Raw genomic sequence first — 55237 nt, forward strand, 5'->3', positions numbered from 1 at the left:
GCACCTGCACCTGCACCTGCACCTGCACCTGCACCTGCACCTGCACCTGCACCTGTCGCCGTAGCGCCAGTCGCTCCTGTGGAAGTCCAGGCTGAAACCCCGGTAGAGGCCCCGCGCACCGAAGAAACCAAGGCCGGCTTCTTCGCTCGTCTCAAGCAGGGCCTGTCCAAGACCAGCGCCAGTATTGGCGAAGGCATGGCCAGCCTGTTTCTCGGCAAGAAAGCCATTGATGACGATCTGCTCGACGATCTCGAAACCCGCCTGCTGACCGCCGACGTTGGCGTCGAAGCCACTTCGGTGATCATCCAGCGCCTGACTCAGAAGGTCGCGCGTAAAGAGCTGGCCGATTCCGACGCACTGTACAAATCCCTGCAGGCCGAACTGGCTGCGATGCTCAAACCGGTCGAGCAGCCGCTGAAGATCGCTTCCCGGACCAAGCCATTCGTGATTCTGGTGGTCGGCGTCAACGGCGCCGGCAAGACCACCACCATCGGCAAGCTGGCGAAGAAGCTGCAACTGGAAGGCAAGAAAGTCATGCTCGCCGCCGGTGATACCTTCCGTGCCGCGGCTGTCGAGCAGTTGCAGGTCTGGGGCGAGCGCAACAAGATTCCGGTGATCGCCCAGCACACCGGCGCGGACTCGGCCTCGGTGATCTTCGACGCTGTGCAGGCAGCCAAGGCCCGTGGCATCGACGTGCTGATTGCCGACACCGCCGGTCGTCTGCACACCAAAGACAACCTGATGGAAGAGCTGAAGAAGGTTCGCCGGGTGATCGGCAAGCTCGACGCCGATGCCCCGCACGAAGTGCTGCTGGTACTCGACGCCGGCACCGGCCAGAACGCCATCAACCAGGCCAAGCAATTCAACCAGACCGTCGAACTGACCGGCCTGGCGCTGACCAAGCTCGACGGCACCGCCAAGGGCGGGGTGATTTTCGCCCTGGCCAAGCAATTCGGCCTGCCGATCCGCTACATCGGCGTCGGTGAAGGCATTGACGATCTGCGTACTTTTGAAGCCGAACCCTTTGTCCAGGCATTGTTTGCCGAGCGGGAGCGTTCATGATTCGTTTCGAACAGGTCGGTAAGCGCTACCCGAACGGTCACGTCGGCTTGCATGAGCTGAGCTTTCGAGTCCGTCGCGGCGAGTTCCTGTTTGTCACCGGCCATTCCGGTGCCGGTAAATCCACATTGTTGCGCCTGTTGCTGGCGATGGAGCGTCCGACCAGTGGCAAACTGCTGCTGGCCGGGCAAGATCTGAGCACCATCAGCAATGCGCAGATTCCGTTCCTGCGGCGGCAGATCGGCGTGGTGTTCCAGAACCATCAACTGTTGTTCGATCGCACGGTGTTCAACAACGTCGCGCTGCCGTTGCAGATTCTCGGGCTGTCCAAGGTCGAGATCGCCAAGCGCGTCGATTCGGCGCTGGAGCGCGTAGCGCTGTCGGACAAGGCCGATCTGTATCCCGGCGACCTGTCCACCGGTCAGCAACAGCGCGTCGGCATTGCCCGCGCCATCGTTCACCGTCCGGCCCTGCTGCTGGCGGACGAACCGACCGGTAACCTCGACCCTCGTCTCGCGGCCGAGATCATGGGCGTGTTCGAAGACATCAACCGTCTGGGCACCAGCGTGCTGATCGCCAGTCACGACCTGGCGCTGATCGCGCGCATGCGCCATCGCATGCTGACCCTGCAACGCGGCCGATTGATCGGCGACGGGGAGGCCGGCGTATGAGTGCAACACGCAGTCCGAAGGTTTCCGAGCGCGTGGCCCCGAAGGCTGCCGATCCGCAACCGCCAAAGAAGAAAAAGCACGACGATGACGACGGCCCGGACTTCGCCACGTTGTTCCGTGCCTGGATCGAAAGCCATCGCGCCAGCTGGGTCGACAGTCTGCGTCGTCTCGGCAAGCAGCCGATAGGCAGCTTCTTCACCTGCATGGTGATGGCCGTTGCGCTGAGTCTGCCGATGGGGCTTTCGCTGTTGCTGAGCAACGTCGAGCGCCTGGGCGGCTCGTGGCAGCGCGCGGCGCAGATTTCGCTGTACCTGGAGCTCGAGGCCAGTCCGGCCCAGGGCGAAGCGTTGCGCGACCAGATCAAGGGTATGCCGGGCGTAGCGGATGCCGAATATGTCGGCCGCGACCAAGCGCTGGCAGAGTTCCAGCAGCAGTCCGGCTTGGGCGAAGCCCTGCGCGAGCTGCCGGAAAACCCGCTGCCGGGCGTGGTACTGGTGACGCCGAACGAGGTCGACAAGTCGACCCTGGAAGCATTAAGACAAAAACTTTCCGAGCTGCCCAAGGTACAACAGGCGCAACTTGATCTAGTCTGGGTCGAGCGTCTGGCCGCCATCCTCAAGCTCGGCGACCGTTTCGTGTTCGGTCTGACGGTGTTGCTGGTTTCTGCATTACTTTTGGTGATAGGCAATACCATTCGTCTTCATATTGAAAACCGCCGCACCGAGATAGAAGTGATTAAACTCGTCGGCGGCACCGACAGCTATGTACGTCGTCCCTTCCTTTATATGGGCGCGCTGTATGGCTTCGGTGCGGGGCTGCTGTCCTGGGGTGTTTTGGCGTTCGGCCTGAACTGGCTGAACGATGCGGTGGTCGGGCTGGCCGGCTTGTACGGCAGTGATTTCGCACTGGCTGGCGTGCCAGTTGCCGACGGTCTGTCGCTCTTGCTTGGCGCGGTGCTGTTGGGTTATATCGGTGCATGGATTGCAGTCGCACGTCATCTCAGGGAGTTGGCGCCGAAGTAGAATCTTTTTTTGCGCGTGATTGACCTTTCAGTGGTTAAGGAAACTTTCATTTGAGTTTCCGGTCAATTTTTCGCAATGCTGAAAAGCATGAGTATGTAAGTCGGAGGTTTTTCCGTATGTCCAATTCTTTGCAACCTGCGTATGCATTGGTCCCAGGCGCAAACCTGGAAGCCTACGTGCACACCGTCAACAGCATTCCTTTGCTGACGCCGGAGCAGGAGCGTGAACTGGCCGAGAGTCTCTACTATGAGCAGGATCTGGGGGCGGCTCGGCAGATGGTGCTCGCCCACCTGCGGTTTGTTGTACATATCGCCCGTAGCTATTCCGGCTACGGTCTGGCTCAGGCTGACCTGATCCAGGAAGGCAATGTCGGCCTGATGAAGGCCGTGAAGCGTTTCAACCCGGAAATGGGCGTGCGTCTGGTGTCCTTCGCGGTGCACTGGATCAAGGCCGAGATTCACGAGTTCATCCTGCGCAACTGGCGGATCGTGAAGGTCGCGACCACCAAGGCCCAGCGCAAGCTGTTCTTCAACCTGCGCAGCCAGAAGAAACGTCTGGCCTGGCTGAACAACGAGGAAGTCCACCGTGTGGCGGAAAGCCTCGGCGTCGAGCCGCGTGAAGTGCGTGAGATGGAAAGTCGCCTGACCGGCCATGACATGGCTTTCGACCCGGCTGCTGAAGCGGACGACGACAGTGCTTTCCAGTCGCCGGCCAATTACCTGGAAGACCACCGGTACGACCCGGCGCGTCAACTGGAAGATGCCGACTGGAGCGACAACTCCAATCACAACCTGCACGAAGCGCTGGAAGTGCTGGACGAACGCAGCCGCGACATCCTCTACCAGCGCTGGCTGGCAGAAGAGAAAGCCACGCTGCATGACTTGGCGCAAAAGTACAACGTGTCGGCCGAGCGGATCCGTCAGCTCGAGAAGAGCGCGATGAACAAGCTCAAATTGTCGATTGCCGCATAACCGGCAGTCCGACAATAAAAAACGCCCCGATCAGTGATGATCGGGGCGTTTTTGTTTGCCTGTCGGAAAGTCATTGGGTCCAGGGCGCCCGACGCGAATCATTGAGTGTCAGCAGATAGCTGTCGCCCCCCAACTGGCTCATCTGCTGGCGAATCCAACCGGCGCGGCGCGACACGTAAGCGGTCGGATGACTGGCGCTCCAGACCCGGGGATTCGGCAGCACAGCCGCCAAATAACTCGCCTGCTGCCGGGACAATGACCTGGCGCTCACGCCAAAGTGATGCCTTGCCGCCGCTTCGGCACCAAACACGCCGTCATCCCATTCGACACTGTTCAGGTACACCTCGAGAATCCGCTGCTTGGGCCAGAACACTTCGATCAGCGCGGTAAACCATGCTTCCAGGCCTTTGCGCAGATAACTGCGGCCCGACCACAAAAACAGGTTCTTCGACACTTGTTGGCTCAAGGTGCTGGCACCGCGGATCGAGCCGCCGAGTTCGTTGTGGGCCAGTGCGGCCTTGATTGCACTCAGGTCAAACCCCCAGTGCTCGGGGAATTTCTGGTCTTCGCCGGCAATCACCGCGACCTTCAGGTCATCGGAGATCTCGTCCCAAGGCTTCCAGGTGCGTTGCAGATCGATCGGCTCGCCGTCGACCCAGGATTCGATCTTGCGCTCGATCATCAGCGCCGTGCCCGGTGGCGGCACGAAGCGAAACACCAGCACCAGCAATACGCTGCCGCCCGCGAACCAGAGCAGGGCCTTCGTGAAACGACGGAGAAATAAACGCAGCATAGAGATGGCTTGGCCGAACCGGTTGAGCGGGCCATTATACAGACCCTGCCGATCGAGTCTGACTGGAGTTCTACATGCTGCGTAGCTTTCTGATGCTGGCTGCCTTCTTTGGTTTCACCGGTGTCGGCCTCGGCGCATTCGCCGCCCATGGCCTGAAAAACCGCCTGACCCCGGAGTACCTGGCGATCTTCCACACCGGCGTCACTTATCAACTGGTGCACGCACTGGCGCTGTTCGGCGTGGCGCTGCTGGCCACACAGCTTCAGGGGCGTCTGGTGGCCTGGGCCGGCATCTCGTTCACCGTCGGCATCCTGCTGTTCTCCGGCAGCCTGTACCTGTTGACCACCCTCGGCATCGGCAAGCTCGGCATCATCACCCCGTTCGGTGGCCTGGCGTTCTTGATTGGCTGGCTGTGCCTCGGACTCGCCGCCTGGCGCCTGCAGCCAACCGCTTGACGCTTGGTGCTGACCTTTAGGTCATGATCGGGCTAGAATGCCACCCCCTAAAAAGTGATGGCGGCGTTGCGCATGCGCATTCAGTTGAACGGTGAATCCTTTGAACTGCCCGACGGTGAAACCGTTGCGGCCCTGCTGACCCGTCTGGACCTGACCGGACGCCGCGTCGCGGTCGAACTCAATCTGGATATCGTTCCGCGCAGCCAGCATGCCGACACCACTTTGAACGACGGCGACAACGTCGAAGTCGTGCACGCGATCGGCGGCGGCTAGTCGCCAGGCCTGCATGGGCCGACAATTCTGCAAGACCCTCACTCCAACAGAGGAATCCCCATGAGCATCGTTCGTAGCGACAAGCCTTTCGTTCTGGCCGGTCGTACTTACCAGTCGCGTTTGCTGGTCGGTACCGGCAAGTACCGTGACATGGAAGAAACCCGCCTGGCCATCGAAGCCTCGGGTGCCGAGATCGTCACCTTCGCCGTGCGCCGCACCAACCTGGGCCAGATCGAAGGCGAGCCGAACCTGCTCGAAGTGCTGTCGCCGGATCGCTACACCTTCCTGCCGAACACCGCCGGCTGCTACGACGCGGTCGAAGCCGTGCGCACCTGCCGCCTGGCCCGTGAGCTGCTCGACGGCCACAATCTGGTGAAGCTGGAAGTGCTGGCCGACCAGAAAACCCTGTTCCCCAATGTGATCGAAACCCTCAAGGCCGCCGAAGTGCTGGTCAAGGAAGGCTTCGACGTGATGGTCTACACCAGCGATGACCCGATCATCGCCCGGCAACTGGCGGAAATCGGCTGCATCGCGGTCATGCCGTTGGCCGGTCTGATCGGTTCGGGCCTGGGGATCTGCAACCCGTACAACCTGCAGATCATCCTCGAAGAAGCCAAAATTCCGGTGCTGGTGGATGCCGGTGTCGGTACCGCTTCCGACGCCACCATCTCCATGGAACTGGGCTGTGACGCCGTGCTGATGAACTCGGCCATCGCCCACGCCCAGCAGCCGATCATGATGGCCGAAGCCATGAAACACGCGATCGTCGCGGGCCGTCTGGCCTACCTCGCCGGCCGCATGCCGAAAAAACTCTATGCCAGCGCCTCTTCGCCGCTGGATGGTCTGATCAAGTAAGAGCTATTGATGACTGAATCGAACGACACGCCAATCCAGACGGAAGAAGGCGACGAGCGCCAACACCGCCGCATCAAGAGTTTCGTGATGCGCGCCGGGCGCATGACCGAAGGCCAGCAGCGCGGCCTGGATCAGGGCGCGCCGAAGTTCGTCCTGCCGCTGGCCGATGCGCCGGTGGATTTCGACCAGGTCTTCGGCCGTTCCGCGCCGCGTTCGCTGGAGATCGGTTTCGGCATGGGCCACTCGCTGCTGGAAATGGCAGCGGCTGCGCCGGAGCAGGATTTCATCGGTGTCGAGGTTCACCGTCCGGGTGTCGGCGCGCTGCTCAACGGCGTGCTGACTCAGGGCCTGACCAACCTGCGGGTCTACGATTGCGACGCGATCGAAGTGCTCAACCGCTGCATTGCCGACAACAGCCTCGATCGCCTGATGCTGTTCTTCCCGGATCCGTGGCACAAGAGCCGTCACCACAAGCGCCGTATCGTTCAGGCGTCCTTCGCTGAACTGGTACGCAGCAAGCTGAAGGTTGGCGGCATTCTGCACATGGCCACCGACTGGGAGCCGTACGCCGAATACATGCTGGAAGTGATGAACGTCGCCCCGGGCTATCGCAACCTTGCCGAAGACGGCAAGTGCGTACCCCGCCCGGCCGAACGCCCGATCACCAAGTTCGAACGCCGTGGCGAACGTCTTGGGCATGGCGTTTGGGATTTGAAGTTCGAAAAGCTCGCTTAAACGTCACGCAATAAAAAACTGTGGGGGCCAATGGCTCCCACAGTTGTTTTGGCTAGTAGCTGAAAATCAGCGGCGATCCGCGACCACGCCAATCAACACCAGCACCACCAACAACACCGGCGCCAGGCTGTAGTTGTTGAACTGGCTCAGCCCCTTCACCACCCACGGCGTCGCGTAGATCAGCGCCGCGCCGCTGCCGATCATGCACAGCAGGGCCATCAGCGGCACGCGCAGGGCGCCGGCAATGCTGCCCAGGCGTTGCTCGACCCAGCCCTTGAAGTCGGCGCCGAACAGCACCAGCAGGCAGCCCACCAGCGCCAGCGCGATTTCCGAAAGGTTGCTGCGGCTCCAGCGGGACACGGTGGCGAGCAGGTCGAGAATCAAATCCATATTTTTTCCTTAGGGCTGCCGTTGGGCGTTGGGCTCAGCTCAGAAATTTCTGCAGCAAGTCATTGAGGAACAGTTGTCCGCGCTCGGTGGCCGCCAGACGTGACGGTTCGACCTGCAACAGACCGCTTTGTTCGGCCTCGCGCCGGTGTTCGTCGAGGCTCTCCAGCGGCAGGCCGGTGCGCTCCGGGTACAGGCGCGATTCGACGCCGGCGGTCAGGCGCAGGGCGTTCATCAGGAACTCGAACGGCATCTCGTCGTTGGTCAGGGCTTTCTCGCCGGCCTGGAAACTTTTGGCCGGGTTGAGGTAGTCCTTCGGCAGGCGCGTCTTCCAGGTGCGCACGATGCGCCCGTCCGGGTGACTGAGCTTGCCGTGGGCGCCAGCGCCGATGCCGATGAAGTCGCCGAAGCTCCAGTAGTTCAGGTTATGCCGCGCCGGGCGACCCGGTTGGGCATAGGCCGAAACTTCGTACTGCGCGTAACCGTGTTCGGCCAGCAGCGCCTGCCCGGCCTCTTGAATGTCCCACAGCGTGTCGTCTTCCGGCAGCACCGGCGGCTGGTTCCAGAACACGGTGTTCGGCTCCAGCGTCAGCTGATACCAGGAAATGTGCGTCGGCTTCAGGGCGATGGCCTGGCGCAGGTCGCTCAGTGCATCGTCCAGCGACTGGTCCGGCAAGCCGTGCATCAGGTCGAGGTTGAAGTTATCGAACCCGGCCTGGCGCGCCATGCCCGCCGCCCGCACGGCTTCGTCGCCGTTGTGGATACGGCCGAGGGCCTTGAGTTTTTCCTGCTGGAAGCTCTGGATGCCGATCGACAGGCGATTGATCCCCAGTTTGCGGTAGGCGACGAACTTCTCTTGTTCGAAGGTCCCGGGGTTGGCTTCCAGGGTGATTTCGATGTCATCGGCAAACGCAATGCGTTGTTTCACACCTTCCAGCAAACGACCGAGGGCTTCGGCGCTGAACAGGCTCGGCGTGCCGCCGCCGAAGAAGATCGAGCTCAACTCACGGCCGTACACCGCATGCAGATCCTGATCGAGGTCGGCCAGCATCGCGTCGACATACTCCTGCTCCGGCAGCACCGGGCTGGCGGTGTGGGAGTTGAAGTCGCAATAGGGGCATTTGCGCACACACCACGGGATGTGGATGTACAGCGCCAGGGGCGGCAGCGTCGGCAACGGCGCCCGAGGCGAGGAGGCGGCGCCGCCGATAATCAGCGACGACGCGGAGGAACTATCGGTCATTTCAGGCCCAGACGCTGGCGCAGCAGATCCATTGCACGGGCGCGGTGGCTGATCTGGTTCTTGTCGCTCGGGCTCAGTTCGGCGCTGGACACGTTACGCTCCGGCACCCAGAACAACGGGTCGTAGCCGAAACCGTGCTCACCGCTGGCAGCGGTCAGGATGCGCCCGTGCCACAGGCCTTCGCAGAGGATCGGCAGCGGATCGTCGGCGTGACGCACCAGCGCCAGCACGCAGACGAACTGCGCGCCGCGCTCGGCTTCCGGCACGTCCTTCAAGGCGTCGAGCAGTTTGGCGTTGTTCGCCGCGTCGCCCTTGCCGTCGGCGTAGCGCGCCGAGTAGATGCCCGGCGCACCGCCGAGGAAATCCACCGCCAGACCCGAGTCGTCGGCCAGCGCCGGCAGCCCGGAAATGCGCGCGGCATTGCGCGCCTTGAGGATCGCGTTCTCGACGAACGACAGGCCGGTTTCTTCCGGCTCCACGCTGCTGAACTCGCCGATCGAGCGCAATTGCACCGACTCGCCGAGCATGGCCTGGAGTTCCTTGAGTTTGCCGGCGTTATGGCTGGCCAGTACGAGTTGCTTGAGGTTCATCATTCGCCGGGGAAAAGCTCTTGGTTGAAATTGAGGGTGTTGATCTTGTCGCCGGTCTGCACCTTGATTTCAAAGGTGCGGGTTTCCTGCTGCTCCACCGGGTATTGGGCGATGTAATAGATCGCGCCCTGTTCGGTGATCTGGCGGAAAGTCAGCGGCACACTCTGGCTGGTCAGGTCCTTGACGGTGCCGGTGACTTGGGCGATCAGCGGCTTGCCGTCCTTGATCACCGAGACATTGATCACGCCCTGGTTCTTGCTGCGGATCAGCTCGGCCGCCTTGGCGATGTCCGGCGTCAGGAAGGTCGAGTTGAAGGTGTTGTAATGCACGGTGACATCACCGAACACTTCCTTGCGTTCGCCCTTGATGGCATCGGCGGCCACGGCCGACAGGCTCAGGCAGGCGGCCAATAGCGCGGTAATCAAGCGTCCCATGTTCGTTCTCCTCGCAATGTCGTGGTTCAGACCGCGATTCTGTGATCCGCAAGCCCCGGGCTGCTGACGCGGTAGATACCGATCTCACCTAACAGATTAGGCCATAGCTTACTGGCCCACCCGTGGCGGTGCTGTTGATCCACGGCAAGCCGATCAATGACCTTCGCCTCACGTTCGCGACAAAGTTCTTCAAAGTCTTCGAAGGTGCAGAAGTGAATGTTCGGCGTGTTGTACCAGGTGTACGGCAGGAATTCCGAAACCGGCATCCGGCCTTTGCTCGCCAGGTACCAGCGGCAGCGCCAGTGACCGAAATTCGGGAACGTGATGATGCACTGGCGACCGACCCGGAGCATTTCGTCGAGGATCTTGTCCGGGTAGTGCACGGCTTGCAGGGCCTGGGTCATCACCACGATGTCGAAGCTGTTGCTGGCGAAGTTGCCCAGGCCCTTGTCCAGGTCCTGCTCGATGACGTTGATGCCCTTGGCCACGCACTCGGCGATGTTGTCCGGGTCGTTTTCCAGGCCATAGCCGGTGACCTGCTTGTGGTCGCGCAGCCAGGTCAGCAACTCGCCGTCACCGCAGCCGAGGTCGAGCACGCGGCTGCCGGCGGGGATCCATTCCTGGATGATTTCCAGATCAGCTCTCATGGCTTTCTCACAACGTAATGCGGTTCATGTAATTGCCGAACGCCTGCAAGTAGCGCGGGATCGGAATCAGGAAGGCGTCGTGGCCCTGGGGCGCGTCGATTTCCAGGTAGCTGACGTCCTTGCGCGCGGCCATCAGCGCGTCCACCAGTTCCCGCGAGCGGGCCGGGGAGAAGCGCCAGTCGGTGGTGAACGACATCACGCAGAACTTGGCTTTCGCACCTTCGAAGGTTTTCGCCAGGTTGTCGTTGAAGTTCGCCGCCGGATCGAAGTAATCCAGCGCCTTGGTCATCAACAGATAGGTGTTGGCATCGAAGCGCCCGGAGAACTCTTCGCCCTGATAACGCAGGTAGCTTTCGACCTGGAATTCGACGCTGTGGAAGTCGTAGTTGAGCTTTTCGCTCTTCAGGCCGCGACCGAATTTCTCGCCCATGGAATCGTCGGACAGGTACGTGATGTGCCCGACCATCCGCGCCAGCATCAGTCCGCGCTTGGGGATTACGCCGTGTTCCTGGAACGAGCCGCCGTGGAATTCCGGGTCAGTGAGGATCGCCTGGCGCGCCACTTCGTTGAAGGCGATGTTCTGCGCCGACAGCTTGGGGGCCGAGGCGATGGCCAGGCAGTGGCGAACGCGATCCGGATACGTGATGGTCCATTGCAGCGCCTGCATGCCGCCGAGGCTGCCACCGATCACCGCGGCCCATTGGCCGATGCCGAGCCGGTCGGCCAGGCGCGCCTGGCTGTGCACCCAGTCTTCCACGGTCAGCACCGGGAAGTCGGCGCCGAACGGCTTGCCGGTTTCCGGGTTGAGGCTGCTCGGGCCGGTGGAGCCGTTGCAGCCGCCGAGGTTGTTCAGGCTCACCACGAAGAACTTGTTGGTGTCGATCGGTTTGCCGGGCCCGATGCAGCTGTCCCACCAACCGGGCTTGCGGTCGTCGACGCTGTGGTAACCCGCAGCGTGGTGGTGGCCGGACAAGGCGTGGCAGATCAGCACGGCGTTGCTCGCTTGCGCGTTCAGCGTGCCGTAGGTTTCGTAGATCAGGTCATAATCGGCCAGCGAACGGCCGCAGGCCAGGGCCAGCGGTTCGCTGAAGTGCGCCGTTTGCGGCGTCACCAGACCAACAGAATCGGGGGGAAAGGCAGCTGGCATCGACCCTGCTCTCGTTGAAATGAGGCGTAAGTCTAAAGACCGGTGGGGTTAGCGGCAAGCAACGATCAGGGACGGCAGAGCCCCGGCAGATCCGGCAGCTTTTTCGGTGCGCTGATGCGCACTCGCTTCTGCCGGTTCAGCTCACCACTGAGCAAACTGACCTGGCTCTTGGAAACCCCAAAAGCCTTGGCCAGGAACCCCATCAGGTAGGCATTGGCCTTGCCCTCGACCGGCGGCGCGGTCAGGCGGATTTTCAGGCGATCACCGTGCAGCCCGCAGAAATCATCGCTGCGGGCGGCCGGTTGCAGGTGACATTCCACAATCAGGTCGTCACCGTCCCAGCGAAACCAGCTCACATCAGCAGGCGCAGGATTTCCGGCATCATCGTCATCGCCGCGAGGTTGTTGATCACCAGCATGTCGATCAGCTTCAGCACGAGGAAGGCGAAGATCGGCGACAGATCCAGACCGCCGAGGTTCGGCAGGATGCGGCGGAACGGCGCCAGGGCCGGCTCACAGATCTGGTTCACCAGCTCGGCGCCCGGATTGTGGCTGCCCGGTGCGACCCAGGACAGGATGATGCTGATGATCATGGCCCAGAAGAAAATCTTCAGGAACAGCGCCGTTACGCCGATCAGCGACCAGACCAGCAGTTGCAGCGGGTTGCCGGTGGTGCCGTAGGTCAGCAGCAGGGTCAGCGCCATCAGCGCCAGTTGCACGAGAATCGCCAGTACCAGCGACGACATGTCGAGGCCGAACAGGCTCGGAATGATCCGGCGCAGTGGCTTGAGCAGCGGCTGAGTGGCCTTGACCACGAACTGGCACAGCGGGTTGTAGAAGTTCGCCCGCACCAGTTGCAGGACGAAGCGCAGCAGCACGATCAGCAGGTACAGGCTGCCGAGGGTTTGCAGCACGTAGACCGCTGCGGTGTTCAATCCAATCATGTAAGGCTCCTTATTTGCCCAGTTGTTCGGCCATTTCGGCCGAGCGGTGCGCGGCGGCGCCGAGTGCTTTTTCCACCAGGGCTTCGAAGCCGCCGGCCTGGAACGATTTGATTGCAGCTTCCGTGGTGCCGGCCGGCGAGGTCACGCGGCGGCGCAGTTCGGCCGCGTCGACGTCGCTGGATACGGCCATGTGCGCGGCGCCCAGCGCGGTCTGCAAGGTCAGCTGCTCGGCGGTTTCCTTCGGCAGGCCGAGTTTGACGCCGGCGGCGGTCATGGCTTCGATCAGCAGGAAGAAGTACGCCGGGCCGGAGCCGGAGACGGCGGTCACGGCGTCCAGTTGCTGCTCTTCGTTCAGCCACAGGGCGATGCCCACGGCGGACAGCAGTTCTTCAGCCTGTTGGCGTTGTTCGGCGCTCACGGCGCCGGTGGCGTACAGGCCGCTCACGCCCTGACGCAGCAGCGCCGGGGTGTTCGGCATGCAGCGCACGATCGGCTGTTCGCCGAGCCAGGCCGTCATGCTGGCGCAGGTGATGCCAGCGGCGATGGAGACCACCAGTTGATTCGGTTTCAGGCTTGGGCGAATCGCTTCGCACACAAGCTTCATGGCTTGTGGCTTGACCGCCAGTACCACCACGTCGGCGCCGTCGATGGCCAGGGCGTTGTCGGCGAAGGTTTCGATGCCGTGTTCGGCGCTGACTTTGGCGCGGGTTTCTTCACCCGGATCGCTGGCGCGGATGTGTGCAGCTTCCAGACCCTTGGCCCGCAGGCCGCCGATCAGGCTGGCGGCCATGTTGCCGGCACCGATAAAGGCAATACGTGTGTTGCTCATGTCAGGTCCTTATCTGGAAATGGTCAGGATTGGGAATAGTCGCGGGCGCCGAACAGGGCCGTACCGATACGGACCCAGGTCGCGCCTTGGGCAATGGCCGACTCGAGGTCGTGGCTCATGCCCATGGAAAGTGTGTCGAGCGGCAGATCGAGGCTGTCCTGCAACGTCTGGACGGCGGCGAACGCGGCATCCTGCTCGGCGCGATCCTCGGTCGGCTCGGGAATCGCCATCAACCCACGCAGTTTCAGGCGCGGCAGGGCGCTGATGGCCTGGGCCAGGGCCGGCAGGTCTTGCGGCGTGCAGCCGGACTTGCTGGCTTCACCGCTGACGTTGACCTGAATGCAGATATTCAGCGGCGGCAGTTCCGCCGGGCGTTGTTCGGACAGGCGTTGGGCTATTTTCAGACGATCCACGGAGTGCACCCAGGCGAAATGCTCGGCAATCGAGCGGGTCTTGTTCGACTGAATGGGGCCGATGAAGTGCCAGATCAAGGGCAGGTCGGCCAGTTCGAGCTGTTTGCCCAAGGCCTCTTGCAGGTAGTTCTCGCCGAAGTCGCGCAGGCCGGCGGCGTACGCTTCGCGCAGGGCTTCGGCCGGTTTGGTCTTGCTCACGGCCAGCAGCTGGACGCTGTTTTCATCGCGTCCGGCGGCTTTGGTCGCTGCCTGGATGCGCGAACTAACGTGGAGAATGTTGTCTGCTATCGTGGACATCAAGAGGCGCCAGCGGTCTGAAGGTTCGCGGCATTCTACTGGAATTGAGGGACGCTATGGATATCACTGAACTGCTGGCCTTCAGCGCCAAACAGGGTGCTTCCGACCTGCACCTGTCGGCCGGTCTGCCGCCTATGATCCGCGTGGATGGCGATGTGCGGCGGATCAATCTGCCGGCGCTGGATCACAAGCAGGTGCACGAGCTGATCTACGACATCATGAACGACACCCAGCGGGTGGACTTCGAGAAACATCTGGAAACCGACTTTTCCTTCGAAGTCCCCGGGGTGGCGCGCTTTCGGGTCAATGCCTTCAACCAGAACCGGGGCGCCGGTGCGGTGTTCCGGACCATTCCGTCGAAAGTGCTGACCATGGAAGATCTGGCCATGGGAGACGTCTTTCGCAAGATCACTGATGCGCCGCGCGGGCTGGTGCTGGTGACCGGGCCGACCGGCTCCGGCAAGTCGACGACGCTGGCGGCAATGATCGATTACCTCAACACCCATCGCCATCACCACATCCTGACCATTGAAGATCCGATCGAATTCGTCCACGAATCGCGCAAATGCCTGATCAATCAGCGCGAAGTCCATCGCGATACCCGCAGTTTCGCCACTGCGCTGCGTTCGGCGCTGCGCGAAGACCCGGACGTGATCCTGGTGGGCGAGATGCGCGATCTGGAAACCATTCGCCTGGCGCTGACCGCGGCCGAGACCGGGCACCTGGTGTTCGGCACCTTGCACACCACTTCGGCAGCCAAGACCATCGACCGGGTGGTGGACGTGTTCCCCGGGGACGAAAAATCCATGGTGCGCTCGATGCTGTCGGAGTCGTTGCTGGCAGTGGTGTCGCAGACGCTGATCAAGAAGATCGGCGGCGGTCGGGTGGCGGCGCACGAGATCATGCTGGGCACGTCGGCGATCCGTAACCTGATCCGCGAGGACAAGGTGGCGCAGATGTATTCGGCGATCCAGACCGGCGGCTCGTTGGGGATGCAGACACTCGACATGTGCCTGAAGGATCTGGTGACCAAGGGCTTGATCAGCCGAGAACATGCGCGGGAGAAGGCGCGGACGCCGGATAACATCTAGGCAAAAAAAATCGCAGCCCGTGGGCTGCGATTTTTTGTGCCTGAGCAATCAGCGCTGAACGACGCGCATCTGCCCTTGCTCTTTCGGCAATACGCGTTTGGCCACCACGTAATGCTTTTCCCAGTACGGCTTGTTCAGTGTGTCGATGCTCACCGCTTTGCCGCGCCGTGGCGCGTGGATGAAGCGATCGTTGCCCAGGTAGATGGCAACGTGATTGACCCGACGGCTCTTGATGTTGAAGAAAATCAGGTCGCCCGGTTTCAGATCCTTGCGTTCGACTTTCTCGCCGTGACCGCTGGCCATGGCGTTCGAGGTGCGTGGCAGGTCGAACGTGGCGTCGTTGAACGCATATTTCACCAGACCGCTGCAGTCGAAGCCTTTACTCGGGCTGCTGCCGCCCCAACGGTATGGCGTACCGAGGACGTTTACCGCGCGACTCAGGACGTTACTGCTTTCCTTGGTCGCCATCGGTGGCACCAGCTTGCTGCGGCCGTTGCTGCTCAGCGTGGTGTGTTTGACCTGTTTGCCTTTGTTCGAAGGAGCAGAGGCATGGGATTTGGGGGTGAAACCGTTAACGTTTGGAAGACGTTGCTCACGATTGGTGGCGTGGGCGGCCAGTGGCATTAATAGGCAAATAGTTAGCCATGTCTTGAAAAATGGACGCATTAGGCAGGGCTCTTGGTGTGTTAGCGCGCAACTTTATAACAGCTTTTTTGTCACTTCCGAGGCCGTTGGTCGATTCAATCGGGAGCCAACGGAACCAAACAAGCGGCAAAAAGACGCAATTGTCGGACAGAAGTCCGGTGCTATAAGGCTTTGGCGGGAGACAAGGTAGCATTTGCCATACGTCGGCTACCTGTAAAAAAGTCACAAAGAATTAAAGAATATTTATCTATCGCGTGTATCGAGGTCTTAATGAACGGCTATCAGCTGCCCCGTGTGAAGGAAAAAGACACCCATAGCAAGGTGATCGGTTACCTGTTGTGGATTTTCGGTTTCACAGGCTCCCACCGCTTCTATTACGGCAAACCGGTGACCGGCACGATCTGGTTTTTCACCTTCGGGCTGTTGGGGATCGGCTGGCTGATCGACGTGTTCCTGATCCCGGCGATGGATCGCGAAGCCGACCTGCGTTTCGCCGCGGGCCCTATCGAATACAACGTGGCGTGGATCCTGCTGACCTTCCTCGGCGCGCTCGGCGTGCACCGGATGTATCAGGGCAAGTGGATCAGCGGGGTGGTGTATCTGCTGACCGGCGGGTTGTTCTTTCTGGGGGTGCTGTATGACTTCTGGACGCTGAACGATCAGGTGTCGGTGCGGAATGCCGAAGGGCGGGGCGCCTTTCAGTAAGTGATGTCGAGGGGGAGGACCGCCGGTGCAGTTCGTGCGCTGGCAGGCCCCCCCTCGACACTGGGTCTTGCGCGTTATTTCAATCGCACCACGGTGTGTATTTGGAAAACGGCAAAAGTAATGGCAGTCACACCATAAAGTATTGCAATGATGGCGTGATGGGGTATCGACCAATACACAATCCTGTCCACCAAGATCACCAAGGATATTGTTGCAATCAGGTAGGCTGATATTTTCAGTAGCAGACCTGCACACGAATTGGCGCGTGCCCAGCGTAATAAGAGAATCTGCAGTAGGTGGATTAGTGCAAGTGTCAGGAAAATAATCAGCGTTACGCCAATGGGCAGGCCGATTGAATCCTGATTTATGTCATATGTCCCTGCTTTGAGATTTTTTATTAATGTAAGTGCTCCTGCGCCAGATGTAAGTGCGAGAGCGGTTGGGTACAAATAACTCAATAGTTTGTAAGTTCTGCTCATTCGCTTTCCGTTATGCAGGTGTCTGTAAATTATTGATGCTCACGGCGTAGGGTGAAATCCAGTTCCGCTCAGCCTTATCTTATGCTCGCCGAAAATGTCGATTTCGTAATGTGTTCCAGAAAATACTCTGCCTGCTGTTGTTAATAACTCAAGGGCAGTTGATCGGTTGCTCGCGTCAAAGTCGTAAGTGTCAGTATAGGCTCTGACGACGCCATCGAAAACCCAGGATCCTGCTTTGTCCCGCGTGAAGTCGCCTTCCATCTTTAACGTTATTCTTCCTAGATAAGCTCCGGTGACATGGCTGTCATTAATGGTGGCGTAAGGGATTTTCGGGTCAGATAGGTAATAAGTACCGGCTTCTCGAGTGCTCGCGATTGAGCTTGCCAGTAATGGCAGTTCGTTGGCTTTGACATTCAGGCCAATGTTGTTGATGTTAACCCTCATCCTCTCGCCATTTCCCCAGAGATAATGAGCAAAGGCTTTGATCGGGCTGAAGGTGCCGCCAGATAGCTCGGTTGTGAGTGATTCGTAATTCAGATTGTAAGGAGCAGTCGCGGAGACTTTGATCAAGGCTTCTATGGTGCTTAGTTTTTGCTGCGCCGCAAATGAATCAGCCAAGCTGAAGTTGATGACTTTGTTCTTGAAATAACCATGGCTGATAACGGCGGCGTTGCTGAGTAGATAGTTGTCGCTTTCCGTGATTCTCCAAAGTTCTCGAATTCCACCCAGAGCGTCGTTGTTAATTGCCTTGTTCACCATTTGCAGTTCATAGGTGAAAGCTTTAATTCCGGATTTCATTTCAAGCCAGGCATGGAACATGTCCATTTCTGCTGAGGTTATTACAGGGCCACTACTCAGTGGTAATGAATAGGTTTGACCGTCATTGGTGATAACGGCCTCACCTGCACCCTGCCAGTCTGCTGTTGCGTAGGTTCCCCATCTGAAACCGGAGTCGACTGTAAATCCGCCAGAGTTTCCTGTTGAACCTCTGGTAACAATAGGGGGAAGCGTAAGTCCATTTTTCATATGCTCATCCTTGTGGGTATTGGTTATCCTTTTGACATTTTTATATTAATGGCTGCGCTTAAGTGTTGCCTATTAGAACTTTGTAGGCTGTTTCTGATTGTGTCGAGGCTATTTTTACGAGAGTGTAAAGTGTCGGATTTTTCTTTATGGCGGGCGGCCGCTTTCCTACGTCAATCGGTGTAGATCTAACAGTGGATAGGACGCGAAGGAGATGGTGTTGCGAGGAATCACTTTGAGCGTGGCTTTACCAGCAAGGATGTTTGTCGCTATTAAATAGAATTCAGGAGATAGCAGGCCATTACAGCCTGCTATCTCTTGTCTTCATGCCTGATGGCTGATCCGGCCATCCACCAAGGCGTAACGCACCACACCTGGCAGGCTATGGCCGAGGAACGGGCAGTTCTCGCCCTTCGACAGCCAGGTTTCGCCGGCAACGGTCGAAGCCTTCGGATCGAACAGCACGATATCTGCCGCGCCACCCACCGCCAGCTTGCCCGCCGGCAGGCGCAGGGCCTCGGCCGGGCCGGCGCTCAGGCGGGCCAGCAGGGTCGGCAGGTCCAGCAGACCATCCTCGACCAGTGTCATTGCCAGCGGCAGCAACAGTTCGACGCTGCTGATGCCCGGCTCGGTCGCGCCGAACGGTGCCAGTTTGGCATCGCGCTCATGGGGCTGGTGATGGCTGGAAATCGCCGAGACCACGCCGGACTTCACCGCTTCACGCAGGCCGTCGCGGTCGGCGCGCGTGCGCAGCGGCGGTTGCACGTGATACAGGCTGCTGAAGTCGATCAGCGCTTCGTCCGTCAGGATCAGCTGATACAGGGCGACATCCGCCGTGACTTTCAAACCACGGGCCTGGGCCTGAGCGATCAGGGCCACGCCGCGAGCGCTGGTCAGCTGGCTGAAGTGCGCACGCACGCCGGTTTGCTCGACCAGCAGCAGATCCCGGGCCAGGGCCACGGTTTCAGCGGTTTCCGGAATGCCCGGCAGGCCGAGGAAACTGGCGGTGGCGCCTTCGTGGGCCAGGCCGCCGTCGGCCAGGTCATGATCCTGCGAGTTGAAAATCACCGTCAGGTCGAAGGTCGCCGCGTAATCCAGCGCCCGGCACAGGGTGCGGGTGTTGCGGAAGCTTTCCAGGCCGTTGCCGAACGCCACGCAACCGGCGTCGCGCAGGGCAACGAGTTCTGCAAGCTGCTCGCCATCCAGACCTTTGCTCAGCGCCCCGATCGGGAACACCTTGGTGTTGCCGGCCTCGCGGGCGCGGTCGAGGATCAGTTCGGCCACGGCGGAGGTGTCGAGCACCGGTTTGGTTTTCGGCGGGCAGCACAGGCTGGTCACGCCGCCGGCCGCAGCAGCGCGGGTTTCGCTGGCGATGGTGCCTTTGCGGCTGTAGCCCGGCTCGCGCAGGGCGACGTTGAGGTCGACCAGTCCCGGAGCGGCAACAAGGCCTTGGGCGTCGATGGTTTCGACGGCAGTGAAACCGGCCGGTGCAGCGCCGAGGGCGACGATCTTGCAGGCTTCAACGTGAATATCGGTGATTTGATCCAGGCCGCTGCTTGGATCGATGACGCGGGCGCCGAGAATGCTGAGCTTCACTGGGCGTTCTCCTGCTCGAATTGGCGCTGGGCAGTCTGTCCGCTCATGGCCATCGACAGCACGGCCATACGGATCGCGATGCCGTAAGTGACTTGATTGAGGATCACCGAGTGCGGGCCGTCGGCCACTGCCGATTCGATCTCCACGCCGCGGTTGATCGGCCCCGGGTGCATGACGATGCAATCGGGCTTGGCGCCGGCCAGGCGCGCGGTGGTCAGGCCGAACAGGCGGTAGAACTCGCCTTCGCTCGGCAGCAGGCCGCCGGTCATGCGCTCACGCTGCAGGCGCAGCATGATCACCACGTCGACGTCTTTCAGGCCTTCGGTCATGTCGGTGTAGACCTTCACGCCGTATTGCTCGATGCCGATCGGCAGCAGGGTCTTCGGCGCGATCACGCGGATGTCCGGGCAGCCGAGGGTCTTCAGGGCGAGCATGTTCGAGCGCGCCACCCGCGAGTGCAGGATGTCGCCGACGATGGCCACCGAGAGGTTCTCGAAACCGCCCTTGTGGCGGCGAATGGTCAGCATGTCGAGCATGCCCTGGGTCGGGTGCGCGTGCCGGCCGTCGCCGCCGTTGATGATCGCCACTTGCGGGCAGACATGTTCGGCGATGAAGTGCGCGGCGCCCGAATCACCGTGGCGCACGACGAACATGTCCGCGGCCATGGCCTCGAGGTTGCGCAGGGTGTCGAGCAGGGTTTCGCCCTTGCTGGCCGACGAGGTCGACACGTTCAGGGTGATCACGTCCGCCGACAGGCGCTGGGCTGCCAGTTCGAAGGTGGTACGGGTGCGGGTCGAGTTTTCGAAGAACACATTGCACACGGTCTTGCCGCGCAGCAACGGGACCTTCTTCACGGCCCGGGCACCGACTTCGAGGAACGAGTCGGCGGTGTCGAGGATTTCCGTCAGCAACTCGCGGCGCAGGCCGTCGAGCGAGAGGAAGTGGCGCAGCTGGCCCTGATCATTGAGCTGCAGCGGGCGCTTGGTATCTAGAGGCGTCATCGCGAGGGGGACTCTCAATAGGGCGGATTAAAGGGCAAGGTCTTGCAGTTCGAGGGCCAGCTCCGGCCCGGACAGCTTGACCCGCTCGTGGGCGGCCAGCGACAGGGTCGCGCCAACCACGTTCGGGCGGATCGGCAGTTCGCCGGCGTCCAGGTCCAGCAGGCAGACCAGCGTCACGCTGGCCGGGCGGCCGTAGTCGAACAGTTCGTTCATGGCGGCGCGAATAGTCCGGCCGCTCATCAGTACGTCGTCGATCAGCACCAGATGCTGGCCTTCGATTTCGAAGGGCAGGGCGGACGGGCGCACTTGCGGGTGCAGGCCGTTCTGGCTGAAGTCGTCGCGGTAGAAGGAAACATCCAGCGTGCCCAGTGGTGCATCGCTGCCCAGCTCTGCGAGCAAGGCCTGGGCGACCCAGACGCCGCCGGTGCGGATGCCGATGTAACGCGGTTCGCTGATATCACGCTGGGCAAGGTGCGCCTTGAGGCGGATCGCCATCTGGCTGATCAGATCGGCGGGATTGGGCAGGCTCATGGTTGCTCCTTCTCGGGGTCGAGCCGGTTCTCGCGAACCGGGGCTCGGGTTGTAACCAAAAGAAAAGCGCCGTAGCGCTTGTCAGGATTCAAATAGTGCGGTGTTTTCGTCGAGCCAGCCTTGCAGCAGCAGGGCAGCGGCGATGGCGTCCACCGGGTTGTCGCGGTAGCTGCCTTTCTGTCCGCCGCGCGCCAGTCGTTCGCCCTTGGCTTCGAAGGTCGTCAGGCGTTCGTCGTGGGTATAGAAAGGCAGGTTGAAGCGGCCATTGAGGCGGCGGGCGAATTTTTCGGCGCGGGCGCACATCTCGCTGGGTGTGCCGTCCATGTTCAGCGGCAGGCCGACCACCACGGCGTCGGGTTTCCATTCCTTTATCAGGGCTTCGACCTGATTCCAGTCCGGTACACCGTTTTGCGCTTTCAAGGTGCACAGTTCGCGGGCCTGGCCGGTAATCACCTGGCCGACCGCCACGCCGATCTGTTTGGTGCCGTAGTCGAAGCCGAGGATCAGGCGCAGGGCCATCAGGCGTGTCCTGCCTGGCTGGTCAGCAGGCTGAGGTTGATCCCCAGGTGCCTGGCCGCCGCTTCCAGGCGCAGTTCACTGCTGGTGTTGAACAGGATGTCGGCGTCGTACGGGCAGGTCAGCCAGGCGTTGTCGGCCAGTTCGGCCTCCAACTGCCCGGCTTCCCAACCGGCATAACCGAGGGTGATCACGCTTTTCGCCGGGCCCACGCCGTCGGCGATGGCGAACAGCACGTCCTGCGAGGTGGACAGCGCCAGATCACCTTCGAGCTCGACGGTAGCCTGAAAGGTCTTGCCCGCCGGGTGCAGGACAAAACCGCGATCAGTCTGCACCGGGCCGCCGATGAAGATCGGCACATGCTGGCACAGCGCTGGCGGATCGATGTCCGGGCGCAGTTGTTCGAGGATGTCGGCCAGATTCAACTCTTGCGGTCGGTTGACCACCAGCCCCATGGCGCCATTGGCCGTGTGCTCGACGATGTAGGTCAAGGTGTGGGCAAAGTTCGGGTCGGCCATGTGTGGCATGGCGATCAGGAAGTGATGCTTGAGGTAGCTGGGGCTGACGTTTTTCATGTGCGCTAGTGTGGCGTTCGGGGGGCGAACTGACAAGCTGGAGCGGGCAAAAGATCGGCTCAGTTACTGGACAGCCGGTCGCCCCGGGCGAATTTCCAGGTGCGGATGATTTCCAGGCGATCAATGTCCGACAGGTCCCCGGTAAACGGTGCAAACGGTGCCGCCAGCCGCACGATGCGCTGCGCGGCCTGATCCAGCAGCGGCTGGCCGGAGGACTCCAGCACCAGCACTTCATACAGCGAGCCGTCGCGGTTGATCGACACCATCAGGCGCAGATTGCCGTAGATCTGCTTGCGCCGGGCTTCGTCGGGGTAATTGAGGTTGCCGATGCGCTCGACCTTCTTGCGCCATTCGTCCTTGTACCAGGCACCCTTGTCGCGCATGGTCGACGCGGCGCTGAGGCGGTGGATGCGTGGGCGCTTGGCATACAGCTGTTGTTCGTTGGCCAGTTCGGCTTCGAGGCTGGCAATGTCGCTGGAGAGCTGCGAGCTGTCGAAGGTCGGGGCGTCGACCGTCGGTTTGGTCTCGGTCCTGGCTTCTTCTTTCTTGGTCGGCGCCTTCTTCGGTTTCGGCGCGACGGTAGTCACGGCTGCCTTGGGCGCGGCTTCCTGCACCTCCGGCTTGGCGGCCGGTGGCGGGGTGACTTTCTTGACTTCGTTTGCCTGGAACGGCGCGACCTCGGTGGTCTTGGGGATCGCCTTCTTGTCGAGGGTACCGCTGCCTTCCTGGTTTTCCTGGGCGAGGAAATCGGCCTTCGCCGGCTTCTTTTCGCTCTTGAAGGTGGCGAGGGTGATTTCCAGGGTTTTGCTGATCTGCTTGGGCTCGACCATGGTGAAACCCACGCCGAGCAGCAGCGCCAGGTGGATCAGCGCCGCGAGAAACAGGGTAAATCCGAGGCGATCGACCGGGCGCACGCCGCGGTGGGCGAGTTCAGCAGGCAGATCGGACGGAAGTGTCATTCGAGAAAAACCAACATCGCGTTTTTACGGGCTCGGCATGATAACGCAATGTTGGTTTTTAGCTGCAAGCTGCACAGAAGCAAGCGACGAGCGACGAGCTTCAAGCTTCAAGCTTGCGGCTCGTGGCTTGCAGCTTTTTCTCGATGGCATCCATCAGCAGGCCGCCGATGTCGGTGCCGAAGGCATTGTCGATTTCGCGGATGCAGGTCGGGCTGGTGACGTTGATTTCGGTCAGGTGCTCACCGATCACGTCCAGGCCGACGAACAGCAGGCCTTTCTCGCGCAAGGTCGGGCCGACCTGAGCGGCGATCCAGCGATCCTTGTCGGTCAACGGACGGGCTTCGCCACGACCACCGGCCGCGAGGTTGCCACGGGTTTCGCCCTGGGCCGGAATCCGCGCCAGGCAGTAATCCACTGGCTCGCCGTCGATCATCAGGATGCGCTTGTCGCCGTCCTTGATCGCCGGCAGGTAGGCCTGGCCCATGATCTGCTGGGCGCCGAGGGCGGTCAGGGTTTCCAGGATCACCGACAGGTTCGGGTCGCCGGCGCGGTGCCGGAAGATCGAAGTGCCGCCCATGCCGTCCAGCGGCTTGAGGATCACGTCGCCATGTTTGGCGGCGAACTCACGCAGCACGTCGGCGCGGCGGCTGACCACGGTCGGCGGCGTGCACTGCGGGAACAGCGTGGCGAACAGTTTTTCGTTGCAGTCGCGCAGGCTCTGCGGCTTGTTGACCACCAGCACCCCCGCGGCTTCGGCCTGTTCGAGCAGGTAGGTGGAGTAGACGAACTCCATGTCGAACGGCGGATCCTTGCGCATCAGAATCACGTTCAGGTCGCTCAGCAGCGAATCCTGCTCGGTGCCCAGTTCGAACCATTTTTCCGGGTTGGCGAAGACTTTCAGCGGCTTCATCCGCGCCCGTGCCTGGCCTTCACCCTGATAAAGGTCTTTCTGTTCCATATAGAACAGTTCCCAGCCGCGCTTCTGCGCCGCCAGCAGCATGGCCAGCGAGCTATCCTTTTTATAGGAAATGCTGGCGATAGGGTCCATGACAATCCCGACGCGAACGCTCATTGGGTTTTCCTCGAAAATTGGCTACCGGATCGGTATGAAAAAAGTGCCGCCAGAGTGGCGCCGGGCGGGTTTTCGGTCAAGGAAAAACCCGTCGATAGATTGCGTCAGGAGACTGTGCTAAAAAGGCTCCCAGCCGTGTTGGCCCTTGAACATCAAGGGTTTCCAGCCATCAGTCATCGCAAAACGGACAAATTGATTCGCAAAGGCGACGGTAGAGCCCCCTTATGGAACAGCAGTCCAGCGCCTTGAAGGTCATGGTGATCGACGACTCGAAAACGATTCGTCGCACCGCCGAGACCCTGTTGAAAAATGCAGGGTGCGAGGTCATCACCGCGATCGACGGTTTTGACGCCCTGGCGAAGATCGCCGACCACCACCCGGGGATCATCTTTGTCGACATCATGATGCCGCGTCTGGATGGTTATCAGACCTGCGCTTTAATCAAGAACAACAACGCGTTCAAGGGCACGCCGGTGATCATGCTGTCGTCCCGGGACGGGCTGTTCGACAAGGCCAAGGGGCGGATTGTCGGTTCCGATCAATTTTTGACCAAGCCTTTCAGCAAGGAAGAACTGCTCGACGCGATTTCGGCCCATGTTCCGGGCTTCGCTGCCGCTTTGCCGCAGTAAGACACGCACAGAGACGCTCGGCCAGCGGGCCCGGTGTCGACAAGAAAAATGGGGAAGACCATGGCACGTATCCTGATCGTCGATGATTCGCCGACCGAAATGTACAAACTCACCGGCATGCTGGAAAAGCACGGGCACGAAGTGCTGAAAGCCGAAAACGGCGCCGACGGCGTGGCCCTGGCCCGCCAGGAAAAGCCCGATGCGGTACTGATGGACATCGTCATGCCCGGCCTCAACGGCTTCCAGGCTACCCGTCAGTTGACCAAGGATGCGGAAACCAGCCACATCCCGGTGATCATCATCACCACCAAGGATCAGGAGACCGACAAGGTCTGGGGCACCCGCCAGGGCGCCAGGGACTACCTGACCAAACCGGTCGACGAAGACACGCTGATCAAGACCCTGAACAACGTGCTGGCCGGTTGATCGCGCCGCCATGAGCGAGTCGCTGACCGCGTTCGAACTGTTGTGGCAGATCGACCAGCGCTGTCGCCTGCTGGCGGCGGACCTGCCGTCGCAACCGGCGCGCCAGGATCGCTGGAGCGGCATCGGCTTTCGTCTGGGCGAACACTGGTACGTCACGCCGATGGGCGAAGTCAGCGAAGTGCTGCCCGAACTGCGTGTCACCCAGTTGCCGGGCGTCAAGCCTTGGGTCAAGGGCGTGGCCAACCTGCGCGGGCGGCTGCTGCCGGTCATGGACCTGTGTGGATTCTTCGGCCATGAGCTGTCACCGATGCGCAAGCAGCGGCGGGTATTGGTGGTAGAGCATAAGGACGTGTTTGCCGGTGTGCTGGTCGATGAGGTCTTCGGTCTGCAGCACTTCGATCAGGACAGCTTCGAACCCGTCTCGATCCGTAAACGGCAAGGCTCCAAGGGCGAGTTCGTCAAAGGGTATTTCCGGCGCGAGCAGAACTGGCGGGTGTTCAGCCTGTTTGCGCTGGCGCAGTCACCGAGTTTCATGCACGTCGCGGTTTAACAGGCGAGGACCGATGATCAAAGCAAAAACAGGCAAGCCCGCAGAAGGCTCGCGCAGCCGCTCGCAGATCATCGTGCTGTTCATCGCACTGATCGTGTTCATCATGCTGCTGTTCGCCAACTTCGCTTACCTCAACACCCAGGCCAACTACGACAAGCAGTACATCGGCCACGCCGGCGAGCTGCGGGTGCTGTCGCAGCGGATCGCCAAGAACGCCACCGAAGCCGCCGCCGGCAAAGCCGCCGCGTTCAAGCTGCTCAGCGATGCGCGCAATGATTTTGCCCAGCGCTGGGGTTATCTCAAGAAGGGCGACCCGAGCACCGGCCTGCCGCCGGCGCCATCCGTCGTGCGCCCGGAAATGCGCGCCGTGCAGCTGGACTGGGAACGCCTGCTGAAAAACACCGACGCGATTCTCTCCAGCGAACAGACTGTGCTGTCGCTGCATCAGGTGGCCGCGACCCTGGCCGAAACCGTGCCGCAATTGCAGATCGAATACGAGAAGGTCGTGGAGATCCTCCTGCAACGTGGTGCACCGGCGGCGCAGGTGGCGATGGCCCAGCGTCAGTCGCTGCTGGCCGAGCGGATTCTCGGCGCAGTGAACACCGTGCTGTCGGGCGATGAAAACTCCCAGCAGGCCGCCGACGCGTTTGGTCGCGACGCCGCGCGCTTCGGTCAGGTGCTCAATGGCATGTTGCAAGGCAACCCGGCGCTGAAGATCAGCCAGGTCGAAGACCGCGACGCCCGTGCGCGTCTGAGCGAGATTTCCGAACTGTTCCAGTTCGTCTCAGGTTCCGTGGATGAAATCCTCGAAACCTCGCCTGAGCTGTTCAAGGTCCGTGAGTCGGCCACCAATATCTTCAGCCTGTCGCAGACCCTGCTCGACGAGGCCTCGCACCTGGCCAGCCGTTTCGAAAACCTCGCTGGCGGGCGCAGCACCGACACCATCGGCGGTTATGTGCTGGGCCTGCTGGCGCTGGCCTCGATCATTCTGATCGGCATGGTCATGGTCCGGGAAACCAACCGTCAGTTGCGCGAGACCGCCGAGAAAAACGAGCGCAACCAGAACGCGATCATGCGTCTGCTCGACGAGATCGAAGACCTCGCTGACGGCGACCTGACCGTGACTGCCTCGGTGACCGAAGACTTCACCGGAACCATCGCCGACTCGATCAACTATTCCGTCGACCAGTTGCGTGATCTGGTCGCCACCATCAACCTCACCGCCGGCCAGGTCGCCGCTGCGGTGCAGGAAACCCAGGCCACCGCCATGCACCTGGCCCAGGCCTCGGAGCATCAGGCCCAGCAGATTTCCGAAGCCTCGACCGCGATCAGCGACATGGCCCAATCGATCGATCAGGTGTCGGCCAACGCCGCCGAATCCTCGGCGGTGGCCGAGCGTTCGGTGGAGATCGCCAACAAGGGCAACGAGGTGGTGCACAACACCATCCACGGCATGGACAACATTCGCGAACAGATCCAGGACACCGCCAAGCGCATCAAGCGTCTGGGCGAGTCGTCCCAGGAAATCGGCGACATCGTCAGTCTGATCGATGACATTGCCGACCAGACCAACATCCTCGCCCTCAACGCCGCGATTCAGGCTTCGATGGCCGGTGACGCCGGGCGCGGTTTTGCCGTGGTGGCCGACGAAGTGCAGCGGCTGGCCGAGCGCTCGTCCGCCGCTACCCGGCAGATCGAGACGCTGGTGCGGGCGATCCAGACCGACACCAACGAAGCCGTGATTTCCATGGAACAGACCACCACCGAAGTGGTGCGCGGCGCGCGGCTGGCGCAGGATGCCGGGGTGGCCCTGGAAGAAATCGAAGGCGTGTCCAAGACCCTTGCGGCGCTGATCCAGAGCATCTCCAACGCGGCGCAGCAGCAGACGTCTTCGGCCGGGCAGATTTCCCTGACGATGAACGTGATCCAGCAGATCACCTCGCAGACCTCGTCCGGCTCCACGGCCACCGCCGAGAGCATCGGCAACCTGGCGAAAATGGCCAGCCAGTTGCGTCGCTCGGTGTCCGGGTTCACCTTGCCGACGACGCCTGCGCCCGTCGCGGACAAGGCGTGAGGCCTGCGGGCGAGTTCATGTCGAGCGGAGTGGTTATGGGTGACCGGCACGACTACGTGGCCCTCGAATGGGTCAAGGGTGAAATAGCCGAGACGCTGAGGCAGGCGCATCAGGCCATCGAAGCCGTGCTCGACGATCCGCAGTCGGTGCCGGGACTGGACGAGTGCCTGGCCTGCATCCATCAGGTGCACGGCAGCCTGCAGATGGTCGAGTTCTACGGCGCGGCGCTGCTGGCCGAAGAGATGGAACACTTGGTCGAAGCGTTGCAGAACGACCGCGTCAGCCATCGTGACGAAGCACTGCACTTGTTGCTGCAGGCGCTGGGCCAATTGCCGATCTACCTCGACCGCGTGCAGGGCGCCCGCCGTGACCTGCCGCTGGTGGTGCTGCCGCTGATCAACGACTTGCGCAGCGCCCGGGGCGAAAGCCGGTTGTCGGAAACCAGCCTGTTCAGCCCGCAATTGCCCGAGCTGTCACCCCTGAGTCCGCAAGCGCTGGCCCTGCTTGAACCGGCAGAACTGCCGAATGTGCTGCGCAAGTTGCGCCAGATGCTGCAAATGGCGCTGGTCGGATTGCTTCGCGAACAGGATGACCAGACGCACCTCGCTTATCTGGCCAAGGTCTTTACCCGGCTTGAAGCACTCAGCGGTAACTCGCCGTTGAGCCCGTTGTGGCAGGTCGCCTCGGCGCTGGTCGAAGGCATGCGCGAAGGGCGGATCGCCAACAGCCCGGCGCTGCGCAGTCTGTTCAAGGACGCCGACAAGGAACTCAAGCGCCTGCTCGAACAGGGCATGCCCGGCCTCAACCAGCCGCCACCGCCTGAACTGCTGAAAAGCCTGCTGTTTTATATCGCCAAAGCCGAACATCCCACCGGGCAGATGCTGACCATGAAAGATCGCTACTCCCTGGACGACGCGCTGCCCGACAGCGCGATGGTCGACGAAGAACGCGCGCGCCTGGCCGGCCCCGACCGCGATGCCATGCGCTCGGTGCTCGCGGCGCTGTGCGAAGAGCTGGTGCGAGTCAAGGAACGTCTCGACCTGTTTGTGCGCAGCGACCGCCAGCACGCCTCGGATCTGGACTGCCTGCTGGCGCCGCTGCGGCAGATCGCCGACACCCTGGCGGTGCTCGGTTTCGGCCAGCCGCGCAAGGTGATCATCGATCAACTGGCGGTGGTGCTCAGCCTCGCCCAGGGTCAGCGCGAACCGAACGACGCCACGCTGATGGACGTCGCCGGCGCCTTGCTCTACGTCGAAGCGACCCTGGCCGGGATGGTCGGCACTGTCGAGCCGGAGAGCCCGGATGACTCGCGGCTGCCGACCACCGACCTGACGCAGATCCATCAGATCGTGATCAAGGAAGCGCGCATCTGCCTGCAACAGGCCAAGGACATGATCGTCGACTATATCGACGCCGATTGGGATCGCCAGCAACTGCAAAACCTGCCGGCGCTGCTGACCCAGGTGCGCGGCGCGCTGGCGATGATTCCGCTGGCGCGGGCGGCCAGCCTGCTCGAAGCCTGCAACGGATTTATCCGCGAGCACCTGTTGCTCGACCCTCACGAGCCGGGCTGGCAGCAACTCGACAGCCTCGCCGATGCCATCACCAGCCTTGAGTACTACCTCGAGCGCCTGACCGACGATCCGCAGGCTCCCAGCGAGCACTTGCTGGACATCGCGCAGAAAAGCCTCGCCAGTCTCGGTTTCTTTCCTGATGAAGAGCCCGGCGAGCCGCAGGTGCCGGTGCTCGATGATGTGCTCAGCCCCAGCGAAGCGCTGGTGATGCAGGATTTGCAGGAGCTGGATGACCCGCAGATTGTGCAATCCTTGGCCGAAGTGCTGGCCAGTCCAGTGTCGGCGGTCAACCCGCCGGCGCAGACCACGCCGGGCAGCCTGCTGCCGCCACCGGCCGATGAGGAACCGGTGGACGACGAGCTGCGCGAAGTGTTCCTCGAAGAGACCGGTGAAGTGCTCGAGGTGCTGAGCGAATACCTGCCGCGCTGGTCTGCCGAGCCTGATGACCGCGCCGCCCTCAGTGAACTGCGCCGCGGTTTCCATACGCTGAAGGGCAGCGGCCGGATGGTGCGCGCGCTGGTCCTCGGTGAGCTGGCCTGGGCGGTGGAAAACCTGCTCAACCGCGTGCTGGAAAACAGTGTCGAACCCGGCCCGGCGGTGCGCCAGTTACTCGCCGACACGCTGCTGTTATTGCCGGACCTGATCGCCGAATTCGCCACCAATGGCCAGCGTCAGCGCCACGATGTCGATCAACTGGCGGCCCGCGCCCATGCGCTGGCCAAGGGCGATACACCGCTGCCTGCCGAAGACGTGGAAGACGTCGCGGCCCTCGATCCGCTGTTGCTGGAGATTTTCCGCAACGAAGCCGAAACCCACCTCGCCAGCCTCAATCGTTTTCTCGATCAGGCTGCCGAGCATGTGCCGTTGCAGGCCAGCGACGAGTTGCAGCGAGCCCTGCACACCCTCAAGGGCAGCGCCTCGATGGCGGGGGTGTCACCGATTGCCGAACTGGCCGCGCCGCTGGATAAACTGGCCCGGGAATTCAAGGCCCACCAACTGGCGCTGGACCTCGACGAAGTGGAACTGCTGCTCGAAGCCGAAGGCCTGTTCCGCGTCGGTCTGCGCCAGCTCAAACACGATCCGCTGGCGCCGATTGTCGGTGCGCAGTCGCTGATCAAACGCACCGAAACCCTGCTCGGCGAGCGTCTGGAATCGATCCTCGATGCCCCGAGCAGTGCGGTGCGGGTCAAGCGCGATCCGCAACTGATCAACAACTTCCTGGCCCAGGGCATGGACATCCTGCTCGACGCCGAAAACCTCTTGCAGCGCTGGCAGCAGCACCCCGGCGAACGTCAGGAACTCAGCGCGCTGCTGGATGAACTGACCACCCTGGGCGAGGGCGCGCACCTGGCGGATCTGCTGCCGGTGGATGTGCTGTGTGAAGCCTTGCTCGATCTGTACGGCGCGGTCGAAGAAAGCAGCCTGGCGGTCAGCGAGCGATTTTTCCATGAGGCGCAGCAGGCCCATGAAGCGCTGATCAACATGCTCGACGAACTGGCCGCCGGCCAGGAAATCACCCCGCAACCGCAGCGCATCCGCGCCTTGCATGAACTGCTCGACGAGAGTCTCGATCCGTCGGCCATGGGCCTGATCCGCAGCGACGGCAGCCGCACCCCGAGCATCCGCGAACTGGGCAGCGCCACCGCAGAACTGCAACAAAACAGCCTCGACAGCGGGCCGGACGACGAAATCGTCGAGATCTTCCTCGAAGAAGCGGTGGACATTCTCGACAGCGCCGGGCAAGCCTTGCAGCGCTGGTTGAAGGATCCGGAAAACGGCGCACCGCTGTCGTCGCTGCAACGGGACCTGCACACGCTCAAGGGTGGCGCGCGGATGGCCGAGGTGGCGGCGGTCGGCGATCTGGCCCATGAGCTGGAAGGCCTTTACCGAGGACTGGTGGATCGGCGTTACAGCCACAGCGAAGCCCTCGACCGACTGCTGCGCCAGAGCCACGCACGTCTGGCGCAGTTCCTCGAACAGTTGCACCGGCACCAGCCGCTGGATCCGGCGCAGGACCTGATCGAGGCGATCCGCCGCTTTCGTCAGGATCCGAGTGCTAGTCCCGAAACGTCGTCAGCCCGCGTCACACAGGACAGCCCCGGACATGATCCGGAGCTGCTGGAGATCTTCCTCGAGGAAGGTTTCGACATCATCGAAAACTCCGGTGCCGCGTTGCTGCGCTGGCAGGCCGAACCTGGCAATCGCCAGGAAGTGGAAACCCTGTTGCGCGACCTGCACACCCTCAAGGGCGGTGCGCGGATGGTGGAAATCGGCCCGATCGGCGACCTCGCTCATGAGCTGGAAAACCTGTACGAAAGTCTGTCTGCCGGCACCCTGCAGGGCAGCGCCGAACTGTTTGCGTTGTTGCAACGCGGCCAGGACCGGTTGGCGCAGATGCTCGACGCCGTGCGCGCCGGCCAGCCGTGTCCTCCGGCGGACCGACTGATCAGCGCGATCCAGAATTTCAGCCATCCGCTGGTGGTGCAAACCCCGGCGCCCGTGCCGCCGGTGGCGGTCAAGGCCGAGCCAGCGGCCCCGGCGCCCGAGGCCGGGGCGGACATGGTCAAGGTCTCCGCCGAGTTGCTGGATGAACTGGTCAACCTTGCCGGCGAAACCTCGATTTTCCGTGGGCGCATCGAGCAGCAGGTCAGCGATGCGCAGACCGCCCTGCACGAGATGGAAACCACCATCGAGCGCATGCGCGACCAGTTGCGCCGGCTCGACACCGAAACCCAGGGGCGGATCCTCAGCCGTCAGCAAGTGGATGCCGAGCGCCTCGGCTACGAAGATTTCGACCCGCTGGAAATGGACCGTCATTCGCAGTTGCAGCAACTGTCACGAGCGCTGTTCGAGTCCGCTTCCGACTTGCTGGACTTGAAGGAAACCCTCGACCGGAGCACCCACGACGCCGAGAACCTGTTGCAGCAGCAGGGACGGATCAACACCGAGTTGCAGGAAGGCCTGATGCGCACGCGCATGGTGCCGTTCGAACGCATGTTGCCGCGTTTGAAACGCATCGTCCGCCAGGTCGCCGAAGAGCTGGGCAAGGACGTGGCGTTCAGCGTCGGCAACGCCGAAGGCGAGATGGACCGCAATGTCCTCGAACGCATGGCCGCGCCGCTGGAACACATGCTGCGCAATGCCGTCGACCATGGTCTGGAGTCGGCCGAAGTCCGGTTGGCGGCGGGCAAACCGGCGCAAGGGCAGATCAGCCTCGACCTGTCCCGCGAGGGCGGCGACATCGTGTTCGACATACGCGATGACGGCGCCGGCGTGCCGCTGGATGCCGTGCGGCGCAAGGCGATCAAGCGCGGTCTGCTGGCGCCGGATGCCGAGATCAGCGACCGCGAGGTGTTGCAGTTCATTCTCCAGCCAGGTTTTTCCACCGCCGAGAAAATCACCCAGATTTCCGGGCGCGGCGTGGGCATGGACGTGGTGCACGAAGAAGTCCGGCAACTGGGCGGCAGCATGAGCATCGATTCGGTGCCGGGGCAGGGCGTGCACTTCCGCATTCGCCTGCCGTTCACCGTGTCGGTCAACCGTGCGCTGATGGTGCAGTGCGGTGAGGATCAGTACGCGATTCCGCTGAACACCATCGACGGCATCGTCCGCGTGCTGCCGAATGAGCTGGAAGGGCATTTCCGTCTCGATCCGCCGAGTTATCAATACGGCGGCCAGCGTTATGAACTGTGCTACCTGGGCGAGCTGCTGAAAACCGCGCCACGGCCGAAACTGTCCGGCCAGAGCCTGCCGGTGCCAGTCTTGCTGGTGCAGTGCAACGACCGGCACATCGCGGTGCAGGTCGACACGATGGCCGGCACCCGCGAGATCGTGGTCAAGAGCCTCGGCCCGCAGTTCGCGGCGGTGCAGGGCGTGTCCGGGGCGACGATCCTCGGCGATGGCCGGGTGGTGCTGATTCTCGACCTGCTGGCGCCGATCCGCGCGATGCAGGCGCGGTTGCCGCAGCGTCCGGCCAGTCAAGAAATCGAGAGCGAACCGCACAAGCCGTTGCTGGTGATGGTGGTCGACGATTCGGTCACGGTGCGCAAGGTCACCAGCCGCTTGCTCGAACGCCACGGCATGAACGTGCTGACCGCCAAGGACGGGGTCGACGCGATGTTGCTGCTGGAAGAGCACATGCCGGACCTGATGCTGCTCGACATCGAAATGCCGCGCATGGACGGCTTCGAAGTGGCGACCCAGGTGCGCCACGACGAGCGCCTGCAACACCTGCCGATCATCATGATCACCTCGCGCACCGGCCAGAAACACCGCGACCGCGCGATGGCCATCGGCGTCAACGACTACCTCGGCAAGCCGTACCAGGAATCGGTGCTGCTCGAAAGCATCGCCCTGTGGAGCAAAAAACATGTATGAACGCCGGCACAACCAGCGCACCAGCCAACTCACCGGGCTGCTGCTGCCGCTGGCGGATCGCAACCTGATCCTGCCCAACGTCGCCGTCGCCGAGCTGATCGACTACCAGTCCAGCACCTTCGATCTCGACACACCGCCGTGGTATTTGGGGCGGGTGACCTGGCGCGAGCGGCAGATTCCGCTGCTGAGTTTCGAGTCGGCGTGCGGCAACAGGATCGTCATCGGCGAGCGGGCACGGATCGTCATCCTCAATGCCCTCGGCGGGCGGCCGGAGTTGAAGTTCATCGCGCTGCTGGTGCAGGGGATTCCGCGCTCGTACAAGCTCGACAGCCAGCTGAGTTATGTCGACGTGCCGCTGTGTGCGCTGGAGCAGGCGGCGGTGCAGGTCGGGGAGCAGGTGGCGAAGGTGCCGGATTTGTTGGCATTGGAAAAATTGTTGGTGGATGCCGGACTGGTTCACTGAACCAGGGTCTGCGGCGATCTCACTGGCCTCATCGCTGGCAAGCCAGCTCCCACAAAGTTCTAGGTCGTTCACAAAAACTTGGGTCACCACAATCACTGTGGGAGCTGGCTTGCCAGCGATGAGGCCAGTATTCATTACGCTGAGCGTAATGATTCACCGCCGCGCTTGATTGATGCCCCCACCCGACACTCCTAAGGTAACTCCACGACAGCGAACCCCGTGGAGTGAGCATGACAACAACAATATCCCCCGACTCGCGCTGGACGCGGCGGCGTGACGAGAAGCAGCGTCGTCTCGACAAGGTGCGCGGGCTGGCCGACGGTGCGGTGTTGCCCACCGACAGGATCGTCGCAGCGCTTGAGGCGCTGATTCATCCGGGCGACCGTGTGGTGCTGGAGGGCAACAACCAGAAGCAGGCGGATTTCCTCTCGCGCGCCCTGGCCAAGACCGATCCGGAAAAGCTCCACGACCTGCACATGATCATGCCCAGCGTCGGCCGTTCCGAGCATCTGGACCTGTTCGAACGCGGCATTGCCCGCAAGCTCGATTTCTCCTTCGCCGGCACCCAGAGCCTGCGCATCAGCCAGTTGCTCGAAGACGGTCTGCTGGAAGTCGGCGCGATCCACACCTACATCGAACTCTACGCCCGGCTGGTGGTGGATCTGATCCCCAACGTCGTGCTCTCGGCCGGGTTCATGGCCGACCGCGCCGGCAACATCTACACCGGCCCAAGCACCGAAGACACCCCGGCGCTGATCGAACCCGCAGCGTTCAGCGACGGCATCGTCATCGTCCAGGTCAATCAACTGGTGGACGACGTCAGCGAACTGCCTCGCGTGGACATCCCCGCATCGTGGGTCGATTTCGTGGTGGTGGCGGACAAGCCGTTTTACATCGAGCCGCTGTTCACTCGTGACCCTCGGCACATCAAGCCTGTGCACGTGTTGATGGCGATGATGGCGATCCGCGGAATCTACGAAAAACACAACGTGCAGTCGCTGAACCACGGCATCGGTTTCAACACCGCCGCCATCGAACTGATCCTGCCGACCTACGGCGAATCCCTCGGCCTCAAAGGCAAGATCTGCCGCAACTGGACGCTCAATCCGCACCCGACGCTGATCCCGGCGATTGAAAGCGGCTGGGTCGAGAGTGTGCATTGCTTCGGCACCGAACTGGGCATGGAAAACTACATCGCCGCCCGTCCCGACGTGTTCTTCACCGGGCGCGACGGCTCGCTGCGTTCCAACCGGATGTTCTGCCAATTGGCCGGGCAATACGCGGTGGACCTGTTCATCGGCGCAACCCTGCAAGTCGATGGCGATGGTCATTCTTCAACCGTAACCCGAGGCCGCCTCGCTGGTTTCGGCGGCGCACCAAACATGGGCCACGACCCGCGAGGACGCCGTCACGGCACTCCGGCCTGGCTCGATATGCGCCACGACGACTCGCAGCAACCGATGCTCGAACGCGGCAAGAAACTCGTGGTGCAGATGGTCGAGACGTTCCAGGAGGGCGGCAAACCGACCTTCGTCGAAACCCTCGACGCAGTTGAAGTGGCGAAGAAAAGCGGCATGCCGCTGGCGCCGATCATGATCTACGGCGACGACGTCACTCACCTGCTCACCGAGGAAGGCATCGCCTACCTGTACAAGGCGCGCTCGCTGGAAGAGCGTCAAGCGATGATCGCTGCGGTGGCCGGCGTCACCGCCATCGGCCTGCGGCACAACCCGAAAGACACCGAACGCATGCGCCGCGAAGGCCTGATCGCCTTGCCCGAAGACCTCGGCATCCGCCGCACCGACGCTACCCGCGAACTACTCGCGGCGAAGAGCGTGGCCGATCTGGTCGAGTGGTCCGGCGGCCTCTACAACCCGCCCGCCAAGTTCAGGAGCTGGTAATGCACGCACTCAACCTGCAACCGAAAACCATCACCCTCGCGGAACGGTTGGCGGATCTGGCCGTGGACGCGCTGATCGACGAGGCCGATCTGTCGCCGAAACCGGCGCTGGTCGACCGGCGCGGCAACGGTGCGCACACCGATCTGCATTTGGGCTTGATGCACGCCTCGGCGCTGGCGCTGTGGCCGGCATTCAAGGAAATGGCCGAAGCCGCGCTTGAGTTCGGCGAGATCGGCTTGCCGCTGCGCGAAGCCATCGGCCGCATCGGCCGGGAAGGCGAGCAAGCGATGCTCGCCACCACCCAAGGCGTGAACACCCATCGCGGGGCGATCTGGGCGCTGGGCCTGCTGGTCACGGCGGCTGCGCTGGATACCAAGTCCACCAGCGCTGGCGCCGTCACTCTGCGCGCTGCGCGTCTGGCGTTGCTCGATGACCGTTATGCGCCGCGTCCGCTGAGCCACGGCGCCCAAGTCGCCCAACGCTACGGCGCTCGCGGCGCCCGGGAAGAAGCGCAACTCGGCTTTCCGTCCGTGGTGCAACGCGGCCTTCCGCAGCTCCAACGCAGCCGCGCCGCCGGCCACGGCGAACAGAACGCCCGGCTCGATGCGTTGCTCGCGATCATGACCGACCTCGCCGACACCTGCGTGCTGTATCGCGCCGGCGAACCGGGCCTGCACGCCATGCAGCACGGCGCCCAGGCAGTGCTCGACGCCGGTGGCAGCGCCAGCCTCACCGGTCGCCGCCGCCTGCACGAACTGGATCAACAACTCATCGCATTGAATGCCTCGCCCGGTGGCGCCGCCGACTTGCTCGCCGCCAGCCTGCTGCTCGACCGGATCGAGCGCGACGGCATCCTTCAGGGAGCGTTTTGATGGAAACCTTATCCTTTGAATTCCCCGCCGGGCAGCCGCCGCGCGGTCGGGCGCTGGTCGGCTGTGTCGGCTCCGGCGATCTGGAAGTGCTGATCGAACCGGGCCTGGCCGGCAAGCTGACGATCAATGTGCAGACCTCGGTCAACGGCGCGCAGCAGCGCTGGCAGCATCTGTTTGCGCGGATGTTCGACGGCACCACACCGCCGGCGATGGCCATCGATATCCACGACTTCGGCGCGACCCCGGGCGTGGTGCGCCTGCGCCTGGAACAAGGCTTCGAGGAGATCGGCCATGACTGACACCTCAGCGCTTCTACATAAACATTCGTTCGTCGAACTCGGCGCACGGCAGCGGGCAAAAGCCTTGCTCGACGCCGGCACTTTCCGCGAACTGCTCGACCCGTTTCAACGCGTCATGTCGCCATGGCTGGAGCGTCAGGGCGTGGTGCCCCAGGCCGATGACGGCGTGGTGATCGCCAAGGGCAGCCTCGACGGTTTGCCCGTGGTGATCGCGGCCATTGAAGGCGCATTTCAGGGTGGCAGCCTCGGCGAAGTCGGCGGCGCAAAAATCGCCGGTGCGCTGGAACTGGCCGCCGAAGATAACCGCAAAGGCATCCCGACCCGCGCCATCCTGCTGCTGGAAACCGGCGGCGTGCGCTTGCAGGAAGCCAACCTCGGGCTGGCGGCGATTGCTGACATCCACGCGGCGATTGTCGATTTGCAGCAGTACCAACCGGTGGTCGGCGTGGTGGCTGGCAGTGTTGGTTGCTTTGGCGGGATGTCGATTGCCGCTGCGCTGTGCAGCTACTTGCTGGTGACCCAGGAAGCACGCCTCGGCCTGAACGGCCCGCAGGTGATCGAACAGGAAGCCGGGATCGAGGAATACGACTCCCGCGACCGGCCCTTCATCTGGAGCCTGACCGGTGGCGAGCAACGTTTCGCCAGTGGCCTGGTGGATCGCTATGTCGCCGATGACGTGGCGCAGATTCGCCGGCAGGTCGGCGAGTTGCTGCAACAAGGTTTGCCAGCGCAACCGCGCAGTCAGCGGGCTGAATGGTTCCTGCAACGCCTGACGAGCCTGGACACTGACAAGCCAATCGAGCCTTCGGTGGTTCGCGATCTGTATCAAGGAGAGCGCTCATGAGTGGTTATTCCGTGCGCGGTTTGAACTGGTTCAACGCCTTGAGCGCTGGCGCGAATGCCGTTGAAGGTTTACCGCCTTCGCTGAAGGTCGCCGACGGGGCACTGGGTCGCTTTACCGCGGTGGTCGCCGATCCGCACAACCGTTTCCCTCGCGCCCGCAACGGCGAAGTCGGTTTGCTCGAAGGTTGGGGTCTGGCCAAGGCGGTGGATGACGTGATCACCGCGGATCGTGACAAAGCTCAAAAACGTCCCGTGATCGCCATCGTCGATGTGCCGAGCCAGGCCTACGGTCGCCGCGAAGAAGCCCTCGGCATTCATCAGGCCCTGGCCGGTGCGGCAGACGCTTACGCCCGCGCGCGTCTGGCTGGGCATCCGGTGATTGCGCTGCTGGTGGGCAAGGCCATGTCCGGGGCGTTTCTGGCTCACGGCTACCAGGCCAACCGCTTGATCGCCCTGCGTGATCCGGGGGTGATGGTGCACGCGATGGGCAAGGCGTCGGCGGCGCGGGTGACGTTGCGCAGCGTTGAAGAACTGGAAGCCCTGGCGTCCAGCGTGCCGCCGATGGCCTATGACATCGACAGCTACGCGAGCCTCGGATTGCTCTGGGAAACCCTGTCGGTGCAGCAGATCGAACAGCCGACGGCGGAGGATCTGGCGCGAGTCAGCGAATGCCTGAAGCAAGCGATCGGTGATATTGGCGCGACGGATTTGAGCAGTCGTCTCGGCGCGAAAAATCGCGAAGCCTCCAGCCGCGTTCGTGAACTGCTGAGGGCGCAGTGGTGAATACGCCATTGGCCCATGATCTGCTGTGGGGCATGACGCCGGCGCAGTTGCCGGCGGATGCGCCGCAGTGGGCGATTGATTCGCTGGCTGCCGGGCAACCGGTGGTGGTGCGGCGAGCGTTGAGTGAAGACGGGTTCGTGGCGGTGGGCGTGCGTGGTCGGTTGCGCGAGCAGCGATTGGCGGCGTTCATGGCGATCGATTCGATTGCCTGTCGGGTCAGCCCGGAAGCGCTTTGTCAGGTCGAGAGCGCGCGTGATCTGCCGGTCATGCAGGCGCTGCGGCAACTGCGGCCGGTGCTCGACGATTGCGGTTGGATCTGGGGTGTCAGCGGCAGCGTCGGGTTTGAACTGGCCAGTGGATTTACAGCGATGCACGCGGCCAGTGATCTCGATCTGATCCTGCGTACACCGCAACTTATCCCCCGTAATCAGGCGCGTAAGTTGGTCGCGGTTTTCGATCAGGCGATCTGTCGGGTCGACATGCAGTTGCAGACGCCATCCGGTGCCGTCGCCCTGCGCGAATGGGCCGGGAACGCTTCGCGGGTGCTGCTGAAAAACGCCCGTGAAGCCTGTCTGGTGTCTGATCCGTGGAACCCGCAGGAGCAGGCAGCGTGAGCAGCCTGCTGGTGTTTCCCGGCCAGGGCGCGCAGCAGCCCGGCATGCTCCAGCGTTTGCCTCGGCAAACGCTGATCGAGGCCAGCGATAGCCTCGGTGAAGATGTCTTGCTGCTGGATTCCAGTGAAGCGTTGCGCAGCACACGGGCGGTTCAGCTCTGTCTGCTGATCGCCGGAGTCGCAGCCTCGCGGCAATTGTTACAGGGCGGACTCACCGCAGATTACGTCGCCGGCCTTTCCATCGGTGCCTACCCGGCAGCAGTGGTCGCCGGAGCGTTGAATTTTAGCGATGCGCTGCATCTGGTCAGCCTGCGCGGCGAGTTGATGCAGCAGGCTTATCCACAGGGCTTCGGCATGACCGCGATCATCGGCCTGCAATTATCCACAGTCGAAACGCTGCTGGCGCAGGTGCACAGCGCAGAAACACCGGTGTACCTGGCCAACATCAACGCCGATAACCAGGTGGTGATTGCCGGCAGCGACAAGGCGATGCAAGCGGTCGCCGAGCTGGCGCGCAGTCGTGGTGCCGGGTTGGCGAAACGTCTGGCGGTCAGCGTGCCGTCGCACTGCCCGTTGCTGGATGAGCCTGCGCAAACCCTCGCCGAAGCTTTCGCCAAGGTAGAGCTGAAAACACCGAAAATCGCTTACCTGAGCGGCAGTCGCGCCAGGCCTGTGACCCAGGTAGAAGCGCTGCGCAACGACCTCGCCTTCAACATGTGCCGCGTGGTGGACTGGCGTGGCACCGTGCAAAGCGCCTATGAGCGCGGCGTACGTCTACAGATCGAACTGCCGCCCGGTGCGGTGCTGACCGGGTTGGCGCGCCGGGTGTTCGAACAGGGGACTGTCGCTGCCTTCGACAGTGCCCGGCTCGACACCTTGCAGGCGCTGTTGCGTGAAGAGGAGGGCCGACGACCCTAAATCACCGACTCAAGCTTCGAACAACAAAAACAATTCGACGATGCACTTTGAGGACTACAACAATGATTATTTACGGTGTGGCGCTGCTGGCGATCTGTACGCTGGCAGGGGTGATCATGGGTGACATGCTCGGTGTTCTTCTGGGCGTCAAATCCAACGTCGGCGGGGTCGGCATCGCCATGATCCTGTTGATCTGCGCGCGGTTGTGGATGCAGAAACGCGGCGGCATGACCAAGGATTGCGAGATGGGCGTCGGCTTCTGGGGCGCCATGTACATTCCGGTGGTGGTGGCGATGGCCGCGCAACAGAACGTCGTCACCGCCCTGCACGGTGGCCCGGTGGCGGTGCTGGCGGCGATCGGTTCGGTGCTGGTCTGTGGCTGCACGATTGCCCTGATCAGCCGTACCCACAAGGGCGAACCGTTGCCCGACGAACCGGCGGAAATCTCCCCGGTCGGCACACCGGTAGGAGGTCGCTGACATGTGGGATCTCATTGAAAAAGGTCTGGAACACAACGGTCTGATCACCGCGTTCGCCTTCGTCGGCGTGATCATGTGGGTTTCGGTGATCCTCTCCAAACGCCTGACCTTCGGGCGAATTCACGGCTCGGCGATTGCCATCGTCATCGGCCTGGTGCTGGCCTGGGTCGGCGGCACCATGACCGGCGGGCAGAAGGGCCTGGCGGATCTGACGCTGTTCTCCGGCATCGGCCTGATGGGCGGCGCGATGCTGCGGGATTTCGCCATTGTCGCCACAGCGTTTGAGGTGCAGGCCACTGAAGCGAAAAAGGCCGGGATGATTGGCGTGATTGCGCTGCTGCTGGGCACGATCCTGCCGTTCATTGTCGGTGCGTGCATGGCTTACGCGTTCGGTTATCGCGATGCGGTGAGCATGACCACCATCGGCGCCGGTGCGGTGACTTACATCGTCGGCCCGGTGACCGGCGCAGCGATTGGCGCGACCTCGGATGTGATGGCGCTGTCGATTGCCACCGGCTTGATCAAGGCGATTCTGGTGATGGTCGGCACACCGGTGGCGGCGCGTTGGATGGGCCTGGATAACCCGCGCTCGGCGATGGTGTTTGGCGGGTTGGCCGGGACGGTGAGCGGTGTGACGGCGGGGCTGGCAGCGACGGATCGGCGGTTGGTGCCTTATGGGGCGTTGACCGCTACTTTCCACACCGGGCTTGGTTGCCTGCTGGGGCCTTCGCTGCTGTTCTTCATCGTGCGCGGGATTGTGGGCTGACTTTCGGATTCTGGGTTGTCGGGTCTGACGCCATCGCCGGCAAGCCAGCTCCCACAGGTTTTGTGTTGTAAGAAGATTTCCGAATCAGCACAAATCCCTGTGGGAGCTGGCTTGCCAGCGATGCAGGCGACTCGGTTTCAGGCCTGGCGATTGGCATACATCCGACACTCCGCCAGCAACGCCAGCAGATTCGGATCGCGCTCCTTGGCCTTCAAAAACACCACCCCGATGTGCTGCTGCAACCGGTACTTCTCCTGCAACGGAATCAGCTTCACCCGATTCTCGTACACCGCCGCAATCCTCCCCGGCAGCAACGCATAACCGACCCCGGAGCTGACCATGCTCAGCAGGGTGAAGATGTCGTTGACCTGCATCGCCACCTTCGGCTCGAACCCCGCCTGCCTGAACACCCGAATACCGTCCTGATGGGTGGCGAAGCCTTGGGTCAGGGTGATGAAGGTTTCGTCGCGCACCTCGGCCAGGTCCACTTCGCTGCGTTGGGCGAAGCGCGAATCGGCCGGGGTGGCGAGGAAGATGTCGTCGGAAAACAGCGGGATCTGCTCGCAGTCCGGGTCGTTGACGGTGTCGTCCAGCGACACCAGGATCGCGTCGACTTCCATGTTTTTCAGCTTGTAGAGCAGGTCGATGTTCGAGCCGAGGATCAGGTCGATATTGAGTTCGCTGCGGCGGATCTTCAGGCCCATGATCAGCTGCGGCACGGTCTTCACCGTCAGCGAATACAGCGAGCCGAGCTTGAAGCGTTCAGCCGAGAACCCGGCGGCTTCGCGGGTCAGGCGCACGCTTTCGACCACGTCCTGAATCAGCTTCTGCGCCCGCTCTTCGAGCACGTAAGCGCTTTCCAGTGGCGTCAGGTTGCGCCCTTCGTGTTTGAACAACGGGCAGCGCAGGGCGCTTTCCAGCGAATGGATCGCGCGGTGCACGCTGACGTTGCTGGTCTGCAATTCGGCGGCGGCCCGGGCGAGGTTGCCGGTACGCATGAAGGCGAGGAACACCTCAAGTTTCTTCAGGGTCAATTCTTCGTCGATCAGCATGGCGCGGACTCTTCTTGGTATCGCTCGATTGTGCCCAAATATCAGGACAGGTGCAGGCCCGCGTTGAACGGAAACATTGCGCTTTTACGCTCAAGGCCCGAGCCTTGCGCGTTGCGGTAACGAAATCGAGGTGTGCGACACATGTATCACGGAGAAAAACTGAACGCCTGGACGCATCTGGTCGGGGCGGTAGCGGCGTTTGTCGGGGGTGTCTGGATGCTGGTGATCGCCAGCCTCGACGGCAGCCCGTGGAAGATCGTCAGCGTGGCGATTTATGCCTTTACGTTGCTGGTGCTCTACAGCGCGTCCACCGTGTACCACAGCGTGCGGGGGCGCAAGAAAGCGATCATGAAGAAGGTCGATCACTTTTCGATCTACCTGCTGATCGCCGGCAGTTACACGCCGTTCTGCCTGGTGACCCTGCGCGGGCCGTGGGGCTGGACGTTGTTCGGGATTGTCTGGGGGCTGGCGCTGATCGGCATTCTGCAAGAGATCAAGCCACGTTCGGAAGCACGGATCCTGTCGATCGTGATCTACGCGGTGATGGGCTGGATCGTGCTGGTGGCGGTCAAACCGCTGATCGCCGTGCTGGGGACGGCGGGATTTGCCTGGCTGGCGTCGGGCGGTGTGTTGTACACCGTGGGGATCATTTTCTTTGCCCTCGACCATCGGTTGCGGCATGCCCACGGGATCTGGCATCTGTTTGTGATCGCCGGGAGCCTGCTGCACTTTGTGGCGATTCTGTTTTACGTCCTTTAGAACAGCCCAAATCCTGTGGGAGCGGGCTTGCCCGCGATGACGGAGTGTCAGTCACTCATGTGTTGATGGGGCCACCGCAATCGCTGGCAAGCCAGCTCCCACAGGGACCAGGGTTTGCAGTTGTATCTGTGCGCGACTGCTGAATATCTGCAACAGATCGTCGAGGGTATGCGGCGGCGGTTCGGTGGCGCGGGTCACCGCGTACAGCGTGATCGGCAGCGGCGGGGCGAGTGGGCGGATTACGGTGCCGGTCGGCGAAGCACCAAGCGCCGTGAACGGGTCGATTACCGCCACGCCAGCCCCGGATTCAACCATCGCCCGCGCCAGCGAGTAAGTCTGCACGGCGATCCGCACACGCGGCGGCGGTTCGACCGCTTCGAGATAACTATCGAGGCGCGCTGCCAGCGGGTCGGCACTGGACAGCCCGATCAGCGGCGCTCCCGCCAACGCCATCAGCGGCAACGGCTGACCGGCCTCTTCCTGCGGCCAATAACCTTGCGGTGCCAGCGCCACCAGCACCCCCGAAGCCAATGCCTGGGCCTTCAGCCCCGGATGATCCGGCAACTGCAACGTCAGGGCCACGTCCACTTCGCGCATCAGCAGGTTCTGCATCAGCTCGCGGCTGTGGGCGCTCGACAGTTCGCAGGCGATGTCCGGAAACTGCGCCGTCCATTGCCGGATCGCCGGCGGCAGCAACGACAGCGCCAGCGCCGGGGTCGCGCCGATCCGCAGGCTGTGGCCGGGTTCGCGGCGCAGACTCTGCGCCAGACGCCGCACGCTTTGCAGGCTTTCGGTGACCTTATCGACTTCGCGCTCAAGTTCCAGCGCTTCCGGAGTCGCCTGCAACTTGCCGCGCACCCGCAGGAACAACGGAAAGCCCAGCTGCTGCTCGGCGTGCTGCAGCACCTTGGTCACCGCAGGCTGCGAGACGTGCAGCAACTGCGCAGCGGCGCTGACCGAGCCGGTCTGGCGGATGGCCTGGAAAATCTCGATATGACGAAGGCGCATGAAGATCCCATAACCTTTTTTTATAGGTCTGGCATCTTTATTCATTGTTCGGCGCCTGTCACCTCACCCTAATCTCGGCCTCGTCTTCAAACAGCATTAAGGACGGACATGGCTCAGCGTGTGTGCATCATCGGCGGCGGCGTGATCGGGTTGGCAACGGCCTGGGCGCTGGTGCGGGACGGCTTCGAGGTGACGGTGGTCGAGGCGCGGCAGTCGCTGGGCAGTGAAACCAGTTTCGCCAATGGCGGCCAGTTGTCGTATCGCTACGTTGCGCCGCTGGCCGATGCCGGCGTGCCGTTGCAGGCAATCGGCTGGATGCTGCGCGGCGACTCACCGCTCAAGCTGCGCCCGCGCCTGGACCCGGCGCAGTGGCGCTGGATGGCCTCGTTTCTCGCCGCGTGCCGCACCTCGGTCAACCGTGAGAACGCTGCGCATCTGTTGCGTCTGGCGCTGTTCAGCCAGAGCATCCTGAAACGCTGGCGCGAGGACGACGCACTGGTCGGTTTCAACTGGCGGCGTAACGGCAAACTGGTGACCTTCCGCAACGCCACCAGCTTCGAGCATGCACGCAACGGTCTGGCCGATCCGCAGCAACAGCAGGTGTTGTCCGCCGCCGAATGTGCGCAACTGGAACCGGCACTGACCGATGCGCCGTTTGTAGGCGCGATCTACACGCCGGATGAAGAAGTCGGCGACTGTCACGGCTTCTGCCAGCAGCTGGCGGCGCGATTGAAGGCGTCGGGGCGCTGCGAGTTTCGCCTTGGTCAGGCAGTCACCGGCATTCGCCACAGCCACGGCGCGGTCACGGCCATTGAACTTGGCGACGAAACCCTGCCAGTCGAACAACTGGTGATTGCCGCCGGCCATCGCAGCCCGATGCTGGCGCTGCCCGGCCTGCGCCTGCCGTTGTACCCGCTGAAGGGCTACAGCCTGACCGTGCCGATCGGCAACCAGCATCGGGCGCCGGACGTGAGCATCACCGACTACGACCGCAAGATCGTCTATGCACGTATCGGCGATCAACTGCGCGTGGCGGCGATGGTCGACATCGTCGGTTTTGATCCGGCGGTGGACCCCGAGCGGCTGGCGCTGATCAAGCGTCAGGCCCGCGACACCTTTCCCGACGCTGGCAACTACGATGCGGCCGTGGAGTGGGCCGGCATGCGCCCGGCCACCCCCACCGGCGTTCCGCTGCTGGGCGCCACCGCGTATCGCAATCTGTGGTTCAACCTCGGCCACGGCGCGCTCGGTTTCACCCTGGCCTGCGGCAGCGGGCAATTGCTGAGTGAACTGATTGGCCAGCAGCGCACATCCATTGATCTGCACGGGTTCAATCCCAGTGCGGCGTGACGGTTTCTGCTAAAACACCCCACCCACAACGGAGAATAACAATGCAAAAAATCACGTTGCTCGGCTGCACTCTGGCACTGGTTTTCGGCGCTCAGGCGCAGGCCCATGAAGTGCCGCTGACCGGTACGCTCGGCAAGATCGCCAGCGCCAACAGCATCACCCTGGGTTATCGCGATGCGTCGGTGCCGTTCTCGTATGTGGGCGATCACACCGGGCAGCCGATGGGGTATTCGGTGGAACTGGCGGACAAGATCGTCGAGCGCATCAGGCAGCAACTGGCGCTGCCGGAGCTGAAGGTGAAGTACAACCTGGTCACCTCGCAGACGCGAATTCCCCTGGTACAGAACGGCACGGTCGACCTTGAATGCGGCTCCACCGGGGTGACCGCCGAGCGGCAGAAACAGGTCGCGTTCTCCTACGGTTTCATCTACGTCAAAGGTCAGCTCCTGACCGCCAGGGACAGCGGCATCAAAAGCTTCAATGACCTGCGCGGCAAGAACGTGGTGACTACCGCCGGCACCACCAACGAGCGTTATCTGAAGAGCTACAACCTCGACCACAAACTGAACATGTTCGTCATCAGCGCCAAGGATCACGGCGAGGCGTTCCAGATGCTGCAATCGGGACGTGCGGCGGCGTTCTACATGGACGATGCACTGCTTTACGGCGAGCGGGCCAAGGCGCGCGATCCGCACAACTGGGTCGTGGTGGGGGAGGAGCAGTCGCGGGAAATCTACAGCTGCATGGTGCGCAAGGATGATCCGCAGTTCCTCGCGCTGGTCAACGGCGTGTTGGCCGACCTGTACAGCTCTGGGGAGATCAACGGGATCTACCGTAAGTGGTTCGAACAGCCGATCCCGCCGAAGGGCTTGAACCTTGAGTTCCCGATGACCAGCGAACTCAAGGCAATCATCGCCAGACCAACCAGTGATCCGGTGCAGTGACGGGTTAGAAGTCACCCCACAGTTGCTGCGCCACCGCCAGTGCCACAACCGGCGCGGTCTCGGTGCGCAGCACGCGCGGGCCGAGGCGGGCGGCGTGGAAACCGTTGGCCTTGGCTTGCTCGACTTCGGCGTCGGACAGGCCGCCTTCGGGGCCGATCAGGAACGCCAGGGTCGATGGCTTGGCATGGCTGACCAACGGCTCGGCCACCGGGTGCAGCACCAGTTTCAGCTCGGCTTGGGTCTGCTTCAGCCAGTCGGCCAGCAGCACCGGTGGATGAATCACCGGCACTCGCGAACGACCGCATTGCTCGCAAGCGCTGATCGCCACCTGACGCCAGTGCAGCAGGCGTTTGTCGGCGCGTTCGTCCTTGAGGCGGACTTCGCAGCGCTCGCTGAAGATCGGGGTGATTTCGGTCACGCCCAGTTCGGTGGCTTTCTGGATCGCCCAGTCCATCCGCTCGCCCCGGGACAGGCCCTGGCCGAGGTGGATCTGCAGCGGCGATTCGACCTGGCCGGCAAGCTGCTCGTCGATCTGCACCACCACGCGTTTCTTGCCGACCTCCACCAGCGATCCGCGAAACTCGTGGCCGGAGCCGTCGAACAACTGCACCGCATCGCCCTCGGCCATGCGCAGCACGCGGCTGATGTAATGCGCCTGGGCTTCCGGCAGTTCGTGTTCGCCGGTGCTGAGCGGGGCGTCGATAAAGAAGCGGGACAGTCTCATGCGGGGTCTCTGTAAAATTTGTAAAAGTCTGGCGGCCCCATCGCTGGCAAGCCAGCTCCCACAAGGTTTTGCGCAGAACCTGGGGGAGCTGGCTCGCCAGCGATGACGGTAGTCCGGTCACCGCTGAAGCTTAAGTGAAATAGATCAGCCCGGATCACGGAACCCTGGATGGAAATCCTTCGGTACCGCCACGCTGACGCTGTCGCGAGTGGCAATGTCGATGCCTTCGCTGGCGACTTCGGCGAGGAAGTCGATCTGCTCCGGTGTGATCACGTACGGCGGCAGGAAATACACCACGCTGCCCAGCGGACGCAGCAACGCGCCACGCTCCAGCGCATGCTGGAACACCTTCAGACCGCGACGTTCCTGCCACGGATAGGCTTCTTTCGATGCCTTGTCCTTGACCATCTCGATCGCCAGCACCATGCCGGTCTGACGGACTTCCGAAACATTCGCATGATCCACCAGATGCGCCGTGGCCGAGGCCATGCGCTGTGTCAGCGCCCGGTTGTTTTCGATCACGTTGTCCTGTTCGAAGATGTCCAGGGTCGCCAGAGCCGCCGCACATGCCAGCGGGTTGCCGGTGTAGCTGTGCGAATGCAGGAACGCACGCAGGGTCGGGTAATCGTCGTAGAACGCGCTGTACACCTCGTCGGTGGTCAGGCACGCGGCCAACGGCAGATAACCGCCGGTCAGGGCTTTCGACAGGCACAGGAAGTCCGGGCGGATGCCGGCCTGTTCGCAGGCGAACATCGTCCCGGTGCGGCCGAAGCCGACGGCGATTTCGTCGTGGATCAGGTGCACGCCGTAACGATCGCAAGCTTCGCGCAGCAGCTTGAGGTACACCGGGTGGTACATGCGCATGCCGCCCGCGCCCTGGATCAGTGGCTCGACGATCACGGCCGCGACGCTGTCATGATTTTCCGCCAGCGTCTGTTCCATGGCCGCGAACATATTGCGCGAGTGTTCTTCCCAGCTCATGCCTTGCGGGCGCAAGTAGCAATCCGGGCTCGGCACCTTGATGGTGTCCATCAGCAGGGCTTTGTAGGTTTCGGTAAACAACGGCACGTCACCGACCGCCATCGCCGCCATGGTCTCGCCGTGGTAGCTGTTGGTCAGGGTGACGAAGCGTTTCTTGTTCGGCTGGCCGCGGTTGAGCCAGTAGTGAAAGCTCATTTTCAGCGCGACTTCGATGCAGGACGAGCCGTTATCGGCGTAGAACACCCGGTTCAGGCCTTCCGGCGTCATCTTCACCAGACGCTCGGACAACTCGATTACCGGCTGATGGCTGAAACCGGCCAGAATCACGTGTTCCAGCTGATCGACCTGATCCTTGATGCGCTGATTGATGCGCGGGTTGGCGTGGCCGAACACGTTGACCCACCAGGAGCTGACCGCGTCCAGATAACGCTTCCCTTCGAAGTCTTCGAGCCAGACGCCTTCACCGCGCTTGATCGGGATCAGCGGCAGCTGTTCGTGGTCTTTCATCTGGGTGCAGGGATGCCACAGCACCGCGAGATCGCGTTGCATCCACTGGTTGTTCAGGCCCATGTTCAGTCTCCTCGAGGCGGCTCGCGTCAGGCGCGGGCAAACAATCGCGCAAGCCTATGCAATGCGTCGCGCCGGAACAACCCATTGTGTCGATTGAGCTACTTTGTATGGGCCGATAGACGTCGCTGGCGGCGTTTTGATGGCTGACGTATTCTTCGCGGTTCTTTGGGTCGTCTGACCCGCAAAACTGCTTTTTCCTACTTGTATTTCCGGAGTTCGCTGAATGTCTGTCGGTTGGCTGCGCGCCTGTGCGCTGGTGGTGTTGGGGCTGTTCAGCGTTACGGCGCTGGCCAAGGATAAAACCGCAATCGTGATCGGCGGCGGCCTGTCGGGCCTGACGGCGGCCTACGAACTGCAGAACAAGGGCTGGCAGGTCACGCTGCTCGAAGCCAAACCGAGCCTGGGCGGTCGCTCGGGCATGGCCACCAGCGAGTGGATCGGCAACGACAAGACTCAACCGGTGCTGAACAAGTACGTTTCGACGTTCAAGCTGAGCACCACGCCGGCCCCTGAATTCGTTCGGACCCCGGGTTACCTGATCGATGGCGAGTATTTCTCCGCCGCCGACCTGACCACCAAACAACCTGCCACGGCCGAAGCGCTGAAGCGCTACGAGAAAACCCGTGACGATCTGGCGCGCTCGATCGACGATCCGCAAAATCCGGCGGCGACCAACACCCTGCACGCCCTGGACCAGATCAACGTCTCGAGCTGGCTCGACAAGCAGAACCTGCCGGCCACCGCGCGTCAGTTGATCAACCAGGATATCCGCACCCATTACGACGAGCCTTCGCGCCTTTCGCTGCTGTACTTCGCGCAGCAGAGCCGGGTGTACCGCGGCGTGTCTGACCGTGACCTGCGCGCTTCGCGTCTGGTCGGTGGCAGCCCGGTGCTGGCCCAGGCCTTCGTCAAACAGTTGAAAACCATCAAGACCAACTCGCCAGTATCTGCCATCACCCAGGACAAGGACGGCGTGACCGTCAAGGTCGGCAGCGTCGGCTACCAGGCCGATTATGTGGTGCTGGCGGTGCCGTTGCGCGCCCTCAACAAGATCCAGCTGACCCCGGCGCTGGACGCCCAGCACCTGGCCGCGATCAAAGGCACCAACTACGGCTGGCGTGACCAGATCATGCTGAAGTTCAAGACACCGGTGTGGGAAAGCAAGGCGCGGATGTCGGGCGAGATCTACAGCAACACCGGCCTTGGCATGTTGTGGATCGAGCCGGCCCTGAAGGGCGGCGCCAACGTGGTGATCAACCTGTCCGGCGACAACGCTCGCGTCATGCAGGCCTTCGGCGACAAGCAGATGGTCGATCAGGTGCTGATCCGTCTGCACGCGTTTTATCCACAGGCCCGTGGCGCATTCACCGGTTATGAAATCCGTCGCTACAGCACCGACCCGTCGACCGGCGGTTCCTACCTCGCCTTCGGCCCAGGCCAGATCAGCAAATTCTGGCGCCTGTGGGAGCGTCCGTTGCAGCGCGTAGCGTTTGCCGGCGAACACACCGACACCTTGTACCCGGGCACCCTGGAAGGCGCACTGCGCACCGGTCAACGTGCAGCCAGTCAGGTTGAAGACCTGGCGGCGGGCAAATCGTTTGAGCCGGTCAAGGTCGGCCCGACAGCGGCCACCGCCGCAGCAGCGGGTGCGGGCGCGGCAGTAGCGGCGAAGAAAGGCAACTTCTTCACCAACCTGTTCGGCGGTTCGGACGACGACAAGAAGCCAGAGCCAGTGAAAGCACCAGAGCCGGCACCTGCTCCAGCCGCTCCAGCGCCTGCACCGACCCCGGCTCCTGCGCCAGCTCCGGTGGAAGCACCGAAGCCAGCGACCCCGGTGAAAGCCGAGCCGGCGAAAAAAGCGGCAGCCAAGCCAGCAGCGAAGAAGCCTGCGGCGAAGGCCGAGGCGAAAAAAGCCCCGGCCAAACCAGCGGCGAAAAAAGCTGAACCGGCGAAGAAGCCAGCGGCCAAACCGGCGGCAAGCACCGAGACCAAAGCGCAGTAAGGCTTTGCGGTGAATGAAAAAGCGCGGCTTTCAGGCCGCGCTTTTTTTTGCCCGTGATTCACAACATCCCGCCACACTTTTGTCTTTAATCTTTCCTTAACTCCCCTGTTCAAGACTCTTGATCGTATTTCTCGATATTTCAAAGCGAAATTTTCCGCTTTAATTCGATAGATAACTCGCTAGTCTTGGTTCGCAGTTCTCACAGGATTTGGGCAATGCAGCTACGTAACTCTTCTTCGCGCTACGGTTGGGTCAGCATCTTCATGCACTGGGGTGTGGCACTGGCGGTCTTCGGGCTGTTCGCGCTCGGTCTGTGGATGGTGGGGCTGGATTACTACAGCACCTGGCGCAAAGACGCGCCGGATCTGCACAAGAGCATCGGTCTGGTGCTGTTGGCTGTGATGGTGTTGCGGGTGTTGTGGCGCTTTGTCAGCCCACCGCCGCCAACGCTCCAGAGCTACAGCCGCATGACCCGCATCGGCGCCAGGTTCGGCCATGGGTTTCTCTACCTTGCGCTGTTCGCCGTGATGATTGCCGGTTACCTGATTTCCACCGCAGACGGTGTCGGGATTCCGGTGTTTGGCCTGTTTGAAGTTCCTGCACTGGTTTCCGGACTACCGGATCAGGCAGATACCGCCGGTGTGATTCATCTGTACCTGGCATGGGCGCTGGTAATTTTTTCCGGCCTTCATGCGTTGGCAGCATTGAAGCACCACTTTATCGATCGTGATGCGACCCTGACACGAATGCTGGGACGCAAAGCCTGATGTTCAACCTCGACTCCAAAGGAAAACAAAGCATGTTGAAAAAGACTCTGGCCGCTCTGGCAATCGGCTCTGCCGTCCTGTCCGCCAATGTGATGGCCGCTGACTACGTAGTCGACAAAGAAGGCCAGCACGCCTTCGTCGACTTCAAGATCAGCCACCTGGGCTACAGCTACATCACCGGTACCTTCAAGGACATCAGCGGCAAGTTCAGCTTCGACGCCGCCAAGCCTGAAGACAGCAAGATCGAGTTCGACGTGAAGACCGCCAGCGTGTTCACCAACCACGCCGAGCGTGACAAGCACATCTCCAGCAAAGACTTCCTGGACGTGGGCAAATACGCTGATGCCAAGTTCGTCTCCACCAGCGTCAAGTCCACCGGCAAGAACGCCGATGGCAAAGACACTGCCGACGTGACCGGTGACCTGACCCTGCACGGCGTGACCAAGCCGATCGTGGTCAAGGCCACTTTCCTGGGTGAAGGCAAGGATCCATGGGGCGGCTACCGTGCCGGCTTCGAAGGCACTACCAGCATCAAGCGCTCTGATTTCGGCAAGATGATGGACCTGGGTCCACAGTCTGACAAAGTCGACCTGTACATCTCGTTCGAAGGTGTCAAAGCGAAGTAATTTTCGCCAGCCATACAAAAACGCCCCCGGTCTTGCGACCGGGGGCGTTTTTTATTGCCTGCCGTCACTTTCGTTTCAGCGGCGCACAAAAAATGCCCTGGTTTTCAGGCCGGGGCATTTTTCATTGCAGTCGAAAACTCAGCGATTGCGGGTCAGCAAGGCCGGTTTTTCACCGCGTGGACGGCTTGGCAGTTGATCGAGCTGTTCCGGAGTCGGGAAGCGGTCGGCTTTCGATTCCTTGTGCATGATCTTCGGCCCGCTGCTGCGCGGGTTCTGCACGGCCGGTTCAGCGCGTTGCTGATCATCACGGGCCGGGCGGCGGTTGCGCGAGTTTTCGTCGCGGCGACCCTGGCCGTCACGCGGTGCACCGTTGCGTGGGCCACTGCGTTTGCCTGGCGGCGTGCCGGTGCTCGAGCCGTTGCTGTTACGCGGGCCGTTCTGGCGACCTTGCGACTGACCGCCGCGGGGTGCGCCCGAACCTGCGCCTTGCGCCGGAGCGCCTGGACGACGGTTGCGACCACCGGTCGGAGCCTGCTTCGGCACGTAGTCGACGCGGTTACCGAAGTTATCGATATCGTCGTCGAGGAACTCGTCCGGAGCGCGATCAGCAGCGGCGCGTGGCGGCTGGCTTGGCTGGCGCTGTTCGCGGGCCGGGGTGCCTTCGCGCGGCTTCTGTTGACGGGCTGGACGCTCGCCACGTTCGCCGGCCGGTTTTTCCTTGCCCTTGTCTTTGCCTTTGTCTTTACGACCGCCGCCACCGCCGCCGCCATTCGGGCCGTCACCGCGTGGGCCGCGGGCATTGCGCGGGTTGCGCATGTCCGGACGCTCGCGAACTTCAGGCTTCTCGGCCTCGATGGTACTGGCATCGAAGCCCATCAGGTCGCCGTCGGCGATTTTCTGCTTGGTCATGCGTTCGATGCTTTTCAGCAGTTTTTCTTCGTCCGGTGCGACCAGCGAGATCGCCTCGCCCGAACGACCGGCCCGGCCGGTACGGCCGATACGGTGCACGTAGTCTTCATCGACGTTCGGCAGTTCGAAGTTGACCACGTGTGGCAACTGGTCGATGTCCAGACCGCGTGCCGCGATGTCGGTGGCAACCAGAATGCGCACTTCGCCGGCCTTGAAGTCGGCCAGGGCTTTGGTGCGGGCGTTCTGGCTCTTGTTGCCGTGGATCGCCACAGCCGGCAGGCCGTGTTTGTCCAGGTACTCGGCCAGACGGTTGGCGCCGTGCTTGGTGCGGGTGAACACCAGCACCTGTTCCCAGGCGCCGGCGGTGATCAGGTGCGCCAGCAGCGCACGCTTGTGGCTGGCTGGCAGACGGAAGACGCGTTGTTCGATGCGCTCGACCGTGGTGTTCGGCGGCGTCACTTCGATGCGTTCCGGGTTGTGCAGCAGTTTGCCGGCAAGGTCGGTGATGTCTTTGGAGAAGGTCGCCGAGAACAGCAGGTTCTGGCGCTTGGCCGGCAGACGGGCGAGGACTTTCTTCACGTCGTGGACGAAGCCCATGTCGAGCATGCGGTCGGCTTCGTCGAGCACGAGGATTTCGACGTGGGACAGATCGACACTGCCCTGGCCGCACAGGTCGAGCAGACGACCGGGGCACGCCACCAGCACGTCAACGCCACGGGACATCGCCTGAACCTGCGGATTCATGCCGACGCCGCCGAAGATGCACGCGCTGACGAATTTCAGGTCGCGGGCGTAGATCTTGAAACTGTCGTGAACCTGCGCCGCGAGTTCGCGGGTAGGGGTCAGCACCAGCACGCGCGGTTGGCGCGGGCCGTGACGCTGGGATTTGTCCGGGTGACCGTTGGGGAACAGCCGCTCTAGGATCGGAAGGGCGAAACCGCCGGTTTTACCAGTACCTGTCTGAGCCGCAACCATCAGGTCGCGACCTTGCAACACGGCGGGAATGGCCCGCTGTTGCACCGGAGTAGGCTCGGTATAGCCCGCGTCTTCGATAGCGCGGACCAAAGCCTCGGAGAGACCGAGGGAAGCAAAGGACATGAGTAATCCTGTTTTAGTTAGGGCTTGGCCCAATGGGAGTCTTGCCTGGCGCGAATGGCGTTTAAGAGGACGCAATCCCGTCCGGTCCTGCTGCGGTTCCGAAGGCACGTCCGGAGCGCTCGCGCGGGCTGAAAAGCTGCGCTGTAGCGGGTCGGGAGGCCTGTTACGGTTCCGGGCGTCCGGGCGTGAGCCTGGCGGGAACGCCGGAGTATAACAGAGCAATCACTGCGCGCCGCTTTCCTGCTGCTCAACGGTTTTACCGCTGGCGGTGGCGTTGCCCAGCGGCGCCGTCAGGGCGGGGGCCGCGCCGTAGCGGGCGCTGAGCTCGGCATAGGCCGGTTCGCGCTTGAAACGCTTCAGTTCGGCACCGAAGCGCTGCACCAGCAAATCCATCCCGGCATTGCGCCGCACGGCCAGAAACTGGCTCTGGCGGCTGATGACCGTGGGGTTTTCCGTGATCTTGTCGCGAATGTCCAATTCATCCAGCAAGTGCTGGCCCACGCGGCGATCGGTGATCAGCAGGTCGATGCGCCCGCGCACCAGTTTGCCGAAATTGGCTTCGTGGGTCGGGGCCGGTTCCCGAGTGAACAGGGTGGATTCGCGAAAGTCGGGGCTGTACAGATAGCCCGGCGAGGTGCCGATGGTCAGGCCCTTGAGGTCTTCGAGGCTGCGAAAAGGATGCGGCCGCTCGTTGGCGTAAAACATTACGAACTCGACGTCCGACAACGGTTCGCTCGGGTAGAGCAGGGTGGCGTCGCGCTCGTCGCTGTGAAAGATGTCCAGTGCGCCGTCGGCCTGGCCGGTTTCGAGCATCGACAGGCAGCGTTTCCACGGCAAAAACTGCCATTCGACTTCGATGCCCAAACGCTTGAACACGATGGCGGTGGTTTCGTAGTCCAGGCCGAGGTTCTTGCCGTCTTGTT

58 protein-coding genes (1 of these 58 cut by a window edge) are annotated in these 55237 nt (G+C 62.2%); 31 read left to right on the plus strand and 27 right to left on the minus strand.

Annotation, left to right across the window (positions count from 1 at the left end):
* The 4 genes from ftsY to rpoH all read left to right on the plus strand — a co-directional run.
* Nucleotides 1-1062, plus strand: a 1062-nt coding sequence (gene ftsY / locus QLG12_RS23625; protein WP_282475312.1) for a signal recognition particle-docking protein FtsY, incomplete at its 5' end; no start/stop codon positions are given.
* Nucleotides 1059-1730 (plus strand): cell division ATP-binding protein FtsE, encoded by a 672-nt coding sequence (gene ftsE / locus QLG12_RS23630; protein WP_064380087.1) that lies wholly within the window; start codon nt 1059-1061, stop codon nt 1728-1730. The genes ftsY and ftsE, both read left to right, overlap by 4 nt.
* Nucleotides 1727-2752 (plus strand): permease-like cell division protein FtsX, encoded by a 1026-nt coding sequence (gene ftsX / locus QLG12_RS23635; RefSeq protein ID WP_197867200.1) that lies wholly within the window; start codon nt 1727-1729, stop codon nt 2750-2752. Before ftsE ends, ftsX begins: the two co-directional genes overlap by 4 nt.
* A gap of 116 nt (nt 2753-2868) precedes the next feature.
* A complete protein-coding gene (rpoH, locus tag QLG12_RS23640; protein ID WP_007953393.1) occupies nt 2869-3723 on the plus strand; it encodes an RNA polymerase sigma factor RpoH in 855 nt (284 codons plus the stop codon).
* Nucleotides 3724-3793: 70 nt separating this feature from the next.
* Here rpoH and mtgA read toward each other — a convergent pair whose 3' ends face one another.
* The gene (gene mtgA, locus QLG12_RS23645; protein ID WP_197867201.1) at nt 3794-4516 is read right to left on the minus strand and encodes a monofunctional biosynthetic peptidoglycan transglycosylase; all 723 of its coding nucleotides are present in this window, start codon (nt 4514-4516) and stop codon (nt 3794-3796) included.
* 74 nt (nt 4517-4590) lie between these two features.
* On the opposite strand from mtgA, the gene QLG12_RS23650 reads away from it, so the two are divergent.
* The 4 genes from QLG12_RS23650 to trmB all read left to right on the plus strand — a co-directional run bounded on the left by QLG12_RS23650 (nt 4591) and on the right by trmB (nt 6834).
* On the plus strand, nt 4591-4971 hold the full coding sequence (locus tag QLG12_RS23650) for a DUF423 domain-containing protein (protein WP_169432306.1): 381 nt from the start codon (nt 4591-4593) through the stop codon (nt 4969-4971).
* Nucleotides 4972-5043: 72 nt separating this feature from the next.
* The gene (gene thiS / locus QLG12_RS23655; protein ID WP_007953386.1) at nt 5044-5244 is read left to right on the plus strand and encodes a sulfur carrier protein ThiS; all 201 of its coding nucleotides are present in this window, start codon (nt 5044-5046) and stop codon (nt 5242-5244) included.
* A gap of 60 nt (nt 5245-5304) precedes the next feature.
* A complete protein-coding gene (locus tag QLG12_RS23660; protein WP_007953385.1) occupies nt 5305-6099 on the plus strand; it encodes a thiazole synthase in 795 nt (264 codons plus the stop codon).
* Between the two features lie 9 nt (nt 6100-6108).
* Nucleotides 6109-6834, plus strand: coding sequence for a tRNA (guanosine(46)-N7)-methyltransferase TrmB (trmB, locus tag QLG12_RS23665; protein WP_011336382.1), 726 nt, complete (start codon nt 6109-6111; stop codon nt 6832-6834).
* Nucleotides 6835-6900: 66 nt separating this feature from the next.
* On the opposite strand, the gene QLG12_RS23670 is transcribed toward trmB, so the two are convergent.
* The 10 genes from QLG12_RS23670 to QLG12_RS23715 form a co-directional block, all read right to left on the minus strand.
* A complete protein-coding gene (locus QLG12_RS23670; RefSeq protein WP_011336381.1) occupies nt 6901-7224 on the minus strand; it encodes a DUF3392 domain-containing protein in 324 nt (107 codons plus the stop codon).
* Nucleotides 7225-7258: 34 nt separating this feature from the next.
* The gene (gene hemW, locus QLG12_RS23675; RefSeq protein ID WP_282475313.1) at nt 7259-8464 is read right to left on the minus strand and encodes a radical SAM family heme chaperone HemW; all 1206 of its coding nucleotides are present in this window, start codon (nt 8462-8464) and stop codon (nt 7259-7261) included.
* The gene (rdgB, locus tag QLG12_RS23680) at nt 8461-9057 is read right to left on the minus strand and encodes an RdgB/HAM1 family non-canonical purine NTP pyrophosphatase (RefSeq protein ID WP_085709065.1); all 597 of its coding nucleotides are present in this window, start codon (nt 9055-9057) and stop codon (nt 8461-8463) included. Before rdgB ends, hemW begins: the two co-directional genes overlap by 4 nt.
* The gene (locus QLG12_RS23685; protein WP_197867202.1) at nt 9054-9488 is read right to left on the minus strand and encodes a DUF4426 domain-containing protein; all 435 of its coding nucleotides are present in this window, start codon (nt 9486-9488) and stop codon (nt 9054-9056) included. Before QLG12_RS23685 ends, rdgB begins: the two co-directional genes overlap by 4 nt.
* A 26-nt stretch (nt 9489-9514) precedes the next feature.
* A complete protein-coding gene (gene metW / locus QLG12_RS23690; protein ID WP_011336377.1) occupies nt 9515-10135 on the minus strand; it encodes a methionine biosynthesis protein MetW in 621 nt (206 codons plus the stop codon).
* 7 nt (nt 10136-10142) lie between these two features.
* Nucleotides 10143-11282, minus strand: a complete 1140-nt coding sequence (locus tag QLG12_RS23695) for a homoserine O-acetyltransferase (protein ID WP_197867203.1) — start codon at nt 11280-11282, stop codon at nt 10143-10145.
* Between the two features lie 65 nt (nt 11283-11347).
* Complete coding sequence (locus tag QLG12_RS23700) at nt 11348-11638, minus strand: DUF167 domain-containing protein (protein WP_236192201.1); 291 nt, start codon at nt 11636-11638, stop codon at nt 11348-11350.
* Nucleotides 11635-12225: a YggT family protein gene (locus QLG12_RS23705; protein ID WP_236192200.1), complete on the minus strand. Its 591-nt coding sequence runs from the start codon at nt 12223-12225 to the stop codon at nt 11635-11637. The genes QLG12_RS23700 and QLG12_RS23705 overlap by 4 nt, the downstream gene beginning before the upstream one ends.
* A gap of 10 nt (nt 12226-12235) precedes the next feature.
* Entirely contained in the window at nt 12236-13054 is an 819-nt protein-coding gene (proC, locus tag QLG12_RS23710; protein WP_197867206.1) for a pyrroline-5-carboxylate reductase, read from the minus strand.
* A 23-nt stretch (nt 13055-13077) separates the two neighbouring features.
* On the minus strand, nt 13078-13764 hold the full coding sequence (locus QLG12_RS23715) for a YggS family pyridoxal phosphate-dependent enzyme (RefSeq protein WP_197867207.1): 687 nt from the start codon (nt 13762-13764) through the stop codon (nt 13078-13080).
* A 56-nt stretch (nt 13765-13820) separates the two neighbouring features.
* Here QLG12_RS23715 and QLG12_RS23720 point away from each other — a divergent pair, with 56 nt between their 5' ends.
* Nucleotides 13821-14855 (plus strand): type IV pilus twitching motility protein PilT, encoded by a 1035-nt coding sequence (locus QLG12_RS23720; RefSeq protein WP_197867208.1) that lies wholly within the window; start codon nt 13821-13823, stop codon nt 14853-14855.
* Nucleotides 14856-14903: 48 nt separating this feature from the next.
* Here QLG12_RS23720 and QLG12_RS23725 read toward each other — a convergent pair whose 3' ends face one another.
* Nucleotides 14904-15521 carry a C40 family peptidase gene (locus QLG12_RS23725; RefSeq protein ID WP_011336371.1) on the minus strand — a complete coding sequence of 206 codons (618 nt, stop codon included), beginning with the start codon at nt 15519-15521 and terminating at the stop codon, nt 14904-14906.
* Between the two features lie 249 nt (nt 15522-15770).
* Between QLG12_RS23725 and QLG12_RS23730 the strand changes: the two genes are divergently transcribed.
* Entirely contained in the window at nt 15771-16205 is a 435-nt protein-coding gene (locus QLG12_RS23730) for a TM2 domain-containing protein (RefSeq protein ID WP_007953343.1), read from the plus strand.
* Nucleotides 16206-16279: 74 nt separating this feature from the next.
* Here QLG12_RS23730 and QLG12_RS23735 read toward each other — a convergent pair whose 3' ends face one another.
* The 9 genes from QLG12_RS23735 to gshB all read right to left on the minus strand — a co-directional run bounded on the left by QLG12_RS23735 (nt 16280) and on the right by gshB (nt 23957).
* A complete protein-coding gene (locus QLG12_RS23735) occupies nt 16280-16684 on the minus strand; it encodes a hypothetical protein (protein WP_236192197.1) in 405 nt (134 codons plus the stop codon).
* A gap of 39 nt (nt 16685-16723) precedes the next feature.
* Nucleotides 16724-17710, minus strand: coding sequence for a lipid II-degrading bacteriocin (locus tag QLG12_RS23740; RefSeq protein WP_236192196.1), 987 nt, complete (start codon nt 17708-17710; stop codon nt 16724-16726).
* 321 nt (nt 17711-18031) lie between these two features.
* A complete protein-coding gene (locus QLG12_RS23745; protein WP_282475314.1) occupies nt 18032-19303 on the minus strand; it encodes a dihydroorotase in 1272 nt (423 codons plus the stop codon).
* Nucleotides 19300-20304, minus strand: a complete 1005-nt coding sequence (locus QLG12_RS23750) for an aspartate carbamoyltransferase catalytic subunit (protein WP_007913665.1) — start codon at nt 20302-20304, stop codon at nt 19300-19302. The genes QLG12_RS23745 and QLG12_RS23750 overlap by 4 nt, the downstream gene beginning before the upstream one ends.
* 27 nt (nt 20305-20331) lie before the next feature.
* Nucleotides 20332-20835 carry a bifunctional pyr operon transcriptional regulator/uracil phosphoribosyltransferase PyrR gene (gene pyrR, locus QLG12_RS23755; protein ID WP_197867212.1) on the minus strand — a complete coding sequence of 168 codons (504 nt, stop codon included), beginning with the start codon at nt 20833-20835 and terminating at the stop codon, nt 20332-20334.
* 81 nt (nt 20836-20916) lie between these two features.
* Nucleotides 20917-21354 (minus strand): Holliday junction resolvase RuvX, encoded by a 438-nt coding sequence (gene ruvX, locus QLG12_RS23760; RefSeq protein ID WP_197867213.1) that lies wholly within the window; start codon nt 21352-21354, stop codon nt 20917-20919.
* Nucleotides 21354-21926 carry a YqgE/AlgH family protein gene (locus QLG12_RS23765; protein WP_011336368.1) on the minus strand — a complete coding sequence of 191 codons (573 nt, stop codon included), beginning with the start codon at nt 21924-21926 and terminating at the stop codon, nt 21354-21356. The genes ruvX and QLG12_RS23765 overlap by 1 nt, the downstream gene beginning before the upstream one ends.
* Nucleotides 21927-21985: 59 nt before the next feature.
* On the minus strand, nt 21986-22885 hold the full coding sequence (locus QLG12_RS23770; RefSeq protein WP_197867214.1) for an energy transducer TonB: 900 nt from the start codon (nt 22883-22885) through the stop codon (nt 21986-21988).
* A 100-nt stretch (nt 22886-22985) separates the two neighbouring features.
* A complete protein-coding gene (gshB, locus tag QLG12_RS23775) occupies nt 22986-23957 on the minus strand; it encodes a glutathione synthase (RefSeq protein WP_282475315.1) in 972 nt (323 codons plus the stop codon).
* Between the two features lie 224 nt (nt 23958-24181).
* Here gshB and pilG point away from each other — a divergent pair, with 224 nt between their 5' ends.
* From pilG to madM, 15 genes are all read left to right on the plus strand, one after another.
* Nucleotides 24182-24586, plus strand: coding sequence for a twitching motility response regulator PilG (gene pilG, locus QLG12_RS23780; protein ID WP_007953330.1), 405 nt, complete (start codon nt 24182-24184; stop codon nt 24584-24586).
* A 60-nt stretch (nt 24587-24646) separates the two neighbouring features.
* Entirely contained in the window at nt 24647-25012 is a 366-nt protein-coding gene (pilH, locus tag QLG12_RS23785) for a twitching motility response regulator PilH (protein WP_011336365.1), read from the plus strand.
* A 10-nt stretch (nt 25013-25022) separates the two neighbouring features.
* Nucleotides 25023-25562, plus strand: a complete 540-nt coding sequence (locus QLG12_RS23790) for a chemotaxis protein CheW (protein ID WP_282475316.1) — start codon at nt 25023-25025, stop codon at nt 25560-25562.
* A gap of 13 nt (nt 25563-25575) precedes the next feature.
* Complete coding sequence (locus QLG12_RS23795; RefSeq protein ID WP_064380108.1) at nt 25576-27636, plus strand: methyl-accepting chemotaxis protein; 2061 nt, start codon at nt 25576-25578, stop codon at nt 27634-27636.
* 35 nt (nt 27637-27671) lie between these two features.
* The gene (locus QLG12_RS23800) at nt 27672-33587 is read left to right on the plus strand and encodes an Hpt domain-containing protein (protein WP_282475317.1); all 5916 of its coding nucleotides are present in this window, start codon (nt 27672-27674) and stop codon (nt 33585-33587) included.
* Nucleotides 33580-34050 carry a chemotaxis protein CheW gene (locus QLG12_RS23805; RefSeq protein ID WP_282475318.1) on the plus strand — a complete coding sequence of 157 codons (471 nt, stop codon included), beginning with the start codon at nt 33580-33582 and terminating at the stop codon, nt 34048-34050. Before QLG12_RS23800 ends, QLG12_RS23805 begins: the two co-directional genes overlap by 8 nt.
* A 230-nt stretch (nt 34051-34280) precedes the next feature.
* Nucleotides 34281-35951, plus strand: a complete 1671-nt coding sequence (gene mdcA / locus QLG12_RS23810; protein WP_282475319.1) for a malonate decarboxylase subunit alpha — start codon at nt 34281-34283, stop codon at nt 35949-35951.
* Nucleotides 35951-36823 carry a triphosphoribosyl-dephospho-CoA synthase gene (locus QLG12_RS23815; RefSeq protein WP_282475320.1) on the plus strand — a complete coding sequence of 291 codons (873 nt, stop codon included), beginning with the start codon at nt 35951-35953 and terminating at the stop codon, nt 36821-36823. The genes mdcA and QLG12_RS23815 overlap by 1 nt, the downstream gene beginning before the upstream one ends.
* A complete protein-coding gene (locus QLG12_RS23820; protein ID WP_003229075.1) occupies nt 36823-37122 on the plus strand; it encodes a malonate decarboxylase subunit delta in 300 nt (99 codons plus the stop codon). The genes QLG12_RS23815 and QLG12_RS23820 overlap by 1 nt, the downstream gene beginning before the upstream one ends.
* Nucleotides 37115-37966 (plus strand): biotin-independent malonate decarboxylase subunit beta, encoded by an 852-nt coding sequence (locus QLG12_RS23825; RefSeq protein ID WP_282475321.1) that lies wholly within the window; start codon nt 37115-37117, stop codon nt 37964-37966. Before QLG12_RS23820 ends, QLG12_RS23825 begins: the two co-directional genes overlap by 8 nt.
* On the plus strand, nt 37963-38748 hold the full coding sequence (mdcE, locus tag QLG12_RS23830; protein ID WP_236192187.1) for a biotin-independent malonate decarboxylase subunit gamma: 786 nt from the start codon (nt 37963-37965) through the stop codon (nt 38746-38748). The genes QLG12_RS23825 and mdcE overlap by 4 nt, the downstream gene beginning before the upstream one ends.
* Nucleotides 38742-39362, plus strand: coding sequence for a malonate decarboxylase holo-ACP synthase (locus tag QLG12_RS23835; protein WP_197867222.1), 621 nt, complete (start codon nt 38742-38744; stop codon nt 39360-39362). Before mdcE ends, QLG12_RS23835 begins: the two co-directional genes overlap by 7 nt.
* Nucleotides 39359-40279, plus strand: coding sequence for a malonate decarboxylase subunit epsilon (mdcH, locus tag QLG12_RS23840; protein WP_282475322.1), 921 nt, complete (start codon nt 39359-39361; stop codon nt 40277-40279). Before QLG12_RS23835 ends, mdcH begins: the two co-directional genes overlap by 4 nt.
* A 62-nt stretch (nt 40280-40341) precedes the next feature.
* The gene (gene madL / locus QLG12_RS23845; RefSeq protein ID WP_064380127.1) at nt 40342-40758 is read left to right on the plus strand and encodes a malonate transporter subunit MadL; all 417 of its coding nucleotides are present in this window, start codon (nt 40342-40344) and stop codon (nt 40756-40758) included.
* Between the two features lies 1 nt (nt 40759).
* Nucleotides 40760-41524, plus strand: coding sequence for a malonate transporter subunit MadM (madM, locus tag QLG12_RS23850; RefSeq protein WP_007953314.1), 765 nt, complete (start codon nt 40760-40762; stop codon nt 41522-41524).
* Nucleotides 41525-41661: 137 nt separating this feature from the next.
* On the opposite strand, the gene QLG12_RS23855 is transcribed toward madM, so the two are convergent.
* Entirely contained in the window at nt 41662-42576 is a 915-nt protein-coding gene (locus QLG12_RS23855) for a LysR substrate-binding domain-containing protein (RefSeq protein WP_282475323.1), read from the minus strand.
* Nucleotides 42577-42717: 141 nt separating this feature from the next.
* Here QLG12_RS23855 and QLG12_RS23860 point away from each other — a divergent pair, with 141 nt between their 5' ends.
* Entirely contained in the window at nt 42718-43335 is a 618-nt protein-coding gene (locus tag QLG12_RS23860; RefSeq protein ID WP_282475324.1) for a hemolysin III family protein, read from the plus strand.
* A 51-nt stretch (nt 43336-43386) separates the two neighbouring features.
* Here QLG12_RS23860 and QLG12_RS23865 read toward each other — a convergent pair whose 3' ends face one another.
* Entirely contained in the window at nt 43387-44343 is a 957-nt protein-coding gene (locus tag QLG12_RS23865; protein ID WP_282475325.1) for a LysR family transcriptional regulator, read from the minus strand.
* Between the two features lie 108 nt (nt 44344-44451).
* Here QLG12_RS23865 and QLG12_RS23870 point away from each other — a divergent pair, with 108 nt between their 5' ends.
* Nucleotides 44452-45693: a D-amino acid dehydrogenase gene (locus tag QLG12_RS23870; protein WP_282475326.1), complete on the plus strand. Its 1242-nt coding sequence runs from the start codon at nt 44452-44454 to the stop codon at nt 45691-45693.
* A 41-nt stretch (nt 45694-45734) separates the two neighbouring features.
* Nucleotides 45735-46637 carry a transporter substrate-binding domain-containing protein gene (locus QLG12_RS23875; protein ID WP_282475327.1) on the plus strand — a complete coding sequence of 301 codons (903 nt, stop codon included), beginning with the start codon at nt 45735-45737 and terminating at the stop codon, nt 46635-46637.
* A 4-nt stretch (nt 46638-46641) separates the two neighbouring features.
* Here QLG12_RS23875 and QLG12_RS23880 read toward each other — a convergent pair whose 3' ends face one another.
* Nucleotides 46642-47361, minus strand: a complete 720-nt coding sequence (locus QLG12_RS23880; RefSeq protein WP_282475328.1) for a 16S rRNA (uracil(1498)-N(3))-methyltransferase — start codon at nt 47359-47361, stop codon at nt 46642-46644.
* Nucleotides 47362-47505: 144 nt separating this feature from the next.
* The gene (locus tag QLG12_RS23885) at nt 47506-48912 is read right to left on the minus strand and encodes an adenosylmethionine--8-amino-7-oxononanoate transaminase (RefSeq protein WP_282475329.1); all 1407 of its coding nucleotides are present in this window, start codon (nt 48910-48912) and stop codon (nt 47506-47508) included.
* Nucleotides 48913-49135: 223 nt separating this feature from the next.
* Between QLG12_RS23885 and QLG12_RS23890 the strand changes: the two genes are divergently transcribed.
* The 3 genes from QLG12_RS23890 (at nt 49136) to QLG12_RS23900 (ending at nt 52307) form a co-directional block, all read left to right on the plus strand.
* Nucleotides 49136-50914 (plus strand): flavin monoamine oxidase family protein, encoded by a 1779-nt coding sequence (locus tag QLG12_RS23890; protein WP_197867229.1) that lies wholly within the window; start codon nt 49136-49138, stop codon nt 50912-50914.
* A gap of 215 nt (nt 50915-51129) precedes the next feature.
* Nucleotides 51130-51681, plus strand: a complete 552-nt coding sequence (locus tag QLG12_RS23895) for a cytochrome b (RefSeq protein WP_119427560.1) — start codon at nt 51130-51132, stop codon at nt 51679-51681.
* Between the two features lie 32 nt (nt 51682-51713).
* Nucleotides 51714-52307 carry a YceI family protein gene (locus tag QLG12_RS23900; protein WP_039768113.1) on the plus strand — a complete coding sequence of 198 codons (594 nt, stop codon included), beginning with the start codon at nt 51714-51716 and terminating at the stop codon, nt 52305-52307.
* Nucleotides 52308-52445: 138 nt separating this feature from the next.
* On the opposite strand, the gene QLG12_RS23905 is transcribed toward QLG12_RS23900, so the two are convergent.
* On the minus strand, nt 52446-54314 hold the full coding sequence (locus QLG12_RS23905) for a DEAD/DEAH box helicase (RefSeq protein ID WP_011336342.1): 1869 nt from the start codon (nt 54312-54314) through the stop codon (nt 52446-52448).
* A 222-nt stretch (nt 54315-54536) separates the two neighbouring features.
* A protein-coding gene (locus tag QLG12_RS23910; protein WP_197867231.1) for a transporter substrate-binding domain-containing protein crosses the window boundary here: on the minus strand, nt 54537-55237 show its 3' portion. It continues 112 nt past the right edge of the window; 701 of the gene's 813 nt are visible here — the last part of the coding sequence; its start codon lies beyond the right edge, outside the window; its stop codon occupies nt 54537-54539.

This window comes from Pseudomonas sp. V88_4 (assembly GCF_029967985.1).
Lineage (GTDB): Bacteria > Pseudomonadota > Gammaproteobacteria > Pseudomonadales > Pseudomonadaceae > Aquipseudomonas > Aquipseudomonas glycinae.

Excerpts from the sequence above, each read along its gene's own strand:
- ftsE (WP_064380087.1), top strand. The coding sequence starts at position 1,059 with ATGATTCGTTTCGAACAGGTCGGTAAGCGCTACCCGAACGGTCACGTC.
- ftsX (WP_197867200.1), top strand. The coding sequence starts at position 1,727 with ATGAGTGCAACACGCAGTCCGAAGGTTTCCGAGCGCGTGGCCCCGAAG.
- rpoH (WP_007953393.1), top strand. The coding sequence starts at position 2,869 with ATGTCCAATTCTTTGCAACCTGCGTATGCATTGGTCCCAGGCGCAAAC.
- mtgA (WP_197867201.1), bottom strand. The coding sequence starts at position 4,516 with ATGCTGCGTTTATTTCTCCGTCGTTTCACGAAGGCCCTGCTCTGGTTC.
- QLG12_RS23650 (WP_169432306.1), top strand. The coding sequence starts at position 4,591 with ATGCTGCGTAGCTTTCTGATGCTGGCTGCCTTCTTTGGTTTCACCGGT.
- thiS (WP_007953386.1), top strand. The coding sequence starts at position 5,044 with ATGCGCATTCAGTTGAACGGTGAATCCTTTGAACTGCCCGACGGTGAA.
- QLG12_RS23660 (WP_007953385.1), top strand. The coding sequence starts at position 5,305 with ATGAGCATCGTTCGTAGCGACAAGCCTTTCGTTCTGGCCGGTCGTACT.
- trmB (WP_011336382.1), top strand. The coding sequence starts at position 6,109 with ATGACTGAATCGAACGACACGCCAATCCAGACGGAAGAAGGCGACGAG.
- QLG12_RS23670 (WP_011336381.1), bottom strand. The coding sequence starts at position 7,224 with ATGGATTTGATTCTCGACCTGCTCGCCACCGTGTCCCGCTGGAGCCGC.
- hemW (WP_282475313.1), bottom strand. The coding sequence starts at position 8,464 with ATGACCGATAGTTCCTCCGCGTCGTCGCTGATTATCGGCGGCGCCGCC.
- rdgB (WP_085709065.1), bottom strand. The coding sequence starts at position 9,057 with ATGATGAACCTCAAGCAACTCGTACTGGCCAGCCATAACGCCGGCAAA.
- QLG12_RS23685 (WP_197867202.1), bottom strand. The coding sequence starts at position 9,488 with ATGGGACGCTTGATTACCGCGCTATTGGCCGCCTGCCTGAGCCTGTCG.
- metW (WP_011336377.1), bottom strand. The coding sequence starts at position 10,135 with ATGAGAGCTGATCTGGAAATCATCCAGGAATGGATCCCCGCCGGCAGC.
- QLG12_RS23695 (WP_197867203.1), bottom strand. The coding sequence starts at position 11,282 with ATGCCAGCTGCCTTTCCCCCCGATTCTGTTGGTCTGGTGACGCCGCAA.
- QLG12_RS23705 (WP_236192200.1), bottom strand. The coding sequence starts at position 12,225 with ATGATTGGATTGAACACCGCAGCGGTCTACGTGCTGCAAACCCTCGGC.
- proC (WP_197867206.1), bottom strand. The coding sequence starts at position 13,054 with ATGAGCAACACACGTATTGCCTTTATCGGTGCCGGCAACATGGCCGCC.
- QLG12_RS23715 (WP_197867207.1), bottom strand. The coding sequence starts at position 13,764 with ATGTCCACGATAGCAGACAACATTCTCCACGTTAGTTCGCGCATCCAG.
- QLG12_RS23720 (WP_197867208.1), top strand. The coding sequence starts at position 13,821 with ATGGATATCACTGAACTGCTGGCCTTCAGCGCCAAACAGGGTGCTTCC.
- QLG12_RS23725 (WP_011336371.1), bottom strand. The coding sequence starts at position 15,521 with ATGCGTCCATTTTTCAAGACATGGCTAACTATTTGCCTATTAATGCCA.
- QLG12_RS23730 (WP_007953343.1), top strand. The coding sequence starts at position 15,771 with ATGAACGGCTATCAGCTGCCCCGTGTGAAGGAAAAAGACACCCATAGC.
- QLG12_RS23735 (WP_236192197.1), bottom strand. The coding sequence starts at position 16,684 with ATGAGCAGAACTTACAAACTATTGAGTTATTTGTACCCAACCGCTCTC.
- QLG12_RS23740 (WP_236192196.1), bottom strand. The coding sequence starts at position 17,710 with ATGAAAAATGGACTTACGCTTCCCCCTATTGTTACCAGAGGTTCAACA.
- QLG12_RS23750 (WP_007913665.1), bottom strand. The coding sequence starts at position 20,304 with ATGACGCCTCTAGATACCAAGCGCCCGCTGCAGCTCAATGATCAGGGC.
- pyrR (WP_197867212.1), bottom strand. The coding sequence starts at position 20,835 with ATGAGCCTGCCCAATCCCGCCGATCTGATCAGCCAGATGGCGATCCGC.
- ruvX (WP_197867213.1), bottom strand. The coding sequence starts at position 21,354 with ATGGCCCTGCGCCTGATCCTCGGCTTCGACTACGGCACCAAACAGATC.
- QLG12_RS23765 (WP_011336368.1), bottom strand. The coding sequence starts at position 21,926 with ATGAAAAACGTCAGCCCCAGCTACCTCAAGCATCACTTCCTGATCGCC.
- QLG12_RS23770 (WP_197867214.1), bottom strand. The coding sequence starts at position 22,885 with ATGACACTTCCGTCCGATCTGCCTGCTGAACTCGCCCACCGCGGCGTG.
- gshB (WP_282475315.1), bottom strand. The coding sequence starts at position 23,957 with ATGAGCGTTCGCGTCGGGATTGTCATGGACCCTATCGCCAGCATTTCC.
- pilG (WP_007953330.1), top strand. The coding sequence starts at position 24,182 with ATGGAACAGCAGTCCAGCGCCTTGAAGGTCATGGTGATCGACGACTCG.
- pilH (WP_011336365.1), top strand. The coding sequence starts at position 24,647 with ATGGCACGTATCCTGATCGTCGATGATTCGCCGACCGAAATGTACAAA.
- QLG12_RS23790 (WP_282475316.1), top strand. The coding sequence starts at position 25,023 with ATGAGCGAGTCGCTGACCGCGTTCGAACTGTTGTGGCAGATCGACCAG.
- QLG12_RS23795 (WP_064380108.1), top strand. The coding sequence starts at position 25,576 with ATGATCAAAGCAAAAACAGGCAAGCCCGCAGAAGGCTCGCGCAGCCGC.
- QLG12_RS23800 (WP_282475317.1), top strand. The coding sequence starts at position 27,672 with ATGGGTGACCGGCACGACTACGTGGCCCTCGAATGGGTCAAGGGTGAA.
- QLG12_RS23805 (WP_282475318.1), top strand. The coding sequence starts at position 33,580 with ATGTATGAACGCCGGCACAACCAGCGCACCAGCCAACTCACCGGGCTG.
- mdcA (WP_282475319.1), top strand. The coding sequence starts at position 34,281 with ATGACAACAACAATATCCCCCGACTCGCGCTGGACGCGGCGGCGTGAC.
- QLG12_RS23815 (WP_282475320.1), top strand. The coding sequence starts at position 35,951 with ATGCACGCACTCAACCTGCAACCGAAAACCATCACCCTCGCGGAACGG.
- QLG12_RS23820 (WP_003229075.1), top strand. The coding sequence starts at position 36,823 with ATGGAAACCTTATCCTTTGAATTCCCCGCCGGGCAGCCGCCGCGCGGT.
- QLG12_RS23825 (WP_282475321.1), top strand. The coding sequence starts at position 37,115 with ATGACTGACACCTCAGCGCTTCTACATAAACATTCGTTCGTCGAACTC.
- mdcE (WP_236192187.1), top strand. The coding sequence starts at position 37,963 with ATGAGTGGTTATTCCGTGCGCGGTTTGAACTGGTTCAACGCCTTGAGC.
- madL (WP_064380127.1), top strand. The coding sequence starts at position 40,342 with ATGATTATTTACGGTGTGGCGCTGCTGGCGATCTGTACGCTGGCAGGG.
- madM (WP_007953314.1), top strand. The coding sequence starts at position 40,760 with ATGTGGGATCTCATTGAAAAAGGTCTGGAACACAACGGTCTGATCACC.
- QLG12_RS23855 (WP_282475323.1), bottom strand. The coding sequence starts at position 42,576 with ATGCTGATCGACGAAGAATTGACCCTGAAGAAACTTGAGGTGTTCCTC.
- QLG12_RS23860 (WP_282475324.1), top strand. The coding sequence starts at position 42,718 with ATGTATCACGGAGAAAAACTGAACGCCTGGACGCATCTGGTCGGGGCG.
- QLG12_RS23865 (WP_282475325.1), bottom strand. The coding sequence starts at position 44,343 with ATGCGCCTTCGTCATATCGAGATTTTCCAGGCCATCCGCCAGACCGGC.
- QLG12_RS23870 (WP_282475326.1), top strand. The coding sequence starts at position 44,452 with ATGGCTCAGCGTGTGTGCATCATCGGCGGCGGCGTGATCGGGTTGGCA.
- QLG12_RS23875 (WP_282475327.1), top strand. The coding sequence starts at position 45,735 with ATGCAAAAAATCACGTTGCTCGGCTGCACTCTGGCACTGGTTTTCGGC.
- QLG12_RS23880 (WP_282475328.1), bottom strand. The coding sequence starts at position 47,361 with ATGAGACTGTCCCGCTTCTTTATCGACGCCCCGCTCAGCACCGGCGAA.
- QLG12_RS23885 (WP_282475329.1), bottom strand. The coding sequence starts at position 48,912 with ATGGGCCTGAACAACCAGTGGATGCAACGCGATCTCGCGGTGCTGTGG.
- QLG12_RS23890 (WP_197867229.1), top strand. The coding sequence starts at position 49,136 with ATGTCTGTCGGTTGGCTGCGCGCCTGTGCGCTGGTGGTGTTGGGGCTG.
- QLG12_RS23895 (WP_119427560.1), top strand. The coding sequence starts at position 51,130 with ATGCAGCTACGTAACTCTTCTTCGCGCTACGGTTGGGTCAGCATCTTC.
- QLG12_RS23900 (WP_039768113.1), top strand. The coding sequence starts at position 51,714 with ATGTTGAAAAAGACTCTGGCCGCTCTGGCAATCGGCTCTGCCGTCCTG.
- QLG12_RS23905 (WP_011336342.1), bottom strand. The coding sequence starts at position 54,314 with ATGTCCTTTGCTTCCCTCGGTCTCTCCGAGGCTTTGGTCCGCGCTATC.